At 44.2% G+C, this 57,671-nt stretch carries 51 protein-coding genes and 2 pseudogenes (1 of these 53 cut by a window edge); 27 read left to right on the top strand and 26 right to left on the bottom strand.

All coding sequences use genetic code 11. The features are described 5' to 3' along the window. Both QUA88_RS03425 and QUA88_RS03420 read left to right on the top strand, forming a co-directional pair. Nucleotides 1–1,333, top strand: partial view of a glycosyltransferase family 39 protein gene (locus QUA88_RS03425; protein ID WP_333051682.1) — the 3' portion only. Its footprint begins 305 nt before the window's first position; the window shows 1,333 of its 1,638 coding nt (coding positions 306–1,638); its start codon lies off the left edge, out of view; the stop codon is at nt 1,331–1,333. Between the two features lie 173 nt (nt 1,334–1,506). Further along, nucleotides 1,507–1,986 (top strand): hypothetical protein, encoded by a 480-nt coding sequence (locus tag QUA88_RS03420; protein WP_333243723.1) that lies wholly within the window; start codon nt 1,507–1,509, stop codon nt 1,984–1,986. Nucleotides 1,987–2,257: 271 nt separating this feature from the next. On the opposite strand, the gene QUA88_RS03415 is transcribed toward QUA88_RS03420, so the two are convergent. Next, nucleotides 2,258–4,303, bottom strand: coding sequence for a S8 family serine peptidase (locus QUA88_RS03415; protein ID WP_333051688.1), 2,046 nt, complete (start codon nt 4,301–4,303; stop codon nt 2,258–2,260). Nucleotides 4,304–4,757: 454 nt separating this feature from the next. On the opposite strand from QUA88_RS03415, the gene QUA88_RS03410 reads away from it, so the two are divergent. Next, nucleotides 4,758–5,813, top strand: coding sequence for a UPF0104 family protein (locus QUA88_RS03410; protein ID WP_333209884.1), 1,056 nt, complete (start codon nt 4,758–4,760; stop codon nt 5,811–5,813). A 103-nt stretch (nt 5,814–5,916) separates the two neighbouring features. On the opposite strand, the gene QUA88_RS03405 is transcribed toward QUA88_RS03410, so the two are convergent. The 10 genes from QUA88_RS03405 to QUA88_RS03360 all read right to left on the bottom strand — a co-directional run bounded on the left by QUA88_RS03405 (nt 5,917) and on the right by QUA88_RS03360 (nt 19,213). Continuing rightward, nucleotides 5,917–6,666: an amino acid ABC transporter ATP-binding protein gene (locus tag QUA88_RS03405; protein ID WP_333209882.1), complete on the bottom strand. Its 750-nt coding sequence runs from the start codon at nt 6,664–6,666 to the stop codon at nt 5,917–5,919. After that, nucleotides 6,632–8,095: an ABC transporter substrate-binding protein/permease gene (locus QUA88_RS03400; protein ID WP_333270253.1), complete on the bottom strand. Its 1,464-nt coding sequence runs from the start codon at nt 8,093–8,095 to the stop codon at nt 6,632–6,634. The genes QUA88_RS03405 and QUA88_RS03400 overlap by 35 nt, the downstream gene beginning before the upstream one ends. Nucleotides 8,096–8,675: 580 nt before the next feature. Continuing rightward, on the bottom strand, nt 8,676–11,018 hold the full coding sequence (locus QUA88_RS03395) for a TIGR03986 family type III CRISPR-associated RAMP protein (protein ID WP_333270250.1): 2,343 nt from the start codon (nt 11,016–11,018) through the stop codon (nt 8,676–8,678). 39 nt (nt 11,019–11,057) lie between these two features. Continuing rightward, nucleotides 11,058–11,645 (bottom strand): Uma2 family endonuclease, encoded by a 588-nt coding sequence (locus tag QUA88_RS03390; protein WP_333231249.1) that lies wholly within the window; start codon nt 11,643–11,645, stop codon nt 11,058–11,060. A 72-nt stretch (nt 11,646–11,717) separates the two neighbouring features. After that, nucleotides 11,718–12,335 carry a type III-D CRISPR-associated protein Csx19 gene (gene csx19 / locus QUA88_RS03385; RefSeq protein ID WP_333270247.1) on the bottom strand — a complete coding sequence of 206 codons (618 nt, stop codon included), beginning with the start codon at nt 12,333–12,335 and terminating at the stop codon, nt 11,718–11,720. Next, on the bottom strand, nt 12,322–13,893 hold the full coding sequence (locus QUA88_RS03380) for an RAMP superfamily CRISPR-associated protein (RefSeq protein ID WP_333270244.1): 1,572 nt from the start codon (nt 13,891–13,893) through the stop codon (nt 12,322–12,324). Before QUA88_RS03380 ends, csx19 begins: the two co-directional genes overlap by 14 nt. Beyond that, nucleotides 13,890–15,518, bottom strand: a complete 1,629-nt coding sequence (locus QUA88_RS03375) for an RAMP superfamily CRISPR-associated protein (protein ID WP_333270241.1) — start codon at nt 15,516–15,518, stop codon at nt 13,890–13,892. The genes QUA88_RS03380 and QUA88_RS03375 overlap by 4 nt, the downstream gene beginning before the upstream one ends. Next, a complete protein-coding gene (locus QUA88_RS03370; RefSeq protein WP_333270238.1) occupies nt 15,515–16,222 on the bottom strand; it encodes an RAMP superfamily CRISPR-associated protein in 708 nt (235 codons plus the stop codon). Before QUA88_RS03370 ends, QUA88_RS03375 begins: the two co-directional genes overlap by 4 nt. Beyond that, a complete protein-coding gene (locus QUA88_RS03365) occupies nt 16,209–17,912 on the bottom strand; it encodes a Cas10/Cmr2 second palm domain-containing protein (protein WP_333270235.1) in 1,704 nt (567 codons plus the stop codon). The genes QUA88_RS03370 and QUA88_RS03365 overlap by 14 nt, the downstream gene beginning before the upstream one ends. Continuing rightward, on the bottom strand, nt 17,909–19,213 hold the full coding sequence (locus QUA88_RS03360) for a DUF1887 domain-containing protein (protein ID WP_333270233.1): 1,305 nt from the start codon (nt 19,211–19,213) through the stop codon (nt 17,909–17,911). The genes QUA88_RS03365 and QUA88_RS03360 overlap by 4 nt, the downstream gene beginning before the upstream one ends. 75 nt (nt 19,214–19,288) lie before the next feature. Here QUA88_RS03360 and QUA88_RS03355 point away from each other — a divergent pair. Beyond that, nucleotides 19,289–19,588 (top strand): annotated as a pseudogene (locus QUA88_RS03355) (TIGR03985 family CRISPR-associated protein); the annotation flags it as partial. Between the two features lie 215 nt (nt 19,589–19,803). Here the strand turns inward: QUA88_RS03355 and QUA88_RS03350 are convergent. Continuing rightward, entirely contained in the window at nt 19,804–20,724 is a 921-nt protein-coding gene (locus QUA88_RS03350; RefSeq protein ID WP_333270230.1) for a cation diffusion facilitator family transporter, read from the bottom strand. A 241-nt stretch (nt 20,725–20,965) separates the two neighbouring features. On the opposite strand from QUA88_RS03350, the gene QUA88_RS03345 reads away from it, so the two are divergent. Next, on the top strand, nt 20,966–21,313 hold the full coding sequence (locus QUA88_RS03345; RefSeq protein WP_015174783.1) for a hypothetical protein: 348 nt from the start codon (nt 20,966–20,968) through the stop codon (nt 21,311–21,313). 288 nt (nt 21,314–21,601) lie between these two features. Here the strand turns inward: QUA88_RS03345 and QUA88_RS29450 are convergent, their stop codons facing one another. The 3 genes from QUA88_RS29450 to QUA88_RS29440 form a co-directional block, all read right to left on the bottom strand. After that, nucleotides 21,602–21,919 carry a hypothetical protein gene (locus tag QUA88_RS29450; protein WP_445243039.1) on the bottom strand — a complete coding sequence of 106 codons (318 nt, stop codon included), beginning with the start codon at nt 21,917–21,919 and terminating at the stop codon, nt 21,602–21,604. 263 nt (nt 21,920–22,182) lie between these two features. Continuing rightward, nucleotides 22,183–22,407 (bottom strand): hypothetical protein, encoded by a 225-nt coding sequence (locus QUA88_RS29445; RefSeq protein ID WP_445243038.1) that lies wholly within the window; start codon nt 22,405–22,407, stop codon nt 22,183–22,185. Nucleotides 22,408–22,511: 104 nt separating this feature from the next. After that, nucleotides 22,512–22,763 carry a hypothetical protein gene (locus tag QUA88_RS29440; protein ID WP_445299485.1) on the bottom strand — a complete coding sequence of 84 codons (252 nt, stop codon included), beginning with the start codon at nt 22,761–22,763 and terminating at the stop codon, nt 22,512–22,514. A gap of 296 nt (nt 22,764–23,059) precedes the next feature. Here QUA88_RS29440 and QUA88_RS03335 point away from each other — a divergent pair, with 296 nt between their 5' ends. Continuing rightward, on the top strand, nt 23,060–23,680 hold the full coding sequence (locus QUA88_RS03335; protein ID WP_333051724.1) for a group II intron maturase-specific domain-containing protein: 621 nt from the start codon (nt 23,060–23,062) through the stop codon (nt 23,678–23,680). 426 nt (nt 23,681–24,106) lie between these two features. Here QUA88_RS03335 and QUA88_RS03330 read toward each other — a convergent pair whose 3' ends face one another. The 3 genes from QUA88_RS03330 to QUA88_RS03320 all read right to left on the bottom strand — a co-directional run bounded on the left by QUA88_RS03330 (nt 24,107) and on the right by QUA88_RS03320 (nt 26,133). Then, a complete protein-coding gene (locus QUA88_RS03330) occupies nt 24,107–24,487 on the bottom strand; it encodes a translation initiation factor (protein WP_333261237.1) in 381 nt (126 codons plus the stop codon). A gap of 109 nt (nt 24,488–24,596) precedes the next feature. After that, nucleotides 24,597–25,100, bottom strand: a complete 504-nt coding sequence (locus tag QUA88_RS03325) for a hypothetical protein (protein ID WP_333051730.1) — start codon at nt 25,098–25,100, stop codon at nt 24,597–24,599. A 910-nt stretch (nt 25,101–26,010) separates the two neighbouring features. Next, entirely contained in the window at nt 26,011–26,133 is a 123-nt protein-coding gene (locus QUA88_RS03320) for a hypothetical protein (protein WP_006633228.1), read from the bottom strand. Between the two features lie 20 nt (nt 26,134–26,153). On the opposite strand from QUA88_RS03320, the gene QUA88_RS03315 reads away from it, so the two are divergent. Further along, nucleotides 26,154–26,765, top strand: a complete 612-nt coding sequence (locus tag QUA88_RS03315; RefSeq protein WP_333051732.1) for a DNA-3-methyladenine glycosylase — start codon at nt 26,154–26,156, stop codon at nt 26,763–26,765. A gap of 49 nt (nt 26,766–26,814) precedes the next feature. Then, complete coding sequence (locus tag QUA88_RS03310; protein WP_333051735.1) at nt 26,815–27,114, top strand: hypothetical protein; 300 nt, start codon at nt 26,815–26,817, stop codon at nt 27,112–27,114. Nucleotides 27,115–27,241: 127 nt separating this feature from the next. Here the strand turns inward: QUA88_RS03310 and QUA88_RS03305 are convergent, their stop codons facing one another. Further along, complete coding sequence (locus QUA88_RS03305; RefSeq protein WP_333051738.1) at nt 27,242–28,738, bottom strand: glycosyl hydrolase family 57; 1,497 nt, start codon at nt 28,736–28,738, stop codon at nt 27,242–27,244. A gap of 180 nt (nt 28,739–28,918) precedes the next feature. Here QUA88_RS03305 and QUA88_RS03300 point away from each other — a divergent pair, with 180 nt between their 5' ends. From QUA88_RS03300 to QUA88_RS03275, 6 genes are all read left to right on the top strand, one after another. Beyond that, entirely contained in the window at nt 28,919–29,230 is a 312-nt protein-coding gene (locus QUA88_RS03300; protein ID WP_333261241.1) for a hypothetical protein, read from the top strand. A gap of 59 nt (nt 29,231–29,289) precedes the next feature. Next, nucleotides 29,290–29,532 (top strand): hypothetical protein, encoded by a 243-nt coding sequence (locus QUA88_RS03295; protein ID WP_333051742.1) that lies wholly within the window; start codon nt 29,290–29,292, stop codon nt 29,530–29,532. A gap of 90 nt (nt 29,533–29,622) precedes the next feature. Further along, nucleotides 29,623–29,751 carry a hypothetical protein gene (locus QUA88_RS03290; protein WP_333051744.1) on the top strand — a complete coding sequence of 43 codons (129 nt, stop codon included), beginning with the start codon at nt 29,623–29,625 and terminating at the stop codon, nt 29,749–29,751. 56 nt (nt 29,752–29,807) lie between these two features. After that, a complete protein-coding gene (locus QUA88_RS03285) occupies nt 29,808–30,107 on the top strand; it encodes a hypothetical protein (RefSeq protein WP_333051746.1) in 300 nt (99 codons plus the stop codon). A gap of 197 nt (nt 30,108–30,304) precedes the next feature. After that, nucleotides 30,305–31,780 carry a glycogen synthase GlgA gene (gene glgA / locus QUA88_RS03280; protein WP_333051749.1) on the top strand — a complete coding sequence of 492 codons (1,476 nt, stop codon included), beginning with the start codon at nt 30,305–30,307 and terminating at the stop codon, nt 31,778–31,780. 662 nt (nt 31,781–32,442) lie between these two features. Then, entirely contained in the window at nt 32,443–33,492 is a 1,050-nt protein-coding gene (locus QUA88_RS03275) for a Fe(3+) ABC transporter substrate-binding protein (protein ID WP_333051751.1), read from the top strand. A gap of 65 nt (nt 33,493–33,557) precedes the next feature. Here QUA88_RS03275 and QUA88_RS03270 read toward each other — a convergent pair whose 3' ends face one another. Together QUA88_RS03270 and QUA88_RS03265 are read right to left on the bottom strand one after the other, a co-directional pair. Beyond that, nucleotides 33,558–34,079 carry a pentapeptide repeat-containing protein gene (locus tag QUA88_RS03270; RefSeq protein ID WP_333209856.1) on the bottom strand — a complete coding sequence of 174 codons (522 nt, stop codon included), beginning with the start codon at nt 34,077–34,079 and terminating at the stop codon, nt 33,558–33,560. Between the two features lie 268 nt (nt 34,080–34,347). Continuing rightward, a complete protein-coding gene (locus tag QUA88_RS03265; RefSeq protein WP_333261244.1) occupies nt 34,348–36,054 on the bottom strand; it encodes an iron ABC transporter permease in 1,707 nt (568 codons plus the stop codon). Between the two features lie 126 nt (nt 36,055–36,180). Here QUA88_RS03265 and QUA88_RS03260 point away from each other — a divergent pair, with 126 nt between their 5' ends. Then, entirely contained in the window at nt 36,181–37,269 is a 1,089-nt protein-coding gene (locus tag QUA88_RS03260; RefSeq protein ID WP_333051761.1) for an ABC transporter ATP-binding protein, read from the top strand. A 75-nt stretch (nt 37,270–37,344) separates the two neighbouring features. Here QUA88_RS03260 and QUA88_RS03255 read toward each other — a convergent pair whose 3' ends face one another. Both QUA88_RS03255 and QUA88_RS03250 read right to left on the bottom strand, forming a co-directional pair. Continuing rightward, nucleotides 37,345–37,680 carry an element excision factor XisI family protein gene (locus QUA88_RS03255; RefSeq protein WP_333270221.1) on the bottom strand — a complete coding sequence of 112 codons (336 nt, stop codon included), beginning with the start codon at nt 37,678–37,680 and terminating at the stop codon, nt 37,345–37,347. Further along, nucleotides 37,665–38,084 (bottom strand): XisH family protein, encoded by a 420-nt coding sequence (locus QUA88_RS03250; RefSeq protein ID WP_333051766.1) that lies wholly within the window; start codon nt 38,082–38,084, stop codon nt 37,665–37,667. Before QUA88_RS03250 ends, QUA88_RS03255 begins: the two co-directional genes overlap by 16 nt. 146 nt (nt 38,085–38,230) lie before the next feature. On the opposite strand from QUA88_RS03250, the gene QUA88_RS03245 reads away from it, so the two are divergent. Both QUA88_RS03245 and QUA88_RS03240 read left to right on the top strand, forming a co-directional pair. Next, nucleotides 38,231–38,965: a DCL family protein gene (locus QUA88_RS03245; RefSeq protein WP_333270218.1), complete on the top strand. Its 735-nt coding sequence runs from the start codon at nt 38,231–38,233 to the stop codon at nt 38,963–38,965. A 25-nt stretch (nt 38,966–38,990) separates the two neighbouring features. Beyond that, nucleotides 38,991–39,122 carry a hypothetical protein gene (locus tag QUA88_RS03240; RefSeq protein ID WP_333270215.1) on the top strand — a complete coding sequence of 44 codons (132 nt, stop codon included), beginning with the start codon at nt 38,991–38,993 and terminating at the stop codon, nt 39,120–39,122. A gap of 317 nt (nt 39,123–39,439) precedes the next feature. Here QUA88_RS03240 and QUA88_RS03230 read toward each other — a convergent pair whose 3' ends face one another. Continuing rightward, a complete protein-coding gene (locus QUA88_RS03230; protein WP_333051774.1) occupies nt 39,440–40,210 on the bottom strand; it encodes a DUF475 domain-containing protein in 771 nt (256 codons plus the stop codon). Nucleotides 40,211–40,682: 472 nt separating this feature from the next. Between QUA88_RS03230 and psaM the strand changes: the two genes are divergently transcribed. Then, complete coding sequence (psaM, locus tag QUA88_RS03225; protein ID WP_015174804.1) at nt 40,683–40,778, top strand: photosystem I reaction center subunit XII; 96 nt, start codon at nt 40,683–40,685, stop codon at nt 40,776–40,778. Nucleotides 40,779–41,063: 285 nt separating this feature from the next. Continuing rightward, nucleotides 41,064–41,477 carry a slr1601 family putative cell division protein gene (locus tag QUA88_RS03220; protein WP_333270211.1) on the top strand — a complete coding sequence of 138 codons (414 nt, stop codon included), beginning with the start codon at nt 41,064–41,066 and terminating at the stop codon, nt 41,475–41,477. A gap of 352 nt (nt 41,478–41,829) precedes the next feature. Here QUA88_RS03220 and ctpA read toward each other — a convergent pair whose 3' ends face one another. Beyond that, the gene (ctpA, locus tag QUA88_RS03215; protein ID WP_333209850.1) at nt 41,830–43,068 is read right to left on the bottom strand and encodes a carboxyl-terminal processing protease CtpA; all 1,239 of its coding nucleotides are present in this window, start codon (nt 43,066–43,068) and stop codon (nt 41,830–41,832) included. A 105-nt stretch (nt 43,069–43,173) separates the two neighbouring features. Beyond that, nucleotides 43,174–43,632, bottom strand: a pseudogene (locus tag QUA88_RS03210) (transposase); the annotation flags it as partial. Between the two features lie 150 nt (nt 43,633–43,782). On the opposite strand from QUA88_RS03210, the gene QUA88_RS03205 reads away from it, so the two are divergent. The 8 genes from QUA88_RS03205 (at nt 43,783) to petD (ending at nt 57,238) form a co-directional block, all read left to right on the top strand. Continuing rightward, the gene (locus QUA88_RS03205; RefSeq protein ID WP_333231243.1) at nt 43,783–45,198 is read left to right on the top strand and encodes a transposase; all 1,416 of its coding nucleotides are present in this window, start codon (nt 43,783–43,785) and stop codon (nt 45,196–45,198) included. Between the two features lie 27 nt (nt 45,199–45,225). Beyond that, nucleotides 45,226–45,423 carry a hypothetical protein gene (locus QUA88_RS03200; protein ID WP_333231241.1) on the top strand — a complete coding sequence of 66 codons (198 nt, stop codon included), beginning with the start codon at nt 45,226–45,228 and terminating at the stop codon, nt 45,421–45,423. Further along, nucleotides 45,395–46,291 (top strand): AraC family transcriptional regulator, encoded by an 897-nt coding sequence (locus QUA88_RS03195; protein ID WP_333051788.1) that lies wholly within the window; start codon nt 45,395–45,397, stop codon nt 46,289–46,291. The genes QUA88_RS03200 and QUA88_RS03195 overlap by 29 nt, the downstream gene beginning before the upstream one ends. Before the next feature lie 339 nt (nt 46,292–46,630). Further along, nucleotides 46,631–53,884, top strand: coding sequence for a DUF4347 domain-containing protein (locus tag QUA88_RS03190; RefSeq protein WP_333270206.1), 7,254 nt, complete (start codon nt 46,631–46,633; stop codon nt 53,882–53,884). Nucleotides 53,885–54,242: 358 nt separating this feature from the next. Then, nucleotides 54,243–55,304: a calcium-binding protein gene (locus tag QUA88_RS03185; RefSeq protein ID WP_333270203.1), complete on the top strand. Its 1,062-nt coding sequence runs from the start codon at nt 54,243–54,245 to the stop codon at nt 55,302–55,304. 336 nt (nt 55,305–55,640) lie between these two features. Beyond that, nucleotides 55,641–55,784 carry a hypothetical protein gene (locus QUA88_RS03180; RefSeq protein WP_333270200.1) on the top strand — a complete coding sequence of 48 codons (144 nt, stop codon included), beginning with the start codon at nt 55,641–55,643 and terminating at the stop codon, nt 55,782–55,784. Between the two features lie 119 nt (nt 55,785–55,903). Further along, the gene (gene petB / locus QUA88_RS03175) at nt 55,904–56,572 is read left to right on the top strand and encodes a cytochrome b6 (RefSeq protein WP_015174799.1); all 669 of its coding nucleotides are present in this window, start codon (nt 55,904–55,906) and stop codon (nt 56,570–56,572) included. A 183-nt stretch (nt 56,573–56,755) separates the two neighbouring features. Continuing rightward, nucleotides 56,756–57,238 (top strand): cytochrome b6-f complex subunit IV, encoded by a 483-nt coding sequence (gene petD, locus QUA88_RS03170; RefSeq protein ID WP_333051797.1) that lies wholly within the window; start codon nt 56,756–56,758, stop codon nt 57,236–57,238. The last annotated feature ends 433 nt before the right edge of the window (nt 57,239–57,671 follow it).

The following is a 57,671-nucleotide window of genomic DNA, read 5'->3' as shown; positions in this document are numbered from 1 at the left end:
GCGATATTGGGCGCAATGGTTCGGCACTTCCGTTGCAGCAATGAGAAGTTTGGCAGCCGTGATTAGCCTGCTAGTATTTCCCGCAATTTATTGGCTGGCTTGGGAGTTATTTGAATCTTCAGCAGTAGCATGGATGGCGATCGCAATTTTCGCAATTTCTCCCTACCACATCCTCTTTGCCCAAGAAGCAAGACAGTACAGTTTGTGGACAGTAACTACTATTTTATCCACTGCCGCCTTGCTGCGAGCAACACGCCCTGACGAAAATCAAAATCCTGTCGCCCTTGTTCTTTCCTGGGCGCTTTATGCAGCCACAGCAACACTGGGATTGTACACCCACTTGTTATTTGTCTGCGTCGCTGCCGCCCACGCAATCTACGTCGCAGTTATTGCCAACTGGCGCGATGTGAAAACATTTATTTCCTATTATGTAGCATCTTTAATCGCTTTGATATGCTTCATGCCTTCCCTGGTAAATACTGTAGAAAATTTCAATCAAGTTAGAAGCACAACAATATGGGCAGAACAAACAAATTTCTTAAGATTAGTCAGCAGATGGGTTGGTTCCATCACCATAGCATTTTTTGATATTGGCATTGATGGAACTGCCAACGCCACACAACTTGCCTTGCTAATTCCAGTTGGTATCATGATTCTAGCTTTAGTCGGCTATGCCCTTTATTATCTATGCCGACAAACACCAAAGCGAGTGTGGTTGATTGTATTGTTATTAATTGCAACAACTGCTTTGTTTTTAGCAGTGCCTGATATAATCAAGGGTGGAAGGCGATCGGCAAATCCGCGATATTTAGTTCCTTGTTATGTGGGAATTCAGATAGCAGTGGCTTACCTGCTGTCTGCGAAAATCAGTAGCAATTTGGAGAAATTAAAACAGCAAAAACTGTGGAAAATAGTTATAGTGGGAGTTTTTTCCGCAGGTATTATATCCGGTGGAGTTAGTTCTCAAGCAGATATTTGGTGGAATAAAGGCAGCGGTTGGTTGCGTGCCTTGGAAGTAGCCGCAACTGTCAATCAAGCCAGCAATCCCCTATTTATCAGCGATGCCAATATTGCATATATCATGCCTTTAAGTTATTACCTAGAACCCAAAGTAAAACTGCTAATAGAACCCCGCTGTTACACTTCTTGCTACAAAAATCGAGAATTGGCAAAGAAAAAACCCCAACCCCCGCAAATTCCCGGCGGTTTCAGTGAGTTGTTTTTATACAGACCGTCCTCTACTTTGCGATCGGCAATTCAGCAACAAAACTATCAAATAGATCCGGCTGACACTAATGTCGAGCTTAATCTGTGGAAAATTACCAAGAAATAATCTCAAATATTAAGGCAAAAAACACGGGTTTGTGGCCCAAAAATGTCTTATTCACTGCGACATACTGGCCATAAACGGCATTTTTGAAAGTATGTCGCAAGGAGAGTTCGATAGGTTTGCTTTTAGTGGTAAGCTAAAAGTTAAGAATAAAAAAATAACATCAAAAATCTCCAATGACAGTCACTGAAACCTCCAACATTCGTAAACTGCTGTGCGATCCAGACTTAGGGCTGATTCCTCACCTAGAAAAGTGCCTGAAAGATTTGCACTCATCTGCGATCGCCAGTGGAGAGAAATTCAAGGTAGAACCTTACGATATAGAATTCAAAAGCTGCCACACCCAGAAGCATCCCAACGACCAAAAACCCCTCGTCACCCAGTCAGTGTTAATAAAAGTTCCCCTGACTGGGAAAGTTCAAGACAAGATGCACCTATATCTGATCGCAAGTGAGTTACAGAACCAAATCGACTTCAAAATTATCGACTGGAGTGCCTTAGAACGCCGTCAATACGACATTCAGGGCATCCCCTTAAAGCAGCCGATCACCAAAATAGACGGCCAGATGAATTACGAGTTAGTATTCGATCGACCAAGCTACTGCTGCATCACCCTGTGCCGCCAATTTGACTTAACTTACGCCGCCAATTTTTAATTGGGCTTGTAGGGGGGGGTTTCACCAACAATATTTAGGTTAATTAACAATCTATAAAACCCGCCCCTATCCCACGGTAAACCCCTGGTACATTTTTCGCATTCAATACAAATCCATGTTGATGTAGATTGTTAGTTGTGTGGGGGCGGGTTTAGGTATATTGTTAGTAGAAATTCGATATTGTTGGTGAAACCCGCCCCTACGAAATCTGCTAACAGTATGTCAATCCCATTACCGATTCCCAATTACCAATTACCAATTATCAATTAATTCAAACAGCTCGATTCGCAGTTTCCGCAAGAATCCTCTTAATATCAGCAGGAGTCAGATTCGGATTAGCTTGCAACATCAAAGCTACCACGCCGGATACTTGTGGCACTCCCATTGAAGTACCGGAAAAATATCGATAGGGAATCCCCGGTTGAGAAAGCGCCACAGTTGAATAAACATCACCAGAATCCGCCCTACCACCGTCGCCACCCGGAGCAACAAAATAATTAATTGCTTGCGAACCCGCCCGGTTAGAATACTCCCCAAACAAGCCATTTCGGGTAACACCACCGACAGCAATTCCTACCTCATTGGCAAACCGAGCCGGATAATCTACTTGTGGACGAGCATCATTTCCCGCAGCCGAAATCACGATCGCGCCTTGAGCTTCAGCCGCTCGAATCGCATCCAATTCTTGAGCATTCAACTGTAGGCCGCCCAAACTCACATTTATGATCTTCGCTCCATTTGCCACCGCATAATTAATCGCATTAATTTCATCCCGAATTTTACCCACCCCTGCTCCATTAAGTATTTTCAAAGGCATAATCTTCGCAGTCGGAGCCGTTCCAGTAATCCCAACCCCATCTTTTTTCGCAGCAACTAAACCCGATATATGAGTGCCGTGATTGTTATCATCCATAGGGTCATTATCGTTATTGACAAAATCCCATCCTCGGAAATCGTCAACAAAGCCATTGCCATCATCATCAACCCCGTTGCTAGCTTTATTGCGACCGATCGCATCAACGCCAGTTTCCCCGACATTACTCCAAATATTCCCCGTCAAATCCGGGTGATTGTAGTCAACTCCGCTGTCAATAACTGCCACCACAATTCCGTCTCCAGTCAAGCCCTGGGCCCAAACCTCTGGAGCTTTAATTAAATCTCTGCCCCACTCGTCGCCACCCAAGTCGGGAACGTCAGGAAAAGTTGCAGTACCTTGAGCTTTAGCAACTGCCGCCGCTGCATTCACCAAACCGAACCCAAAACGAGAGTCAAAACCTTGCAAGTTGCTCGGATTGTTAGGAGAAACAGTTGCAGGAGTTGCAGACAGATTGAGGGAGAAATTTGTACTGCCTTGGTATTGATAAACTCGGACAAAGTAAGTTCCTGCGGCTAAACCGTTGATGTCGATCGCTTCCGGCGATAAATTCGGTTGTTGAGAAGAAGCAATAATATCGGTGAAGTCAATAGAATTGTCGCCGTTAATATCTTTAATTAGAGCAACATCAACATCCGCAGTCAAACCGCTGACAGTTAATTTAAAGTCGCTATTTGCAGGCAAAGTAAAGCGGTAAAGGCCGTCTGGCCGGGCATTGCTAAGCGAGTCTGCGATCGTTTGAGTGCCGCCCAAAACGCCTAAATCGCGAGCTTGATCCAGTTGGTTGCCCAATACGGTAGTTGCAGAGATGAATGTATTGGCGAGGTCTTGTGGAGATGCGTTGGCTACCAAGCCTAAAATAGCATTGGATTGGCGAATTTTAATTAATGTATTGGAAATACCGGGGGCGATCGATATTTCTTCGAGAATCAAGTCAGCTTCGGTAAGATTGTCAGTCAGTCCGATCGAATCCACAAAACTGTTAAAGTCAGTAATCACGTCTGCTGCAGCCGGATCGGAGACTGCGGAGTCGCTGCGGAGGACAAAGGTATCTGGGCCCAAACCCCCTGTCAGCGTATCTTTGCCCCCATCGCCCACTAAAACGTCGCTGCCGTCGCCGCCGTTGAGCACGTCATCTCCCTTACCTCCCTGCAAGGTATCGCTGCCAGCATCGCCAAACAGGAAGTCTGCGCCGGCACCACCGTTAAGCAAATCGTTGCCCGCACCACCGAAGAGGGTATCGGAATTGCCACCGCCGAGAATGCGATCGTTACCATTATCACCGCTAATTATTTCGGCATCCGACGAACCGACAATAAAATCGTTGCCGCCGAGGGCAAAAAGTCCGTTAGGATAAGGAGTCAAAAAGCCCGGAGTCAAGGCGAAACTATTGGGGCTATCATCTAAAAGATAGGAAAAACCGTCAGGGCTCGGGCCGGGCATAGAAATGTACTCCTAGCGAGGTATATCGATCTAAATTTTAGATTTTAAATTTAAGTTTGTGGTTAAAAGTGCCCTAAATACTCTGTAAGGCGGGCATTACGCACAGTCTGTAGAGGTGTGCATAGGTTAGGTTAAACTAAGATGTTCCACCCTTCTCAATTACTTGTTTAGGAACAGGCTTTTCGGCCTGTTCCACAAAAATGTTGAGTTATTGTGGAACGGGCCGGAGAGCCCGTTTAGGAACAGGCTTTTCGGCCTGTGCCACAAAAATGTTGAGTTATTGTGGAACGGGCCGGAGAGCCCATTCTTGACAAGGGTGCAACATCTCAGGTTAAACAGATTTATTCCGTCATATCATGCCGTGTAAATTAACCACAATTCCGCCTTTGCCCCTATAAAATATAAAATCTCAAACAGTATAACTTAATCCCAAATTCAAAATCGGGATCAGAAAATGGGAAAACAACACTTGCATCGAATTCAGAATTTTTTCAACATCGCGAAGTCGCATTTAAAGCCTTATTTGCGCTATTTGATTTTAGGCGGGACGTTTTTATTTATTGCCAAAGCTTTTTTAACTCACTGGCGAGAAGTCGCGAATATCCAAATTCGAGCCGAAAGTTTTCCGTTGCTGGCGATCGCCCTTGGCGTCACTTTACTTTCTCTAATTTTTGTCGGCTGGGTGTGGATGTTGATTTTGCGGGAATTCCGCCAACCTGTAACTGCTGCCTGGGCGATTCAAGTTTTTCTCAAAACTAATATTGCCAAGTATTTGCCGGGGAATATTTGGCATTTTTGGGGTAGAATATTGGACGCCAAAAAGGCAGGCATTTTCCCTAAAGCTGCTACTCTCAGCGTGTTGCTGGAACCGCTGCTGATGGCTTCTGCTGGCGTTTTGATTGGGTTGATTTGTTTTGACAAATTCAATTGGTTTTTGCGAATTGTCGGTTGTGCTGCTATTTTAACGGCGATTCATCCCCGAATTTTAAATCCGATCGTCCTATTTGTAGAGCGGTTGAAGTTATCCAAGAACAATGGGGAAAATTCAGAAGTTGGGGAGGATCGGGGCGAGCGACAAACTTTGCGTTTAGAGTCTACCTCCACTTTAACTAAAAAAACATCGAGTGTCAAGTCAAACCGCAAAATTAATTTGCCAATTAAACGCTATCCTTTAGTGCCGTTAATCGGACAAATATGTTTTATCGGATTGCGGGGCTGCGGTTTTTTGCTAACGGTAATGGCTTTAACTCCGGTGGAATTTAGCAATATTCCCAACTTGTTTGGTGCTTTTTGTTTTGCGTTTGTTGTCGGTTTAGTCGTACCGGGAGCACCGGGGGGAATGGGAGTATTTGAAGCAACGGCGATCGCCCTGTTGTCCGATCGCTTTTCTACGGGTATAATTCTGGGTGCCGTGGCTTTGTATCGGATAATTAGCATTCTGGCGGATGTTTCGGGTGCATTTTTAGCTAAACTCGATCGCCAGCGCGATCGGCACAGTAAAAAAAGGTGAATTTAAAACTAAATATTCTCGTGATTGTAGGGTGCGGGGCTGAGAAGGTGAGATTATGTGCGATCGAACAACAAACCTATTTAATTGCGGATGCGATATCAGATTAAAGCATTTTTTCCAGAAATTGCTTGGCGCGATCGCACTTCGGGTTACTAAAAAACTCCTGGGGCGGCACATCTTCCGCCACCTTTCCGCCATCCAGAAACAATATCCGGTGCGCGACTTCCCGCGCAAAACCCATTTCGTGAGTTACAATCGCCATTGTAATTCCAGTTTTTGTCAAAGCTTTCATCACATCTAAGACTTCTTTAACCATTTCAGGATCGAGTGCAGAAGTCGGTTCGTCCATCAACAAAATTTCCGGTTCCATAGCCAAACAGCGGGCGATCGCCACCCGCTGTTTTTGTCCCCCCGAAAGCTTAGAAGGATAAACCTCCGCCTTATCTGACAAACCCACTTTTTCCAGCAATTCTAACCCCTTCAGACGCGCCTCATCCTTAGCCACCTGCTTCACCTTTACAGGCGCATACATCACATTTTGCAGCACAGTCATGTGCGGGAACAAGTGGAAATGCTGAAAAACCATCCCCACTTTCTGGCGGATTTTCAGAATATCTACCTTCGGCAGAGTAATATCCACCCCGTCAATGTATATGTGCCCCGAAGTCGGAATTTCCAGTAAATTCAAACACCGCAAAAAAGTAGACTTGCCGCACCCCGAAGGGCCGATAATGGCAATCACTTCTCCTTGATGAATTTCAGTAGTTATCTCGCGCAAAACCTTCAGATTGCCAAAAGATTTATACAGGCGATCGACCTTAACTGCTAGTTTGGAGTCTGCGTTCGAGTACATTGGCCCCCCAAGTTAAACTAAGCACCATCAAATAATAAATTGCGCCGACAAATATCAAAGGTTCAAAGTAAATATACTTTTCGGCTCCCACAATTGTAGCGCGGCGCAGCAAGTCTTCTACGCCAATTACTGAAACTAAAGCTGAATCCTTCAGCAAAGCAATACTTTCATTCACCAATGCAGGCAAAATATTTTTCAACGCTTGGGGCAAGATAATATCGCCCATCATCAGTTTGTAGGGAACACCAAGGGATTCTGCGGCTTCTTTTTGACCTTTATCTACGGCTTGAATTCCGGCGCGGATTGTTTCGGAAATATAAGCCCCAGAATTCAGGAAAAAAGTAATCACACCAGCTTGCAGCGCCGATATATTATAGCCCGTAAGCTGCGGCGTTGCAAAATAAACTAAAGTCAACTGCAAAATTAGCGGTGTTCCTCGAAAAATAGAAGTATAAGCAGTACCGAACCAAGCCAGCGGTTTAATGCTAGAAATCTTAAACAGAGACAGCACGATTCCCCAGATAAATCCGAGAAATGCCGACAGCAAGGTAAAAGTTAGCGTTACCCAAAGCCCGGACAAAATATAAGGCAAACTCGGCAATATTTTGCCAAAATCTAACCCGAACTTGGAGGCTACCGCAGGCTGATTTGCTTGAGCAGATTCTTGCGGAATCGGCCGAGAAAACCACTTAGTAGCTAGTTCCTTAATTTGACCGCTGGCTTTCATTTGCTGGAGGACTCGGTTGAATTCTGGAACTAATCTCGAACCTTTCCCAAAGGCGATCGCCGAACCGCTTTCTTCAGTATTCGGAATTGTGTTAAATTCCAAGTCCGGGTTCGCTGCGGCATAACCCGTAGCGACAGTATCCTCGATCACTCCTGCGGCGATGCGGTTCGATTTAATTTCTTGAATGATATCAGGAATTCTATTGAGAGCAGCCAGTTGCACACCGGGCATTTTTTTCACAGCTTCCTGCTGAATGCTTCCGAGTTGAACGCCTACTTTTTTCCCGGCTAAATCTTCAGCTTTGGTCAAATTGCTGCCTTTATTGGCGACAATTGTATTTTGAGCTTCGTAGTAAAGGTCAGAAAAATCCACATTTTTTTTCCTTTCTGCGGTGGGAGTCATTCCAGCCATCACAAAATCGGCTCTTCCCGCCTGCAAAGCGGGAATTAAGCCGTTAAAATCCATGCCAATTACTTTCAGTTCGTAGCCTAATTTTTTAGTAATATATTTGGCAATATCGATGTCAAAACCGATGATTTCGTTGCCGCTAACAGCCGTATCTTTAAATTCATAGGGCGGGTAGTCTGGGGAAGTCGCCAGTGTTAATGTCTTGTTGGCTTGGGCGTAGCTGGCGATCGCAATTAAACAAAAGGCGATCGCGATCGCCGCCGCCAGCATTGATTTTAATTTTAAACGTTTCATATCGAACATTGTCCTACAAAATCCCCTCGCCAACAAATTATGCGAAACTTCACAATTATGTCACCACTCTAAAGATAGATAAGATGGGTAGGGTGCGTCAGGTTGGAGATTCTTAGTCAGCATAGAAAGTGTGATTCTGAGGCATCATTTGTTGCAAAATGCGTTAGTTGTGAGATTGTTGGTTTGTAGGAAAAATCATGCTAACTGACGCACGCTACTTAAAAGTAAATCACGCTCAATACTTAATCCATGTATCCGTGTCAATCCATGTCGTGCCTGCCTTCTTCTCTAACATTTGAGAAAGTAAAGCTTGTCCGCACAACTCCCACCCATGTTGTACCGTTGTCCAAGTTGCGATCGGTATTTCTAATCATCTAGCATATTCCATTTATATGTGCTACAAGGTATTCAGTATATCAGGGTCAAAAATGAAACGTTATTAGATAGAGTTTCGTGAAAAAATAGTTAAAGCGTATCAACAAGGTGATACATAAATTAGAAAACTAGCCCAACATTTTGGTGTAAGTAAAGCCTGTGTCCAAAAACTTGGAAGTGGGATCGCTATTATGGGAACCACGAATCAATCCACACATTTGACACTTTTAATACTCCCATCTTCCTTGAGAGCAGTAATCTTTACATGAACTGCTTGTCCTTCTCTCAATAAAGCTGCTTTTTTAGGCTCCTTCTCCGTAAGCTTTAAGACTTCCAACATATGATAAGTTACGTGATTGCTGTTGATGCGAGCTACAGTAGCCTCCAAAATTTGTCCAATCTCAAACTTTTTTGACTTAACAGCTTTAGCAATTTCCACTTGCCGTTCTGACTTAACTACAACACTTGGTAGCGTACTTGGTGAAAAAGTTGGAGCGACTCTGCGATTATCATCGATTCGTGCTATTTGTAACGGAGTTGGTAGCACTCTGCGCTCTTTGTACTCGTTAGGTTCAATCGTCATATACTCAGCATGGAGTGAGTTTTGTAAACCTTCACATTGCAACATTGCCAATAACATTTCGATTCGCGGAAGCTCATCTAGGCTGGTAGCTTTATGTCCCTCTGGATGGTCATTTTCGTGAATATTCTCCAGTACATAATTCTCAAATGCTTTTCTGCACTCTTCGGATTCAGAATCAGTGTTAGTCTCTCCATGCTCCCAGCTATTGCGATCGGTGAATAATGTGTTGTAGCGTTGAGTGCGATCGCCAAACCTAAGCTTATCAATTTTGACCTTGATAGCACCCATCCCCAAAGGTTTACCCATACCTAGAGAAAAGCAGTATTTCTCATTTTCTGCAATTTTTAATACCCACAGTATTGCACCAATCTCTACTTGACTTAAGTTCTCAAAGTAGATGGTAAATGAAAATTGAATACCTTCATCAATCGGTTTAATTAAACTCGTTTGGCTATCTGATGCGCCGCTAGGAACTTCAATCTGAGCAGGTTTATGCCAGTACAACTTATGTCCTCGAATAACAGTTTCTCCTGCTTCTGTATCAGTTGATGGCTTACTAGCATAGTGCTTGAGTTGACTCTTCTTTGCCCCTGTTTCTGGTGGTTGAACCAGGTAATGCTGAAAAGTTGTAGGTTTTGGGCTAGATAACAGAATAGGTTTGGGTTCTTGATTCAGGCTTTGCTGCACCTTCTCCTCCTGATGTAGCTTCAGGATACCATCACTTATAAACACTCTACCAGCACGACTTTGTTCCATTCCTTCAGGTTGCTTGTCACGTCGGACAAAGCCAAAAATAGCTTCAGCTATATCAGTGATTGCGGGTTTATCTTTAGAATCTTTCAGGAAATCGGGAATAAAATCTCGTGCCGTTGAAGCTTTTCCATTACCTTGAGGAGAGTAAGGAATCCGAAAGTTAGGACTTTGACCAAATAGCGTCACTGGTTGTCCAGCTTGGGGTTGACAGTAGAAGATACAACGACCATTTTTTAAAACACCCTTATATTGATCGAATCGCGGTTCTTGCTTCTGAAAAGGAGTTAAAGCACTACAATAGTCCCGAATAGCATCATCACTAATTTGAATGGGTTCAGCTTTTGGGTTTGGTTCTCGGATAATGCAGTGATTCTGACGTTTGAGATCGCCGGGATTATTTCCTGCTTCCAGCATATTGCCGCTAGTCACTACAACTCCTTGATATTTATAGGTTGTACAATTGTTACTGACTTTCCCCGCAAACCGACGAGTTTTTTTTGTATAGATATCTTCAAAACTAATATTCATAAAATACTGAGGTCTATAATCTGATAGGTGGCTCATTGGAATAAAATCCGAGATTGACCGTAAGTTATCCTCTTTAACCCAGACGAAGGGAGCCTCATCAACAGGCATAGCGGGACGAATAAACCAACCATCTGCTTTTTCTACCAAGTACCCAGCTTTAATATTTTTGGGTTTGACATATTTCTTGTATTCTTCCTTCAGCGGATCGTCTTGATCGGCAGCAACGGCTCGAAAGAAAAAGCGCTGTTGCTCTGAAACACGATCTATTTTTCCAAAACTAACAATTTCAACTAGAGTTCGCAGCATCCCGCGTATACTACTACCAGATATGGCAGCAAGATTACCGCCCGGGTAACTAAAGAAGGCAGCAAGAATTTCTCGTCTTTCCTTTTCCCACTTTGCTTTTTCGTCATTCTCCCATCGCTCTCTTTCTTCTTTTGTTTTATGTGTGGGAGGTTCTGAGTATTTAGCAAAATCCTCGGGACTCCAACCGCAACGGCTGTATAGTTGAGATTTAGTTGTTAAAGTGCATTCAATTCTACCAGTATGTCGGTCTAAATGATAGCGATCGCCACTTGGTAAATCCTCTGCTTCAACAACTTTTTCAGGTAATTCAACAAAGTTGTAGGGTGCTTTAGCTATACGATCGACTTGTTCAATCTTCTTGATATGCTTGGGATTCATAGTTCAATCTCCTTAATATTCTGTGAATTAACTTAATCTCTATTTATCTTCTGACTCTTGCTCAAAACTAACCCCTTCATACAAAAGTTCGATCGCACATTCAAACTCAATACTTTCTAGAGCGATCGCCTCCCCAGCTTCATACTCATAATAAAGCCACATTTTACCTTCTCCTCGACGATAAACCTCAACTACTATTTCTTCTGAATCAACTAAGACATATTCTTGCAAACTCGGAATCTGGCGATAATATTTGAGTTTTTTGGTGCGATCGTAATTGGCTGTACCCGGAGAAAGAACCTCAACAATAACTTTCGGTTTTTGAATAAATTCTCGTGATTTCAAGTCATCAGGATCGCAACTGACAACTAAATCGGGATAGAAATAGCGACTATTTTTACGAGCCTGAACTTTCGCATCTGACACATTAACTCGACAGCCCCTCTCACGCAAATGAGGGTACAAAGCCCTGTATAAGTTAAGAGCAATGTCATTATGAGGTAGAGAGCCTCCTGTCATCGCTACAATTTCGCCGTCAATGTATTCATGGCGAAGTTCCTGCTTGGCTTCCCATACTAGGTATTCTGCCGCCGTCATTTTTTGATCTTGTTCACGATTGGCGATCATAATTCCCTCCTTGATGCAATGTATTCCTATTTTAACAAGTGTTTTTGAAATTACATAACTGGTTACTACAATCTACTTTTTTGGATGAGAATATAAATCTACCAGGCGACTCAGATAAATTCTGGCTACACCGCTCTCATCATAATCAATATAATGACGTACTTTCAAACGTAAGGGGCGAGAATCTTTACCTTTCAAAGTAATCGCAGTTAAAGGTACAGCGTGTTTTAATCCTTGAGAACCATCGGAAACTAAACTAAATCCATTTGATTCTTTCTCAACTTGAGTTCCCCAAAGGATTTGATCTTCATCTGGTAGACATTCTGGTTTATTGTCATCTTGAACTAGACGTGCTTTCCAGTTTTGACCGACTTTCCAAAGCATAACTTCAGCATTTTCACCAAAGATTCGACATTGTTGGAGAGTAGGCGATCGCAATTTAGCCAATTGGGGAAATACATCCTCATCTCCTGATGTCACCAACTTGTAGTCATCGCCTCTAAATTTACCCCAAATTACTCCATCATCAGCATGAGCTAATAACCAAATTACTCTATCGTCACCATGAGCTAATAAGTTTTGAAATTGATACTGCTTTGCCTTAGCTTGTAACCAGTTGTACAAAGAAGGCGTATCCATAATATCCTGAGTATCTTCAAGGGTTTTGCAATCGGGTTTATTCATTAGCATTCAATACCTCAGTTGGATAATTGACTAATTTTTGAACAAATTTTTCTAATCTACCAGAATCGCTCACTACAAGGGGTTCTTTTTCACCTGTTTGATCGATCGTCCATACCTCTTTATGCTGTAACTTTTTTTCCCGATCCCAGATATACTGGGTCAAGGTTGCGTTTTTTCCCTGTAACCTTCCCCGCCCGATACTACTTTCACCTCCAACAGGTAAATCGCTTGTCCACAAATCTTTTAGCAAGAGTAACAATAATCCAATTTCATGGTTGTATGGATTGCGTAACTCTAGTTCAATAGTGACAATGGTTTTATCACCACCAAAGATAGGTTGTTCCTCAAATAATGCACCGTGATACGCACCACCTGTAAAGCGATCGATCGCAATCCGATTTTGTACTAATTCAGTTGCATCTTTGATAACTTTTTCATGGACAACTAAACGGCTTGCTTTTGCCTGTTTGCTTTTATCCTTGCTAAAGTCAGGGCCAAATACTTCATCAATGATGCTTGTTGGCTTCTCAAGGGTATTAATAATCCTCTCAGCACGATGTCGTAATACTCCTGCTAAACTCGTACCAGATAATACTGATACTGGATTAGTTTCGTTATGTCGATGAGATTTTAAGTGTACAACATCAGGGGCGCGTCCAGTAGAATCTTGACCGGAACGGATCAGGAGAGAACCGACTAATTTGAATTCGGCGTGGATGAGGAAGCGATCGCGCTTATCTTTCCAATCTTCTGCTACACCAAGACCTGCCTTTTTCATTGCTTCGACAATTGAAGCATCAACAGCAGGTGGTTTACTACAGGGTGGGTCAGTTAACCAAGAATGGTCAAGGGTTAACCAGGCCATGCGATCGCCTGCATCTTCCAGATTAAAATTCCAAACCTGCCATTCTTTGACTTGACAGCGACCAAAACCGCGCCGCTTTTTCATGCCGAGACAAATTTCGCCACTTTTTGAAACATTTTCACATTCAGAGACATTTGGATCTTTTTTAGGTTCTAATCCTGCGAGTGCGATCGCTAATGCTTTAACTAACCTGGCTTCATCTTCGGTTTTTTCTATTAGCAGCTCAAAACTAAGTGGAAATTCTGTTTCAGCTTGCAGCAACTCTAAATCATACTTAGCTTTGTCGGCTGCTGTTCCTGTAGCACTATTTATTTTCACACCATCTCTAAGTTCTGTTTTGATTGGTTTATTGCTGATAGCATCATCTACAATTAAAGGACTTTGATTCCCATCATAATCACTCCGCATTCCTCCAAATAAGAGGGTTGCTAAATCATCAGCGTATTCGCTAGCCATGTATCCATGTTCGCGTTCTCGCAAGTAGTTCCGCAATGCACCTGCAATTGAGGAACCTGTTAAAAGAGCGCGATCGCTAATACTATCCCTGAGTAAGGGTAAATCAGTTGGACTTTCAGCATCACCGCTTCCCAGACAAGTAGGAGTATCTAAAGCTAAAGTGCCGCGTACAATAATGCGTTTAATAATATAACGCTGTTTTCGTGTCAATTCATTTTCCCTTAAAGAACTTTCCTCAGTCATCGCTCGCTCTCCTTTTTGGCTTTTTTAGCAACTGCCATAATTAAACGCAGTGTATACTCTTTAACCAGATATGAATCAGGTTCAACTTTGCGAGTAACTCCAGCAATATTAACTTCTAATTCATGGGAATTATTCAGCCATGAGCTGGATTTCATTGGGTCGATCAACCAATCTTTAATCTGCTGTTCGAGAGATTTATTGCCCGAAACTTTTGTATTTCTATACTGTTCGCTGGCATTTGAAGTCAAGCTACTCAATAACTCTATAATTGGCAGAAAGCTGGGAGGATTGGTCAATCCTTTTCGAGCAACAATTTCTAGGCGAGAAAGTTGGCTGTTGGTAATTTTGCCTTGTATCTTAATATCGCTGACTTTATCTACAAGAAACTGCTCTAGCTTTTGGCGTAAAATATTTTCAGCCATTTGTCCAGCTAAGTCATGATATTTTTCGTCTAATTGAATATTGTTTTTAATTGGCTCAGGAGGTCTAGCACAAAAATCTCGATATTCTCCCAACCAATTAACACAAACTCTACCAAAACCGTCTATGCAGCGATCGCCAATCCCTTCTGTTTCTAAAGTCTTAATTTGTTCGGTGGTTAGTTGTGCATCAAACACAAAAACACTTCCTGCTGATAAAACTGGTACTTGAGGTAAAGGCAAACCCCATTTTTGATTAAATCCACCAACAACAGTGCTACTGATAAAGACATGGGTTGCTTCAGGTAACTGCACTGGTAACTTATCTTCAATCGCTTGCTTGACCAAACAGGGCTCGACTGAGAATTGTCCGCAGCCATCGCGGAGAATTGTGTCGCTAAGAAGGGTGATTTTTAGTTTTCGACGATTAACTCGTTGTTCGGGGCTAATATCTACTTCATGCCAATCCTCAATATTTTGACACTTAACTGCATGAATTTTTGCGTGTCCGTAGCCAGCACTTCGAGAGCCACCCAACCATATATCTGTTGGTTTTAGTAGATACTGAATAGTTTTTGCCTCATCATTTTCACACAATATAACGGCTTGAAAAGTTTGTTTAACTTCTAAAGCTTCATAACGGAAAATTGCACCTTCTCCCTCTTGAATAACTCGATCTGTCACTGGATCGCGTTTTGTTGGTGACGAACGTCCTTTAGTGCGATCGCGCAAGTTGTGAATATTAATCCGTCGCTTCTCTCTATATAAAACAACTTGTCTTTCGTTAACAGTGCAAAATCTTTCACTTAAGCTTTTCAGAGACACCTGTTCTGGTACATATTGACTCAAATCCCGAACATTTAAACTTCTTGTTTCTTGTGGTGTAGGCAATTCCTCATCCTTGTCTCGATACCAAGCAAGAGGAATGGGTAAAGTTCGTTTTTGTTGTCTGTTACAGAATAGGTAGGCGTTTAAGTAACGGGTATTGCCATCAAAAAATAAACGTTTCACCTGTCTATCGAGATTCGCATCCGATAAAATATCTTGACCTAATTCTGCGGGATGCTTGAGGTAACGACCTATCAAAGCACCTCGGATCGCGCTCCCAGGAATATAAGGATAAGACACATGACTGTTCGGATCTTTCTGAAATGAAGTGACTAAAACTGGCTGCTGCGTTTCTAAAATAAAAGTAATCGCTTTCATCGATCTACCTCCTCAATTGTTGCAAAGCGATGGATAAAATCTTGAGTAATATCTTGACCACTGGCATCACATAAACTACATTGAACGTGACCTCGCCCTCGGTTACGCCCACTACCAACGTGCCGAAGTGCTAAAACGCAAACTGCTAAAAGAGCTTTCATATCTGGTGTTGGTTCTTCATCAAAAAACAGGAAAGCCATAAAACGGGATGGGGTTTTAGGGCGATCGCGCATCACGACACGAGCAGAGCGCAAGCTACCCCTATCTGCTGTGCCATTATCAGGATTAATGGCGGTTTGGCGGCGAATTGTTGTCAGGGAATGCAATATATCTGTTGGTGTTAAACGCGGTTTATCTTCTTCTCGCTCCTTCTCTATTTGATTTCCCACGGCTTCCCGTAACTGTTGTGGCAAACAAGCATCGCCAACGCGGATCATTGATGCTGTTTCTAGAGTGCTTCCCGAAACACCAAATAATTGATTTCTAATCTTTTTCCAATGTCCAAATTTCTCGCCTTTGAGCAAGACAATTAAATTATCGCACTCCTCACTCAATAAGCCTTTTAAAGTACGCCCTCGAAGATAAGGAAATCCGAAAGAATCATGTTCTACTTCTTGGTCAACTAAACCCGCAACACCGTCACCTCGACCAAAGGTTGTATCGCTCAAAAGTTTAATCTGTACTTGCAATTCATACCTGCTCATTGTTGTCACCCTTTAAGCCCATGTAAAAATCCATTGCTTCGATCGCATCAAAATAACCGCAATAATACTTTTCATTTTGTTCGCCCCAACCTTCCTGCTGTAAGTTATCAATTTGTGGAAAAGGTGGCAGTTGTTTGATACCGTAAGTAGTCATAAACTGTTTCGTTTTGTCCGCACCTTGGCGGAGAACTTCGCGCAAGGCAATTATTTTATTGCGACGGTCTTTCCATTTTTCATTATCTTCTACATCATCGAAGTAGCCATTAAAATGTTGAACTGCGCTAATAAAATTTGCCCAAGTGCGCCATTGGTTGTCGTCGCTGTCATGCTCTTTTAGCCGTATGGGTCGCATCATTATGTTTCCTGATGGAACCTCATATTCCCGCTGCCGAATTTCGCCTATACTACCAATTAAACCGCTCGCAGCAAAATGCCAATCTAGAGTCGAACAATAATATTCCTTATCTTTATACAATCGTTTTCTTTCTTCATAAATCAGTTTTTTAGCCGCTCCGTATAATTCCTCAACGATTTGGTAAGCTCTAGCAAAGGGATAGTGAGTTTTGACAACACAGATACCAGCACGAGCCGTCAAGTTAAGTGGTTGACCTTCTATATCTTTTTGTTCTTCAAATTCCTTCAGATAAATTGCAGCTAACTCAAGTCCTATCCTTCCCTCACAAACAAAGATGACATCATCGCCACCATAAACTAAAGGACGGAACGGCAAATAGTATTTACCATTTTTGGCTATTTTGAGCGAAAATCGACCCAAACAGCCTAATAATTCTCCGTTTTCAATTGAGTTATGAACTATCTCTAGCACTTTTCTCAAAGCGTTTATTCCAGCATCCTCAACGCTGTAAGAAAGTTTACGCATTTCAATAATTGCTTCTTCGTCCGATTTTCCTTCACCGCACTTTTGAAAACGATTTCCCATGCCATTACCATCTGCATGAACGATGGCTACATAACTTGATTCACCTTCAGAACGACCTAAATAGTCTGTGCGATAGGGAAAATCATAAATGTCTGAGTTAAAAGTGCCTGCAAATTTTTCTATTAGTCTTTTATTTGCTTTAGGAACTGCTTTGAGTTTAGCTTCAGTTTCTTTAGAAATTAGATAAATATCCTCATCATCTGCATCAATATATTTCTCGCTGGTATTGACTGCGGGAAGTTGAGTTGACCGACAAGCTGCTGTTACTCCTAAACCTAATAAAGGTACAGAAGCAACTCGCTCTCGTTTCTTTTTAGGTAAGTCTTTTTCTAAAAGCTGGTTTAACGTCTTTTTAAACTCTCCCTTCCTAAATTCAAATTCTTTATTATGAGCAACGACAATATTTAAACCGGGTGCACCTTGCAAAACTCGTTCGGTCAAAATTTGAGTAAAGCGTTTAGCATATTCAAAACTCGTAAAAAGTAAAACTGTATTGCCACCTCCTGCATAAACTATCTCAGCCGCTACATCCTCATTACCGATATGGATTTCCTGTAATGAATTACGTTGAGGAATATGAACTTTTTGATTAAGTTCTTTTGCTAAATCCAGCAAAGCTTTTTCAGCCCATTCTTTAGTAGCTTGAGATACTAAGTAGGATGCTCCAATATTTTCGCGCAGACGGTTACTGCTGAAAACATAGTCCTGAATTCCAGTTGTATCGACTACAGTGAGAGTTAGTTTACTCATGATTTTCCCTTATTTAGGTCTACCCACGCTGCAATCTTTTCTTTGAGTATTGGTAAATCTTGTCGAATAAATACAGCAATTTTAGGATTAGTTACAGCGCCTTCAAGCTGACTTTTGAGATATCTGTCTAAACGTGGTGATTTACTTGGATCGTCATCACAACAGCAAACTAAAGCAACTCTGGCTTCATCACCACCGAGTTGCTTTGCTCTTGTGTATGCCTCAAATAGTTTCAGCTTGCATTCTTTTGGGTCTTTACTGGTTGTACAGGAAATAGCAAACAATTGGTAGCTTCGCATGAAGGCAACATCAAATTCAAATACTCCTCCTTCCCAAGTTTGACTTCTTTTGATAACAAATGACATTTTGCTGTCCCCAAGCTGTAAGTCTTGCGCCAGTTCTTTAACTTGTTTGAGTACATAATGTTCTAACCAAATCCCCCCTAGCCATGCACAAACTTGTTCATAACTATTAAATCCTTTAGCCTTTGTCACGTTCAAAGAAAGTTGACTCGGCGAAGCATCTAACTTCTGGCGCAGAAATTCAATAATTTCTGAGTGTACGCCTGTTAAACTCAAAGATAAATTAGAAAGCTCATCTTCAGATTTCCACTGACCTGTGGCTGAATCTTTTGCTCTTTTTAACTCTCCATAGTTGTTGTACCGATGAGTATTAGACCATCTTCTCCAAGTTTCTGCTATTTTTTCATCTTGATAAAGTCTGACAAATTCGGCGGCTGCATCTGGTAAAATTGGGGTAGGTAGTGGCTTTTTATTTTCTTGCCACTCATACTTGTGCAGTTTAAATAGGACTTCTAGAGGCACTGTAAGCTGAACTGCTCTGTGAGTAGAATCAGAATTGGGCTCATCTATAAATATCTCTAACGTCTTGGCATCTAGATAACTATAGACTGTATCATTTCTTGGTAAATCCGCGATCGCTCGATAGGCGTGAACTGCCATTGTGTTTGTGCCACCTGTGTAATGCAGACCAATACGTTCATTAGTCGGTATTTTTTCTGCATTTTCTTTAACTTTTGTGTAAATTCGATGAGCATTAGATTTATTATTGTCCGTTTTATCCTTGTCTAAAGCAACTGGCTTGCTGCTAAAGCCTTTATCTTTTAAGGCATTTTGCAGCAGGCTTTTTTGCGATAGTGTTTGATTAGTATAAACAAGATAAACTGTGCCACCACTTCCTAGTAACTTCACGGCAGCTACATAATTAGGCAGTGGGTTTTCACCCACCAGTAAGAAAAGGTGCTTAACTTTGTAGTCTTGGAAAGTATCGTTACTACTCATCAAATTTAACCTCCTAGATATTTGAGTATATCATACTGTTAATCACAGCTAGGATGAAGGCAACATCGCACTTTCGCTCAATCCTACCTGCAAGGAATCACCATCCACAATACTTTTACCGCCATAGACTGCGATCGCGCCGCCACATTAATCACACAATATACTCCCAACCCAGAACACCGATCGGCACTTTTACAAATCCTCCAGTCTCGCCCAACCGACGATGCTTACTACCAAGTCACTTACCGAGAAACAGACTACTACCCGCTGAGGTGGTTGCGCGCTTTAGGTTCAGAAGTCGAAATTCTGCTACCTTGGGACTTGCGACAGAAAATGGCCGTAGAAATCCAAAAAACTCGGAACTTGTACCAATAGTCTTTTGCTCGATAATTATCAAAGTTATTGTGGAAAACTTGCCGATTTCTGTGGAAAACCCCCCTTTTCCTGTGGAAAACTGCTACTAAATTAAGTGCGATCGCTCTCACCCGATTGATAGGATTTAAAAAATTGGAGGAATTGCGGTAAGTAAAAATACTTTCCCGATTCTTCAATTAATCCGTGTATCCGTGTCAAAATCACTGGTTGTGCCTTCATTTTTCAGCATCGTAGCTAATTTGGTCGGACTCGTAAGCCGGCGGCTCAACGTGAATTAAGATGCGTACAGGGCTGAAACGTTCTTCCAAACGGGCTTCTACTTCTTCTGTAATCCCGTGAGCAGTTTCTACATCGACAGCATCGACAATCATGTGCATATCAATAAATACTTGACGCCCTACAACCCCACGGGAGGCGATCGAGTGACAGTTGACAACCCCCGGTACATCGATCGCGATCGCGTGAATAACTTCCGGTGCGATCGCCATTTCATCCACCAACCAAGGCAGATTTTCCCTTAAAACCTTCCAACCGCTGCTAAACACCAAAATAGCCACAGGAAAAGACAAAAACACATCCAGGAATTGTAATTGAGGTATATTCCAAACCTGCCCTTGCCAAACACCAATCAACCCGCCGATGACCATAATTGTCACCCAAACATCGCTCATCGTGTGCTGAGCGTCAGCCACTAAAATCGCGCTACCGAGACGTTGGCCAACCCTGCGCTCGTAAAAAGTGACAAAAATATTAATTCCCAGTACAATCAACAAAATCCACAGTTCATTTGGGGATATTTTGACAACTTTACCCCCGTTAATCAGCCTTTCAACAGCACCGCTGAGAATTTCAAAACAGGCAATTCCCAGAAACGCAGCTATTCCCAGAGCTCCGAGAGCATCAAATTTTTGGTGTCCGTAGGGATGATCGCGATCGGGCTGCGGATTGGCATAATGATTAGTTACCAATCCTAAAATATTATTAGCGCTGTCCGTGACGCTGTGCAAAGCATCTGCCAGCAAACTGAGGGAACCAGTCAGCCATCCCACCGCTGCTTTAATTGCCATCACCAGCAAATTTAGCAATAAGGTAATTATTAAAACCTTGCGGACTTCGGAACGGTTATCGGCAACCATAAAATCTCCTCGCTCGGCCGTCAAGTTTTCTGGTTTCTAGTTTAAAGCTTATCAAGTCATAACAGGTTAAAACTCTTGCTGAATCTAGCTTGCGACTAGATTTATATTCATTAATTTAGCCTAGCTTCTTGAGACAAATTTTAATTAATAGCAGTTTCGCCGCCCAATTTAGTTGGCTGGTACTTCTTTTAGGTTATTGTATATTTTATCATTAACAATAGTATGTTAAATTTCATTGCCCATGTCTCTTTCTCCGCTGACACTGAATTTAGTCGAAGGTTCTGTCTCCTTTAGCTTTTCCCCGCAAGCCGCGCGGGATTTGCAAAGCGAAATTGCAGCTTTGATGGAAAGCTTGAAAGCTGTAGCAGCCAAAACCGCTGGCGCTAAAGCTTCTCCCCAAAAACCGATGGAATATCGGTATGCAGGAGATGTCTTTTTGGAGGTTTTCTGCAACCCGAATATCTGGCCAACTCCTTTTGCTGCGAAAGTGCTGATTACGGTTCGGGACGATCGCGTGCGCGTCACCACCGAAGCCGAACTCAGCCGCCTGCGTGACGATCTCGCTCAGTATATCGAACAAGTCGGTTGAGAATCTCAACCTGAAACCCGCCCGTTTGTCAAGGTTAAATTCCCATTAGAATCATTGGGGTTTTGGCTTCAGTAGGGTGCGTCAGCTAGGGTTCTTTTATCGATAATTAAGAGACTCTCTTCTGACGCACCCTAGGACTAATTGGCTTCAGTAGGGTGCGTCAGCTAGGTTTCTTTTATCGATAATTGAGCATTACTCACAAGTTAAGCTAAAAGCACTATTGTCAATGAGTAATCTTACTCATATTTTACCTGTTGACCCAATTAAAATATGACTCCATTTGTTCCTTTATTGTTGAAAAAAAATTGTTAGGGACTTCTTTGAGTTCCATGGAAAGGAGAAATAATTAGCCTGACATGAGGTTTTCATGCCTAGCTTAACAATCCCTACATCTTGATTTTTAGCGTAGGCAAAATACTTAACTAGGTCAGAAGCTAATCCTTTTTGATATGCCACAGAAAAATGAGACCTTCCCCGATAAATCATTTCTAATGAAACACGTTCCATTGACACTCCTAATTCATCCGCAACGGCATCTCCTAAGTCTACCAAAACCGCATAAAATAGCCAAGTATCCCAAATCTCGATCGGGATTCCGTTGGACAAACCTGTCCATAAATAACTTAAATTTAGGAGTCTATTTACTGTACAAAATGCGTTTTCTATTCGCCAGCGTTTTTGATATAAATCTGCTACTACATAGGGGGCAATACTTCGGGTTTTCGGACAGTTTTTAGATAAAATCGCCAGGAAGTCTTGGAGCTAATTTGTACTAAAATTATAGTCAGATATGGTGTCTGTTTTGTGCCTGCACCTATTTTAATTATCTGGTATTTGACATCATAAGTATTGGTTAATACCCGCTCGATTTAATAAAATGCACCTTTCTTAATTCGAGTGAGCAATCCAATTTCTTGCTCGATTATTTGTGACCAAAAAGCGAAGTGATAGAAGCCTCGATCCAATAATAGTAAGGTTTTAGGCTTAACTGTTTTTAGTAAATCTTCCTCCCAATTAGTATCTGCTTGTTTGGGATTTTTCCCAAACCAAATTTCTTCGGGAATATGAGTTACTAGGTCTATGATTACTCCCATTTTCCGGCTAATTGACCAATTGGCACATCTGATAAAATTTCGAGTTTACGAAACAATGCTTCTAATGTTGAGCCGTCAGCTATCCAGATATTTTAAAAGTTTTTTCAGGCAAATTGTACGCTATCTGGTAATGGTCTTGATTTTCTTGTTAACCATTTTTGTCGAAAATGAGGTAGTAATTGTTTAAATATTTTTTCAAATAAAAATGCGGTCAAAGTTAAAAATCTGAGCGATAATGCTTGTTGACTAATCTTTTGTGGCTCACACCATAAAAATCCCTCTCTATTTAATAATCTGGTTAATTCTGTTACTCCTGCTACGGGTCGCCATAATAAACTTAATATTGCTGCCATCATTAATGGTAGTGTCAGAATTCTATCTCTTAGATTTAGTTGCCGATAAAAACTTTTTTGGGCCGCCATTGCCGGAATTAATAAATCTTCCAGGTGATTCGCGATTACTTCATTTTCTACTTGGGGACGTTTTTTTTCTTTTCATGATCTCGGTTGATTCGTTTTTTGCGACTCATAACTGGTTCAATTATCGCTCAACTGCTTGCCCGGTAAAGGTTTCATCCCATTTTACCTTTGTTGGTCTACCCCCTTGACAATTTGCACTTTTTCTTAACTTGTCACAAATGTACATAGTACAGATGGTTGCGACTTCCTTGGGTGGAACTTCTCAGTTAAACCTGTCGGGTAAATTCATTTCAACACCAAGTCAAAAAGCTACAATTAGCATTAAGGCAAAAGTTAAAAAAGTGATAAAAGATAGTCGTTTCACTCTCGAACATCGAATCAACAACTGTGGTTCGGTGCTAAGAGGGTGGAGAAATTACCATAGATTCTGCGATATGAGTCAACACAACCTGTGGTCACTGCGCTATTGGTTATGGAAATTCATTCGGAAACAAGGAAGATACAACCGTTATCAAACCAATAAGGTTATAAAAAGAGCACTTCCTGCGGTTAGTTGGTCAGCCTGCAAGTTTGTCATTGTCAAGGGAGATAAATCACCCTATGATGGCGATTTTGTTTATTGGTCAAAACGAGAGAATGCTCACTACGATGGGATAACGGCACGACTTCTCAAGAAACAGAATCACAAATGTACAGAATGTAATATATCGTTCATGTCAGGTGATATTGCAGAACTACACCATATCGACGGCAACCATAACAATTGGAAACCTATAAATTTGGAAGTTCTACATCGTGAATGTCACCAGCATCAGACCGTTCATGGTCAGGTGAGAGTCCGAACAGCGGGTTAAACCCGACTTACTAGGTGTCAGACTAGGAGCCGGATGCAGTGAAAGCTGCACGTCCGCGTTCTGAACCAGAGGTGTCGTGTGGTAACACAGGCATCGACCCTAATTGAAGGAGATGTGTCCTCAAGCAATTGAGGCATCGACTCTAATCAAGTGAACAAACCTGACGGTCAACTGAGTACAGTTAGACCGCAGGCTTCTTTTTCCTTTTTTTCAAAGGCTTTTTATAGTGAGGTAGTTCCACCCCCACTCGCTAATATAGTATCAGAGTATTTCCCGAGCATCTTGGGGTATAAAAGAATAATTGTCGGTTTCGGTACCGAAACCCGACGAGCCTTTCATCCCAAGGAGTAATTCCCAACGGGGTACGGGGTTCCGCGCTCTGATTAATCCCCTCTAAATATACGCCCAAGACTTCCCGGCTGGTAGTTAACTAAACCCTTCCTCATCCGCCGGGTCGCCGTAGGGGTCTTCGCTGGCCGGAGTCAGGTTGCCGAACATTCCAGCATCCGCTACGTAGTCTGCGGGGTCGCCGTAGGGGTCTTCGCTGGCCGGAGTCAGGTTGCCGAACTGTCCGTAGTCGGTACCGGCGTAGTCTGCGGGGTCGCCGTAGGGGTCTTGGCTGGCTGGAGTCAGGTTGCCGTACTGTCCGTAGTCTGCGGGGTCGCCGTAGGGGTCTTGGCTAGCTGGAGTCACGTTGCCGTACTGTCCGGGATTTGAGGCATCTTGGTAATTGCCGTCAGGATCGAATTGCTCGCTGTCTGGCCCAACGATCGCATCTTTTAACTTCCGCAAAAATCCGTCTACCATGATAAAGTTCCTCTTTTTTTAGGTGTTGAAAAACGACTGTTTTAGATTGGGAATCCCACATTTAATTGAAAGTCAGGGAACCTGCAATCTAAAATCTCAAATGCTTAGACTACTGTGCCGGAACAGGACTTGTAGCTTCAGGCAAGCTAGTAAGGTCTCGACCAGTATTTTGGTTGTTGTACCCCTGGAATTCGCGGTAACGCACTGCCTCGGACTCCGGAACTGTAATTCCTCCCGGCGGGGGCGTTACCCAGACCGCGCGATTCTGGGCATCGCGGTAGTAAACGCGACCGTTTTTGGAAAGGTAATGTTTTCCCTGCGGCCCCTTTTCTTGTTTATTTTTGTACTGATTGTAGATGTAGTAAAGGGCGGCGGCTCCTGCTAAAGTAATCCCTACTTTTTGAGCATTGCTCAGTCCTTTTTTCGCTTGTGGGGAAGGAGTGGGGGCGCGATTAGTTTGCACTCCTCCAGCGCGAGTGTTGTCAACAGGAGGCGGGGGAGCGTAAGTTCGCTCGTCAGAACCGCAAGCACTCACAAAGGGAAAGGTCAGCAGCGTTGTCAGCAGCAGAGCCATGAAGCGCGATCTTTTGGGTTCGGGTTTGATTGTGTTCATTGCCGCTCCGAATTGTCGGGATTATAGGTAGGGTGTGTTCTGGCGAGGTTAAGGAACCTGAGCTGCTGCCAACTGTTTTTAGAGTAAATTAATTTCTCAAAGCAATTTTGACCCAAAAAGTAGTTGCTGAGAATTTATCAACAGCGCAGGTACGGTATTGCGTTTCTAGATTAATCATCCTCAAATCTCTTGATGATTTACTCATTCCAGGGATATAAATAAAGTTTCTTTTATTTCAGTCTGGAGGTATATGCAAATGCGCGCCTTCGGGTAAAAATAAATTCCGTTTATGGACTGCTCAAAGCAAAGTGAAGCAGACGGAGGGGGGCGAGTGCCAAGCTCAAAGCAGCACTAGCGAGGGAAAGGAGGCGGGATTTATAAGTTAGGCGGTGTTTAATTTCGCCAGACTGCTTGTGGGAGATGCCTGTATTTTTTTGTGGGAATTGTGGAGAGGTCGATCGCACTATTGTAGAAATCTCTTAACAGCGAGACAAAGCCCGCGAAGCTTTTCGGATATTTAGGAAAATAAATAATTTATTTACTGCTGGATTGTCGATCGCAGTTGTATTTATTGTGGCAAAAAATCTAATTTTTTATAACCAACAAAAGCAACTCAAGGAATTGCTGCAAACCAAACAGTGCGGCGAGCGACAGTTCGCTTAAATTTGCCGGGATGGGCCGAATTCGAGAATCCTAGCTTGCAAGAAAATCAAATGCCAGATGGCAAAATTCACCCTTAATGGCAGCCCATAAAACAATCTGGTGTGTCATTACTTGTCAACTTCTTTTCATTCTTTCCGCTCTCTGTTTCTCTTTCTCTGTGTCCTCTGTGGCCTCTGTGGTTCATAAAAAAAACCGCCGACTGACTGACAGGCGGCGGTTTTTTTAAGCAACTAACAATCGCCTAAAATTAGTGAGCAGAACCGTTACCGTGATACTTGTCAGTATCGTAGAATCCGTTTTTTGTGCCAAAGAACAGACAACAAACGGTGAAAACTGCTGTCAAGACTGCTAAAACTAACTTAACGTCCATAATTTACCTGCTGTTGTTGAGTGAGTGCAAATACTCAGATTGTAGAATCTTTTTGGCTGGCGCGGCCATCTACCAGCGTAGCGCCAGATTTACTGGGATGCTCGCTGGTGCGGCAGTTTCCTGACGGCGAGACGATTCGGGGAATGATTGTCGAAACTGAAGCTTACGGGCCCGGAGATCCCGCTTGTCACGCTTACCGACAACGCACTCCTCGCAATGAGGTGATGTTCGGGCCTCCGGGTATGAGCTACATTTACCTAATTTACGGGATGTATCACTGTTTTAACGTGGTGACGGATGCAGAGGGAGTTGCTAGTGGTGTGCTGATTCGAGCTTTGCAGGTAGATGTGGTTCCCCAAGAATTCGCTGCAATTCCTGAGAAGAAGCGATCGCGCCTCGCCGCCGGGCCTGGGAAACTGTGTAAGGTACTGCTGATCGATCGAACTTTAAGCGGTTTTCCCTTGGGTGCAGGCCAACCGCTGCGATTGGAACACCGGAGCGAGCAATTTCAGCAAGCTGTGGAGGAGGGTACAATAAATTTTGTCCAAACTACGCGGATCGGGATTTCTCAAGGCATGGATTTGCCTTGGCGCTGGTATTTAGGGAACTGTACGGCTGTGTCACAACTCTAGTAATGTCAAAGGTATCAGCGTAAATTTTGTAGCTTATCTTCGTGAAATTATGGCTTACTCTTCTGAAAACCCGATCGTCCAACTCAAAAAATGCCTGACGCTGGCTCAGGATGTTGGTAGTCACAGTGAAGCCAACCGGGCATTCCAGCAATTGTGTGGGATTATCGATGCTGAAAACCCAATGGCGGCGCAACTTTTGGAGATGCTATGGGAAGAAGCAATTATGGCGAGGCGATCGGCCTTATTTTGGCAGCAAATGAGCGATGTTGAGAAAGATATGGCTAATAGAATGATGGAAAATATGACGCAGATGCGGCAGAATTACTTGCGGCTGATGCAGGAAATGTAGGAGTTGGTAATTGGTAATTACTAATTGGTAATTTTTCGGACTTTGCCAACAGGCGTAGGGTGCGTCAGCGCCGATATTTGATACCGATCGAACAATTTGTTTCTGACGCACCTTACAATAAATTCTCCTACTTCATTAAAGCAGCGCCGCGGTTGTAAAGTTCGCGGGCGTAATCAGTCCAAGTTCCCTGTCCCCAATAGCGGAAACAGCTTGTTTGCACCAACAAATTGTAAAGCAAAGCTTGCTGGTATTCAAACTGCTTAGTAACGGTGGCATCTTGCTGCACCAGCGGATCGTATTTTTTGTGAAATGCAGCGCTGAGTAGATTCATCGGTTCCAAGACATTTTCGTAGCCTTTCACCCAACTCAAATCGTTTGTCCAAGAAGCACCATCCATGTGAAAATTATGGTCGGTTTGCTTGAGTTGGGCGATCGCACTTTCCACTTTTTCCGGCGTTGCACTATCAGCATCGACTAGGTGCCAGATTTTGTGCTGGTTAACCCCTTGACAAATCGGATAATCATCAGGATTAACACCCGCCGCTTCAATTATCTCCAAATATTCAGTGCCGTTTAAACCAACAACACCGGATTTTCCCCCCCCTTGTTCGCGGTTTTCGTGCCAAGCTTTGACAAAAGCGCTGGGAAATTCATTCATCATCACGCCGCCATTTTCTCCGTCAGCAATCTGAGTGACTAAAGAAGGAACTGTGACATTGCCAATTTGCTGTTTATTGCGTCCTTTTGCTTCGTAATAAGGCTGCATTTGACCGACCAATTTCGTATCCGAACCTTGAGTTTTAATCAAAGCCGTGATGCTGATTTTTTCGCCGTGAGAATTGCGTGCAACCAAACGGTTGGGAATATATTTTTGGTCTTGCGACAATCCCGAACCGTCTGGATTTTCTACAGAATGTTCTTGCACCATCAGCCAGCGATAGCCGCATTCTTTCAAAGCTTTGATGTATTCGTAAAGTGTATCAGGGTGATTTGGAAAGTGCATTTCTGGGGGCGAAAAACCTTTGACGCGCTTCAGAGCATCAATGCCAAAAATTGCCGCAAAATGATGTTGCCATGCTTGAATTTGGAGCTTGATATCGGGGATTGGAGTTGAGGGAATGACGGCGTGACTCCACATTGTCCCCAGCCATTCTACGTGAGGTTGATATTGAGGATCGCAGGTAATCCGCTTGAGATTATCAAAGATATCGTCGCGTCCCATTTGGCGCAATCCCCACAATAAGTTGCCCGAATAGTCGAGCATAATTCGCGGGTTGCAACCTTCAGCAATTAGTTGGGGAATGAATTCTCCCATGCGAGAATAGCACCAAGCAAAGACTCCGGCGTTGTGATTGTCTCCTTGGTTGGGATGTTCAAACATATGCTGGAGATTGCAGATTAGTTCGCCGTTTGCACCGGCAGGAATTGTCGGTTGGTGCATATGCAGGGCGCAGGCGAATCCGGCTTGAATATTTTCCAGGCGCAGATTTGTGGTAGGTAGAAAGATTGGTTCGTTGCTATTGGCTGCGGCACTGATTTCTGCTTCGGAGCCGCAAATGTTGGGTAATCCTGAGTTGATTTCTTGTAAAATGGGTACATTGGGAGATTGTGCGATCGCAGGCATAAATTTTTCTCAACAATTGTGGAGGGGCGCTGTCTGCTATTGCTAAGATAGCTAGATACTTTAACAGTAGCAGAGGATGTCTGCCAAAGATAAATTTCACAAGATAAGTCCGGGAGCGTGGCAGCTCCTTATCTTGGGTAAAATGTTTAACACATTTCAGGTAAATAGGCGAGGTAAATTATGAAATACGAAATCAAGGTTTTGGAACCGACGGATTTGTGGTACATCCAAAATAATATCAATCCAGAAACGAAGAAGTTTTATCATCCCACTAAGAATATTCCGTTGGTTCAGCAAGCGGAAATTAATTTGAATAATTCGGGAGTAATAATTCAAAAAGGTGCGCTGCATTGGTGTATTGGAAAATTGACCGAAAGCATCCAGGATACCCGCCACGTGATTCATCCGTCCAGAAATAAAAAACCTGTATCCGATGAAACTTGCCCGCCGAATTTATCTCGCGCAAGTCAATGCTTCAATTCTTTAATCTAAAATCTAAAATCTAAAATCTAAAATCGATTGACGGTAGGTGGAGAATTGCTGTTACAGCTTTGCGCGAGCAAAAAGCTATAGTTGTAGCTGCTACAAATTCACCGGCTAAGGTTGTCGAACTCAAACAAGGTGAAACTTTGATAGCTGATTGCGATTTGGTGAAAGGATTTACTCAGGGGATTGAAGAAGATTATCGAAAATTAGGTCATTTTGGCAAAGGCGGTGGAGAGGGTTATGTTTGGTATTATCAGGGGAAAGGTAAATTATTAATATGTGAAAATGATGCTATGGGTTTGGGTTGAGTTGTTGCATTTTTTTCGATCGGTATGAGAATGATGAGTGGGATTTATGTAAGATAAGGAGGAAGAAAGATCGCACACAAATTTGCAGGCATGAAAGTGTCTGAGATTCTCAAAGGTAAAAAAGGTAGTATAAAACAAGCACAGCTTCCGGCAAATTCGCCAAGTTGGGAAGAATTTAGCGAAATGATATGGGAGCAAATAGAAAGAGGTGCTGAATAAAATATACCCGGCTTTAAGATGGTTCGCAAATTGTTGAGCGATGGGAGATTTGATAGATGAAAAATAATGGATTTGACCAAGTAATATTATTTTTGCAAAAATTGCAAAAACAGGCTATCGATTACAGTTTAGCGCATCATCGCGATGAAGCTCTGATGGTAATTGTAGCTGTACCTGGGGAACGGTGGGAAATAGAATTTTTGAGTGATGGTTCGGTGGAGGTAGAGAAGTTTGTCAGTAATGGAGAAATTGTTGGAGAAGAAGCTTTGAGTGAGTTATTCGATCGCTATTCGGAACTAGACGAGACAAATGGCGATTTGACTCAAAAGATTGAGTTGACAAATGCGAGAAGATGAGTTATGTTTTGCGGAATTTGCGATCGAGTTGCAGCCATGCCGAAACGATATCGCCGATCGCAACCGCCGCAAATTCGGCTTCTGGGAGCCCGATCGCCCTGTATTCCCAATGGCCTACTTGCTTATTTGGCGAGAAACCATATACTTTGTCATGTTAAGAAAATATTTTTTTGATTCATCCAGGAGCGAGAAAAAAAATGTACATTGTACAAATTGCCTCGGAGTGCGCCCCCGTCATCAAAGCAGGGGGTTTGGGCGACGTAGTTTACGGCTTGAGTCGGGAGTTGCAGAATTCCGGCCACTGCGTCGAGATTATTCTACCGAAGTACGACTGCATGAGGTACGACCACATTTGGGGACTTCACGAGGCCTACCGGGATTTGGCTGTGCCCTGGTACGGCGGCGAAATCCTCTGTGATGTCTTGTGCGGCTGGGTGCACGGGCAGTTGTGTTTTTTCATCGAACCTCGCTCTCAAGATAACTTTTTTAATCGCGGCTGTTATTACGGGTGCAATGACGACAATATGCGGTTTGCATTTTTCAGCAAAGCCGCGTTGGAATTTTTGCTCAGAAGCAACAAGCGTCCCGATGTGATTCACTGTCACGATTGGCAAACTGGTTTGGTTCCAGTCTTGCTGTTTGAAATTTACAAATACAATTGGATGGAATATCAGCGAGTCTGCTATACCATTCACAATTTCAAACATCAAGGCATGGGAGGTGGCGATATTTTGGAAGCAACGGGTTTGCACAGACCGGATTATTATTTTGATTACGATCGCCTCCGAGATAACTTTAACCCTTTTGCTATCAACTTTATGAAAGGCGGCATTGTTTACTCGAACTTTGTCACCACGGTTTCGCCCCACCATGCTTGGGAAGCTCATATGGGCGAGTGTGGCTACGGTTTGGGGCACACATTGCATTTATATCAAGAGAAGTTTCGCGGGGTGCTCAACGGCATTGATTACGATGTGTGGAATCCTGAGACCGATCGCTATATTCCGCACCACTACAATCAGGAGGATTTGGCAGGAAAAGCCAAAACTAAAAAAGCTTTGCGCGATCGGCTGTTATTGCGCGATGCTGACAAGCCTATTATTACCTTTATCGGTCGTTTGGACGACCAAAAAGGTGTCCATCTCGTCCACCATGCAATTTATTACTCTCTGAGTAAGGGGGCGCAATTCGTGCTTTTGGGTTCCGCGACGGAAGCGGGAATTAACGATCATTTCCAGCACGAAAGACAGTTTTTAAATGATAATCCAGACTGCCATTTAGAACTAGGTTTTAATGAGGAACTGTCGCACTTAATTTACGCGGGTGGGGATATGATTGTGGTTCCCAGTAATTACGAACCCTGCGGGCTGACTCAGATGATTGGGTTGAGGTACGGCACTGTTCCTGTGGTGCGGGGAGTTGGCGGTTTGGTGAATACTGTGTTCGATCGAGATTACGACACCCGCCACCTACCGGAAGAACGCAACGGTTACGTATTTTACCAAACTGACTACTACGCTTTGGAGTCGGCGCTCGATCGGGCGATCGGATTGTGGTATGACTATCATGATGAATTTGAAAAACTCATGCTTCAAGGCATGAATTGTGACAATTCGTGGAAATATCCAGCTAAAGACTATGTGGAAATTTACGAGCTAATTAGACACAAATAATCCGTAAGCTGTTCAGCATTTAAATAGAATGTCAACAAACAATCTAAGTCTTGTGGGGTGGGCCGTCTAGCCCGCCCTGAATATGCAATTTAAATGCCTGACAGCTTAGGATCTCAGATGCTGCACCATTGTCAAGAACGGGCTCTGGGGCCCGTTCCACAAAGAATGAGTTTTCTCGCTTCACAGGCCGTCCAGCCTGTTCATAAAAGGCTTATTGAGAATGGTGCAACATCTCAGATGAAATTGTTGTGGGGAGTAGGGGCCCTAGCGTCCCGCCCGCCCGAAAAATACAACGCAAGATGCCCGACAGCTTATAACCAAGTCTTTTCGGAAAAAAACTGCCGGTTGAGCGAAGTCGAGACCGGATTTCTGACCACGAATTTCTTCATGTGGTACCCGCCACGTGATTTATCCGTGGAATCAATCCCCAATCTCAAATCGAAAATCCTCAAGAAAGAGCATTTATCCGTGGGGTCGCCTCTAAAATCTAAAATCTAAAATCTAAAATCGATTGACCAGCAGTGCGTCAGCCATAAAATAGTTACGCTCTCGATCATCAAATAAGAATTACTTGCATTAATATAGTAAAGCAATGACTATAGATGGCTGTAGATAGACCATCGTGTCAATTACCAGATGAAAAAATCTATCATTATAGAACAATGAGCATTTCTCGGCGTATTTTTCTTGCCAGCGGTACAGCAATGGCTGTCGTGGCCGTGGGGGAACTAACCAAAAAAGCCCCTGTCGCAGCCCAAACCGGCACTCTCAACCTTTATTCAGCACGTCACTACGATACTGATAATGAGTTGTACCAAAGCTTCACCAAAAAAACTGGGATCAAGGTTAACCTCGTTGAGGCGGATGCTGACCAACTAATTGAACGGATCAGAAGTGAAGGCGCAAATAGCCCCGCTGATGTTTTCATCACGGTGGATGGTGGGCGTTTGTGGCGGGCAAAACAAGCAGGTATTCTGCAACCTGTTTCTTCAACAGTCCTGACATCGGCAATTCCAGCAAGTTTGCGAGATCCTCAAGGTTTCTGGTTTGGTCTATCGCGCCGGGCACGGGTGATTGTTTACAACAAAAGCAAGGTGAACCCTGCCCAATTGTCAACCTATGAGGCGCTGACAGAACCTCGGTGGAAAGGCAAAGTTTTAGTGCGATCGTCCACTAATATCTATAATCAGTCTCTGGTTGGCGCTATGTTAGCAGCTCATGGAGCTCAAAAAACAGAAGCTTGGGCGCGAGGATTGGTGGCTAATTTTGCGCGTCCTCCAGAGGGAAATGATACGGCACAAATCAAGGCTGTTGCTGATGGGGTAGGCGATCTTGCCATTGTTAATACCTATTATGTAGCTCGCTTAATGAAATCGAAAGATCCAGCAGAAAAAGCGATCGCGGCGAAAGTAGGTGTATTTTTCCCCAACCAACGCGATCGCGGTACCCACGTCAACATTAGTGGTGGCGGTGTAGTCAAAACCTCCCGTAACAAAGCAGGCGCGATCAAATTCTTGGAACACCTAGCCAGCCGCGAAGCGCAACAGCTTTTTGCTAGGAGTAATAACGAATACCCTGTGATTTCAGGTGTGGCGATCGATCCTGTAGTGGCAAGTTTTGGTACATTCAAATCTGACCCTCTCAACCCTGATGTGTTTGGGAAAAATAACCCCGAAGCTTTAAAGGTTGCCGATCGCGCCGGATGGAAATAGAGGCTTTTTGAACAAGAAGCTACTCTTTGTGATTCGGCGGTTGAAACCGCCGAATCCCATCAACTTTAATTTTTAATTTTACCATCCGGCATGATAGCGCCTTTCAGGTTTGCCCCTTTCAGGTTTGCCCCAGTCAAATCAGCACTATTTAAGTCAGTTTCACTTAAATCGGCATTACTAAGATTGGCATTATTTAGTTTTGCACCTCGCAAAAAAGCCCCCTTGAGATTTGCATTACTCAAATCAGCATTTGTGAGATCGGCAGAAAATAAACCTGCTTTTTCCAGAGAAGCACCTTTTAAATTTGCACCTTTGAGATTGACGCTATCGAGTAAGGCTTCATTAAGTTTGACATTTTCTAGCATAGCACCTTCCAACTTAGCACCATTGAGATTAGCGCTTGTTAAATCAATGTCACTTAATTTGGTATCAGTCAGGTCACATCCTGGACATTGCTTAGTTTTTTGTAATGTTTCGAGGGGACCCGCCGCCTGTTTTTGACATCCAAAGGTGACAAAAACAGTAAGTAGTAAGAAGGAGATTGTGCCAGTAGTGCGGTGAAACATTGCTAAGTTTTTATTAATCATCTTGATTTGTAAAGGTAAAAAGAAGATGGAAGAAGGGTTGATACATTCTCCTGAAACCGGCCAGGGAATAAATTCCCCCTCTTATAGCTAAAGTCGGTTGAAACCGACTGAAATCCTAGCTGTCTAGTCGTCTTCAGACGACTTTAGCTATGAGACAGGGGTTTCAACCCCTGTCGGACTTTAGCTATGAGACAGGGGTTTCAACCCCTGTCGGACTATAGCTTTAAAAGAATCAATCACCTGTGCAAGCAGGGAAGAGATTTGGCGGTTATTGTGTTGAAGACTTGCGCGATCGCGCAATTTTCCAACTTAATAAAATAACCGGTAACATCCCCACTAAAACAATTGCCAATGCTGGGCCAGAAGCTTCAGCCAATCGCTCATCTGAGGCAAGTTGATAAGTTCGCACAGCCAAGGTATCAAAGTTAAAAGGTCTAATAATTATAGTAGCAGGTAACTCTTTCATTACATCAACGAATACTAACATCATGGCAGTTAGTAAACCTCCCGTCATCATTGGTGTATGAACTGTAACTAAAGTTTGCATCGGGCTATAACCCAAACTTCTCGCCGCATCATCTAAATTAGGCTTGATTTTGCCCAAACTTGACTCCACCGCATTTAAAGAAACAGCAAGGAAGCGAACTATATAAGCAAATACCAAAGCTGCGATCGTACCACTTAACAACAAGCCTGTAGAAATTCCAAAGTTTTCACGCATCCAACTATCAAATAGATTGTCCATTTTTCCAATGGGAACCATAATCCCAACTGCAATCACAGATCCAGGTACAGCATAGCCCATTGCCGCAACTCTAGTGCCTAACTGCACTCCTAAATTAGGATATAACCGTAACCCATAAGCCATAATCAAGGCAATAACTACGGCTAAAATTGCTGTCAGTGTTGCCAAAATTAAACTATGACGGGCAAATATCCAAAAGCGTTCATCTAAGGTGAGTTGCCAATTAGCTAAGGTCAACTTTACTAAAAGACATCCTGGCAATAAAAAACCCAAAAACAGCGGCATCAAACAAGCAGTTACCGCTAAGATTTCCCTAATTCCTTTAAGTTGATAAGTTTGTAGTTGGCGATAGCGGCTGCTAGCTTGATAATATTTAGTCCGACTCCGCGACCAGCGTTCTAGTAATATTAAACCCAGAACAAATAATAATAGCATCGCCGCTAATTGATTGGCTGCAATTCGTTCTCCCATGCCAAACCAAGTCCGATAAATACCTGTGGTGAATGTATCCACTCCAAAATACTGAACAGTACCATAATCGTTGAGAGTTTCCATCAAAGCCAGTGCTAAACCTGCTACAATTGCGGGTCTTGCCATTGGTAAGGCAACTGTCATAAAACTCCGCCAAGGGCTACAGCCCAGTATTCTACTAGCTTCTAGGGTACAAGTTGATTGCTCCAAAAATGCAACTCGTGTTAATAGGTAGACGTAGGGATATAAAACTAAGATTAGCATTAAGATGGCTCCAGGGAGCGATCGCACGTTAGGAAACCAATAGTCTCCATAACTCCAGCCAAAAATAGAACGCAAAGCAGTTTGAACTGGGCCGGAAAATTCTAAAAAGTCTGTATAAATATAAGCTAGGACATAAGCTGGGGCAGCTAAGGGTAACAGTAATGCCCATTCAAATACGCGACTGGCCCGAAAGCGACACATTGTTACTAGCCACGCACATCCTACGCCAATCACGACAACACCCAAGCCTACACCGATCATTAACCAAAAAGAGTTGATGATATAACGGGTTAAAACTGTATCGGTTAAATGTTGCCATGTATCTTTAGCTTCAAAAAAGATACTGGATAAGACACTGATCACTGGTATGGCGATCGGCAATGCTAAAGCGATAATTGCAACTGTCCACCCACTCGCCGATAAACCGCGTAAGGTCGATCGCCATTGGATTGTCCTGATTCCTGTTTGCTGTAGTGATTTTTGGGAATTTTTCATCGCTAGTAAAAAGTCTAGCCTGCTAGTTTATCAGTAGTTGTAAACATTTGTCAAGCCTTTATGATAATTAATCTCACTAAACTGGTATATTGTAGAATAGTAAGTTGTTGATTATTTATAGCAATAATGGCTCGACCGATAATTCTGCATTTGGATGGTGTAACAAAACAGTATGCCCAAGCTGCATCACCTGCGGTGGCATCTGTCACCCTGACCTTACATCAGGGAGATATACTGGGGTTGTTGGGGCCATCGGGTTGTGGGAAAACAACGTTGCTGCGGTTAATTGCGGGTTTTGAACAGCTACAAGCAGGGACGATCGCCCTAGCAGGGAAAACTGTAGCCAGTGTTAATATGTCAGTCGCGCCGGAACAGCGAGACATTGGTATGGTGTTTCAAGACTATGCACTCTTCCCCCATTTGACAGTCGCGAAAAATGTAGCTTTTGGCTTGACACATCAAGGAAAAGAGTCAAAGCATAATATTCAGAAAGGTGTCACCGAAGCATTAGCGCTGGTGGGATTAGAAGGATTGGAAAATCGTTATCCCCATGAATTATCGGGGGGTCAGCAACAGCGAGTGGCCCTGGCCCGTGCTTTAGCCCCTAGACCTGCGATTATTTTACTAGATGAACCGTTGAGTAATTTAGATGTACAAGTACGGTTAAGATTGCGTCAGGAAGTCCGCGAGATTCTCAAAGCAACGGGAACCTCTGGTGTATTTGTCACCCACGATCGCGAAGAAGCACTTTCGATTTCAGATTGGGTAGCGGTGATGCGTCAAGGCCAATTAGAACAGTTTGGCACTCCAGAGGAAGTTTATCAAGAACCAGCATCTAGATTTGTGGCTGAGTTTGTGACGCAAGCTAATTTTGTGTCTGCATCGCTGAAGCAGGATTTTTGGGAAACAGAAGTAGGTTGTTTTGCTGTTAAACGAGATTCATGTTCACAAGTTCCCTGTGATGTTTCTACTCAAGGAGAATTGATGATCCGGCAGGAAGACTGGAGTTTATACTTAGATGAAGATTCGCCTGTTGTGGTTTGCGATCGTCAGTTTTTAGGCAGAGAAAATCGTTATTGTTTAAAAACACCTTCTGGCGAAAAGTTATATGCACTCACAACCACAGGGAATGTTTTTCCCATTGGTTCTAAAGTTCGGTTATCTTGTGGTGATAATTCTCCCTTAGCTTTCTTTGTCGGTAAGCCTAAGCCATAGCTAATGACTAATTGCTAGTAGGGGAAAAATCCTCTCCCTCTTCCCATCTCGGAGTTTCCCCCTCTTCCTTCTTCCTTATACTTTCTGATAGGTTTTCTCTCTATCGCTGTTGTCAGGGAAGGGGCTAGTCACGATATCCTCTGCTTTTATACCCGCTGCAATCAGCGCTTGGCTTAGACCTTCCTCGAAGTTATCCTCTTCAATTACAACTTGATTATCGACTAAACGAGCATGAAACAGAATCGTGTCAATCCAGCGCTGTTTATCCCAGCCTGTAGCCAGAATCAGAAACTGACCCGAATCGACATCACAGACGGGGTAAAGCTGGATCGCTTGTAAACGGGGTTGGGTGCGAGTTGCTTCTTGCAGGGTTTTTTTGAGGATGTCTGCATAGCTTAGTGAGTTATCCATTGGAGAATCACCTCTTGACTTGGTTCGTAAACTAATAAGTTGATTTTATTTCGCTGGACGGCTAACTGAAAAATCGGTTTTTGAAAGTGTTTAATGTAGATGGCTTGGCTCACAGCTAAAAACAACTGACGCTCCGGTTCTTGGCCTTCCAATGCCCATTGGTAAAGCTGAAGCTGTCCCATCGTTTTTTCCAGTTCGCTGATGACTGAGGCTGAATCGAAGTCTTTGATTTCAACAGCGATTTTCTGCCCTTCTTTTTCCGCAGTAAAAAACTTTTCTGCTCCTAAGTCGGCTTTCAAAAGTGTCTGTTCTAACACTAAGACTAAAGGATCGTCCGTAATTGTCCACCCGTCTTTTTCGAGGGTGCGACGTAGAGAGAAGTGTAAATTATCGCGTCTAGACATTCGACATTCGAGAATTGAGGTTAGGAAAGATAAGCAGGGACTTTTTGAACTCCTATGTCTTGCAGATATCGCTTATTATGATATAGGGTAACACATCTGCGATACAATTTAAGTTATACGTCATATAAAACTGGTAGGGAGTTTAAATGGCAAGGCAACCAATTGTTCTCAATGGAATAGAGTTCAAATTCCAGAAAGATGCTATTGAACACTTCAGAAATATGTTGGAGCGCTATCGAAATGGTCAAAGCATAGCAGGTGATGATCGCGATATGTTACTAGCTCTTCTGGAGCGCCATCCTGAAGCAGATAAAAAGATTGGATGTGGTGTAAAACGTTTGTACAAAGATAGAACAGATATGCCGACAAGTTGCTTTTGGATAGAAAGAACAGATGGCTCTCGAACGGATTTTTCTTATAGCACAGCGATTTCTGCTAAAGTAAAGTCTATTGATCAAGATTTTTTAGAAGCCTGCCGTGCTGCTGTTCAAGATGATCTTCGGCTAACTAAAAAAATATTCTTTGAAAAGTTTGCCGATCAGGATGGAAGAGTTGAATGCGATATTACTGGTGATAAAGTAGCTATTTATGAGAGCCATCTTGACCATAAAAAGCCCTTGACATTTCAGGTTCTTGTGAACACTTTTATTGGCGCTAATGATATTGAAATAAAACCTGAAATGTTGTTAATGTCCCAGGATGCCCAGTTTCAAACAACTATGATTGATCAAGAGTTAAAGGATAAGTTTCGACGATATCATCATAAAATGGCGCAGCTTAGGGTTATTAAAGCGGAACAAAATCTTAGTCTTGGCGGCTCGGAGAGAATTCGGAAGAGCCGTAATCCTGTATTGATTCCTAATGAACTTGTAGGTGACTGACGTATCACATCCCTGTGGGAGTGGATTGACTCAGATTTCTGGTGCATCGCGAATTTTTCTGGCAGCCACTCAACAGGAAGGTTACATTTTTTCCCGACAGGTGAAATGCGATCGCCCGCAACTCCTTCCCACCGATCGCCCTCTTTTCCTATCCTAAAAAAATACAGCCACCACCAAGGATCAAATCAGATCCGGATCGATCGCCAATATGCCACCAACCCCGTCAGCAACGAATTCCCCTAGCTATCCCACCACTCTAACCATTGCTGAGTCTGATTTTGATAACTGCCTTCCCATAGGCCCCATTTTACTCCCATAAGTTCGATCGGCTACTGAAGGAAACAATATTACAAAATAAAAGCCTTTCATCCCCGGACTAAAGTCACCGGGATGAAAAGCTTTTGCACGTTTTGACCAGCCTTCAATCTGGTTGGTTTGACAGATTTAAGCTAATTTTATTCAAATGAAAGTATCTTAAATTTCGGACTTTTTTCCTTGCGATTCTGGCACAGCAACTTCTGAATCCGGCTGATTCAGAGCCATTTCTAGAGATTTTGCAATCTCGACTGGCTCAGGAGTACGCTTAGAAAATCCCCAGACAAACATCAAGACGATACTGGAAACTAGCAGCCATTGCGGCGGAACTAAATCGGGATTAATTACTTTCACCAACAATCGCATTCCCACGAACCCAACTGTGATGTAACCAGCACTTTCTAGGTGAACGAACTCATCCAGCCAGCGGATGAACAACCCTGCCATGAATCGCAGGGCAATAATTCCAATAGTAGCGCCTGTTACGACGATAAAAGTGTCGTCAGAAACAGCGATCGCAGTAGTCACGCTATCCAAAGAAAACGCTAAATCCGTAAAAGCAATCATGGGAATTGCTTGCCACACAGTCGCAAATCTGGGCCCGTGATGTTCTCCTTCGGAGTCTGTCTCTGAAGTAAAATGTTGGAAAACAAGCCACAGCAGGTAGAGAGCACCAAGCAGTTCAAACTGCCAGTATTGGATCACCCAAGTAGCAGTTAAAATTAGGGCGATCCGCAGTACAAAAGCAATTATCAAACCCAAGTTGAGAGCTTTTTGCTGATCCTTGGCATCTTCTAAACCTTTAGAAATAGAGGCCAGGGCGATCGCGTTGTCAGCCGAAAGTACAGCCTCCAAAGCCACCAAAACCAACAATAAGAAAAAGCCGTCAACTCCAAAATTGGGTGTAGCGTCGAGAAATTGATCTATCATTAACTATTTTGTGCACCTAAGATTGGCAAGGGTCGAGCGCAGCGCAAATTACCCGCTCTGTCTAACATTAGTTTCACCTTCACTTAAATCTTAACCTAACGCGGTAATTCTGTGGGAGGCGATCGTCCCAACAACCTCCGAAGGAAGCAGTCCCAGGAAACAAGGAAAAATTCTGGCGTTGCACAACTTGAGGAGGCTTCTTGTGGGTTAGGCGTTCCGCCTGCTGCGAAAATACACGCCTTCGGGCTCATGGGCCCATCCCACAAAACAATCAAAATCATCCCGCAATTATCCAACACCAAAATTCTCCCCCTCCGACACTCAAAAACTCCGCCACTGCGCCACTGCGCTACTGCCCCACTCCTCCCCGGACGCACCATTTGTGTTGCAAGTTGTAACAAATGATTCCCAAAAGCGCCAATTTGTCTCAAATTGGTGAAAGCTCGTCCCCGCGAAAAGGAGTTTTGCGAATATGTCTTTAACAGATACCCAAGTCTACGTAGCGCTCGTAATTGCTTTGATTCCCGGAATCTTGGCTTTCCGGCTGTCAACTGAACTGTACAAATAGTTTCCAGACAACAGTTGCGAACCGCAAAACGCCTGCCTGAGCAGTTAAATCTCTCGCATTACAGATACAGACAATTGCTGCCCCAGTGCAGTAGATTGTTTGTGTTCAGCAAGACGAGACTGCAAGGGCAGGCATTTTTATGGGGAAATTCCGTCTTCAGGCGTCACCTTTGTCTCAACAATTTTGGCTGTCAGCACCCTGACAAACAGCGGCGAGTGTGCGTTAAGCTCAGAATTTGCTCTGTTGAACTCTAAAACGTCAGTCTCAGGTATTTGAAAAAAAATTATGCAAGCGATTCAACCCCCCGTTACCCCACTGCGTCCTGTAAAAAACTCCCCTCGGGTTACTCCTCGTCGCAGCAGCCGCCAGCGTTCCTACCCTCACCAAACCCTCGCGGCCGAAACAGGGGTCAAGTTGGCAGTCAACATGGTACTTTCAGTCTGTGCCACTTCTGCTTTGCTTCAGCTTTGGCCTCACTACCGGGCGGTGCAAGAAAAATTGCACGAAATCCAAGCAGAAGTCAATCTTACCCAAGGGCGAGTCGATCGCTCGCGATCGGATTTTAACCGCTACTTTGACCCTAGTCTTGCTAAAACTGTGATGCAAGAGCAAAGCAACCAAGCTGACCCGCAGCAGCGTCCGGTGATTTTGCAAGAACCCAATGTACCCGAAGCCGAGGAATCAACCCCCCAACCTTAAGGGAACGGCTGTTTTGGGTTTTGATATCACGTCCGATGTGCATCATTCTTGTATGTCATTGGTTCGCACAGCGAACAATTACAGATGAATATGTCGGACGTGATATCACTTTTAAGGATCGCGAATTAAATAACTTACAATTTTAATTGTTATTGTGGGATGGGCGTCCCGCCCGTCCACTCATGACGGGCTATAAGAGCCCATCCCACTTTCAAGAGTGGAAGTTATTTAATTCTCATTCCTAAGTAAAAAATTTTTTAGATCATTCTTGTCTGTCGTGGCGAAGCAAACGCAGAGACAGACAGACCTGCGTATTGTCACCTGCTGCAAGCTCAAAACTGCAAACTCCGGCTTATACTGACTTGGCCAGCACGGTTTTTTCTTTCAGTAGTTGCAGTGCAGCTTGATATTGCAAGTCTGCTGCGGTGCCAATCTGATCGCGCGCGATGGGTTCCAAAGGTACTACGCGATCGGGCGAAATCCCCAGCTTGTTAATATCTTTATGGTTAGGCGTCTCGTACTTAGCAACAGTCACAGCCAACCCGGAACCGTCAGACAAATCAAACAGCGACTGAATCAGCCCTTTGCCAAAAGTCTTTTCTCCTACCAGTTGAGCTCTGCCGTTATCTTGCAGCGCACCCGCCAAAATTTCGCTAGCACTGGCAGTTCCCTTGTTCACCAAAACAATCAGCGGATCGTTAGTTAGGGCTTCTCCAGACGCTTCAAAACTGCCGAGAATGCCTTGTCGGTTCACCGTGTAGACGATCGTCCCGGAATCGAGCCACAGGCGGGCAATTTCAATCCCTGCTTGCAACAGTCCGCCCGGGTTGTTCCGCAGATCGAGAATGTAGGCGGCGGCTCCTTGTTTTTCCAAGCGGTCGATGGCGTGAGCGACTTCCTCAGTGGCGTTAGCGCTGAATTGACTCAAGCGAATGTAGCCCACCGGCAAATTCTCTGACCCCGACTGCAACTCCGCGTAAACCGGATTCAGAGCAATGCGATCGCGCACTAGCTCAATGTCCTCAGCAGCGTCCCTTCCCTCGCGCCCCAAGGTCAAGGTAACGGGAGTGCCGATGCGGCCGCGCATTCGAGTTGCAGCCTCGTCTAGGCTCAATTCTGAGGTGGGAGTGCCATCAATTTTCAGAATGCGATCGAGGGGTTGGATACCAGCTTTATCCGCCGGTGAGCCGGCCAAAGGAGCCACCACTGTCAGGGTATTTGTCTGGGGGTCGATCGCAATTTGCAGCCCCACACCGGTCAATTCTCCCGAAGTGTTGACCTGCAAGCTGCGGTACTGTTCGGGTTTCAGCAGTCGAGTGAACGGGTCATCGAGATTCGCCAGCATCCCCTGAATCGCCGTGTAAGTCTGCTGTCTGTCGTTAAGCGGTTGCTTGACAGCTTTTTGGCGAATCGACCACCAGTTTTGAGAGTTAAAGCTGTCGTCCACATAAGAGCGATTGACAATTCGCCAAGCTTCGCTCAATAGCTGCTGTTCTGGAGTCAGCGCCGCCGCAGGCTGCGCCCACCCACCTAGAACTAGGACGACTTGGAGGCAAAGTACAATAGCAATCTGGGAAACTCGTCTGTGCATGATTTTTCTGTAAAATACCAGTAAGTATTACATTTTATAAAACATACCCTGAAAACCCTGTGACTTTAGTCCAGGGATGAAAGGGTTTTGCAGGATTTATCCTGCCTAATCTCTTTGTGCCTCAATGTAGGGTTTAACGGTTTCCGTGCCAATATTCCCAGCAGTCGAAACAAAATAGGTAGGTGTCCACAAAGTAGGCAATTTAAGGAGTTCAGGAAACTCCTTTCTCAAATGATGTGACAATTCCCGCATCCAGGATACCCGCCACGTGATTCATCCGTCCAGAAATAAAAAACCTGTATCAGATGAAACTTGCCGAACGTATTTATCCGTGGGGTCGCCTCTAAAATCTAAAATCTAAAATCTAAAATCGATTGACGCTCTTCCCTTAATCTTCCTGATAATTGTAGCCCGGTCATCTATTGGCTTAGCATTGATAAACAGATGAACGTGATCCGGCCTAATCTTCATCGTGATGATGCACCATCGGTTTTCATTGCAGACATCGCAAATAATCTGTTGCAGTCGCTCAGCAATTGAACCAGTCAACACTTTTTTCGTTTTTTGGGAATGAAAACCAAGTGATAGTTTAGTAGAGAGACGGCGTTGCTCTCATGTCTGTACTCATCAGGAGAAAATTTAGCCATATTCATTGACTTTTGTTTACGCCTACTGTAGATTAAACGCAAGACAAAGACAAGAGGTGAACTGCAATTGTTGACCAACTTTGCTTACAAGCTGCGTCCCAATCAAAGCCAAGCCTCAAAAATGTCAGCTTGGGTAGATATGCTTAGAAGCCACTACAACTGGTGTCTGAATGACAGAATTGTCCAATATAATCAACAATTCATCCAAGGTAGTTACTGCAACATTACAACTCGTGGCGAAGCTTCACCGCTAACTTGTTTTGTCAGCAAGAACGGTGCAACTGGGAATCCTTGGAAAGATTCTAGATTTGATAAGGATGGCCACACTAAAAATCCCCGTCGAAGTGCGACGGACATTCAGATTACAGCGCTACCACAACTGAAAAATGCTAGACCTTGGTACAGTGGAGTAGACTCAACAGTTCTACAGCAGAATGTTAAACGCCTAGACACTGCTTACAAGAATTTCTTTGAAGGTAGGGGCTTTCCTAAATTCAAAAACCGAAGTAATTTTACATCTTTTACCTGCGTAATGGGTGTAAAAATACAAGAAAATAAAATCTATCTTCCTAAATTAGGTTGGATGCGATTTTATAACTCGCGTCCAATTCCCAAGGGGTTTAGCATTAAGGCTTGCACCGTTAGAAAGCGTCAAGATGGTTGGCATATTTCTCTCAGGATAGAAGATAAATCCGTTCCTGAATACAGGGCTAGACCTCTCGAACAAGTGACCAAGATAATAGGATGCGATTTAGGAATTACTAAATTGGTTCATTTGTCTGACGGGTATCAGATTGAAAACCCTAAATTTTCCACAGCTAAAAAAACTAAGCGGACTCTGAAAATCAGACAGAGACGGGTTAGCCGCAAAGCTAAGGGAAGTAAAAACCGCCACAAGGCAATTAAAAAAGTAGGGCGTTTTCATAAAATAATTAGTAACAAACGTCAAGCACACCAATGGAAAGTTGCGAATAAAATTGTGTCTCGCAATATTGACGCAATCGCTTTAGAAGATTTGAATATTACTGGAATGATGCGTCGATGTAAAGTAAAAACTGATGAAAAAACAGGGAGGTTTCTTAAAAATGGACAATCAAGAAAGAAAGGATTGAACCGTGCTATATCTGATGCGGGTTGGGGTAATTTGATTCTGAAGATCGAGTATTTAGCTGCAAAGCAAGGCAAGGTCGTAATTAAAGTTAGCCCCAAATACTCCAGCACTGAATGCAGAAGTTGTGGACACATTGACAAATCCAATAGAGAGGGTGAAAAATTCATCTGTGTTGAATGTGGGTATCACGAACACGCTGATATTGGTGCAGCAAAAACCATCAGAGATCGAGCCTTGGAAATAGTACGTGGGGACTCCGCGAAACTTGGTGTTTGTCACCTAAACGCCCAAAAAATATCATCACGCTCAAAGAGCAAACGTGGTGAGTTTGGGAACCTTGGCAACAAGGATATTAGGGCCGAAATGCCTTAAGAATCACCGTGGATGCAAGCGCGGGGAGTGTCAAGTATTTTAGGTTTGTACGCTGGGAACGCTGTTGCAGATTTAACTCAGATTTGTTTCCCGACGGTCAGTCCCGAAGGCACTCGGATGTTTAGAAGAATCCTCGCCGTAGAACGGCGAGGAGTTGTCAACTACAAAATAGCAACTCGTCCAGTCGGTGCCAGCTATGTCCCCACAGAAACCATTAATTCTTGATTTTGCCAAGACAGACGCGATGAAAGTGATTCTCCCGCGCCCCGCAATCCTGTCGAGTCACGGCGCAAAGTGGCAAGGAATTCATGTCGAATATCACTGTCAGCCACCAAACGAATGTCCCGAACACTGTCTCGAACAGCACACGGTTGGCTTGATGCTCAATTCAGCAACACTAAAAGGAACAGTGAACGGGAAAAACTGCGGTAGCGAATCGTGGCAAAGCGGGCAGATGTTCATCGCTGCTGCTGGTACTTATTTCCAGTCAGTTGCAACCGGAGACTATGAATTTATGGCGATCGCTCTTGAACCTACCGACTTCGACAATACAGTTGGCGAATCGATCAATTCAAATTCCATTGAAATTATACCGCAATGGCAAACCCGCGATCCGTTGGTTCACGGAATTGCCTGGGCTCTCAAAACCGAACTAGAATCAGGCGGATTAAACGGTACTCTTTATGTCGATGCACTGAAAAACGCGCTTTCACTGCACATACTGCACCGATATGGCGCGAAAAAACCTAACCGGCGAGAGGTTGGAGGCGGTCTTGATCCCGGCCAATTGCAGCTAGTTATTCACTACATTAATGAATTCATAAACCGAGATTTGCACTTAAGTGAACTTGCTAATTTAGTGAACATTAGTTCTTATCATTTCAGCCGTATGTTTAAACAATCGACTGGATTCACCCCCCATCAGTACGTGACCCACTGCCGAATTGAAAAAGCAAAACAGTTGTTGAAAAAGCCGAAGTTATCAATAAAATATATCTCCCAGCAAGTGGGATTTCACGACCAAAGTCACTTTAGCAAGACATTCTGCAAAATTGTCGGTGTGACTCCTAAGAAATATCGCGATCGGCTTTAACAAAACTCAAGCCTCAGTCACATTAAAAGCAGTTTGTAGTTGCCAAGTATTTTTGCCTAGGGCTTGCGGGGATTCAGAAACCGGGTTGTTTTCCCGATCGGGAAACCTGTGTATTTTGGTACAAAACCCGGTTTCTTTGGTATTTAGGCGTAAGTTTTGTCGTATAAAAATCCTAGCCCGTCGGCGCTGTTACAATTCTTCATCAAATAGGGATAAATTCCGCAAGAAAATTATATTTTTCGCAAGTTTTCCGCAAGTATTTACAATACAGCAGAGGTGGTGCTTTTGTAGACTTGCTGGCATCAGATAAACCAGAAGTATCAGCTAGGTAAATTAATCATGTCTACTTTCAGTACCGGTACCAACTTTCCGGCCGGCACAAGTCCCCAATCCTTCACTGCCGAAAACTGTAATAACGATAACATTCCAGACTTAAACATCCCAGACTTAGGGATCGCCCCAACGGCTGTTTCCCTAAAGTCAATGACTCAACCTTCCTCAAAAGCGATCGCATTTATCGATTCTGCCGTCCCCGACTGTCAAACATTAATCGACGGCATTATCCCTGAAACCGAAGTAATTAAATTAGAAACTAACCGCAACGGCCTAGAACAAATTGCCGAAGCTTTGCAGGGAAGAAAATTTTCAGTAATTCACATTATTGCCCACGGAAATCCCGGTTGTTTGCAACTGGGGAACGTGGAATTGAGTTGGCAAAATTTGAGAGATAGCGCCGACATTTTTTTTAAAATAGTTAAGAAATGGGCGGGCGGGCTGACACAAAATGCCGAAATTTTGCTCTACGGGTGCAATGTTGCCAAAGGAAATATAGGTAAAGAATTTGTCAAAAATCTGAGTCAACTAACAGGAGCAAATGTTGCCGCTTCTAATAATTTAACAGGTTGTGCGGCAAAAGGTGGCGATTGGAAATTAACAGTAACAGCGGGGACAATTAAAGCTGCCATTGCATTTGTGCCAGAAGCGATCGCAGCTTACGGCCACGTTCTCAATACGTTTAGTTCTGGTGGTAACTTTAATGCGGGAACCAGTCCATCCTTTGTTGCGACTGGCAATTTCAATAACGATGGCATCTTAGATTTAGCTGTTGCTAACCCCACCACGAATAGGGTTTCTATTTTACTGGGAAACGGTCAAGGAGGATTTAACGCTGGAACTGATTTGACTTCGGTATTGCGGCCTACCGCGATCGCAGTTGGCAATTTTAACGGCGATAACTTTTCCGACTTAGCGATAACTTCCGCCCAAGGTGCGGAATTTAACAGCATTTATATCTTTTTAGGATCGGGTAATGGCAACTTTAACAGTCCGGGCTTTTTGGATGCCCTCGAAAATCCTAGCGCGATCGCTGTCGGCAATTTTAATGCTGATGATTTACTCGATATTGCCATTACTCAATCCAGCGGCAATGCTTTTGTACCTGAAGGCAATGTTGGCATTTATTTGGGAACGGGACAAGGCGGTTTTTCCACTCCTGTTACTGTGAATGTTGGGCAAAGTCCCAGCGCGATCGCTGCGGGAGATTTGAACGGCGACAATTTTCTCGATCTCGCCGTCGCCAACCAAAATTCTAATAATATTACCATATTATCGGCAAATGGTCAAGGTAGTTTTGGCAATCCGACTAATATTAATGTCGGTCAAAGTCCGAGTGCGATCGCAGTTGGAGATTTGAACGGCGACAATTTTCTCGATATCGCAGTCGCCAACAGCGGTTCTAACAGCATCTCAATTTTATTTGGAACAGGAAATGGCAGTTTTGCAATTCCGACTAACATTAATGTTGGTTTAAACCCAAGTGCGATTAAGATTGGCGATTTTAATGGCGACAACAGACGAGATTTAGCGGTTAGCAACAGCGGTTCTAATAACGTTTCAATTTTGGCGGGAAATGGAACTGGCGGTTTTAGCAGTGCGACCAACTTTAGCGTTGGAACAAATCCGAGTTCTATTGCGATCGCAAATTTAAATGCCGACGACAGACTCGATCTCGCAGTTGCTAACAGAGGTTCTAATAATGTTTCAGTTCTCTTAAATTCACAGAACACAATCAATTTTGGTGCAGCTACTTTCAGCGGGACTGAAGGGGATGCAGATACAGTCGTTAATATCCCCGTTACTATCAGCGGCGGCACTCCTTTTGCTGATGTCATTGTACCAATTGTCATCGACCCCAGCAGCAGCGCTACCCAAAATTCAGACTACACCATTTCCCCTACCTCAATTACATTCCCCGCAGGCGGAACAAGTACAGAACAAAATATTGCAGTCACTATTAAACCGGACAATATCGCTGAGAATGCAGAAACAGTCATTCTCAACTTGGGTACGATCGCAGGTGGCATTGCAGGTACGACAAATCAAGCGACCCTAACTATTCCCAGTAACGGCACTATTTCTTATGCTGTTTCCGCCGCTGTAGCTGCGGTAGCTGAAGGCAATACGGGAACTGTATCCGTTACTTTTACCGTTACTCGCAGCGGCGGTATCGGTGCAGCCAGTAGCGTCAATTATGCGATCGCCGGAACTGCTACAAACGTCAGCGATTACAACAATATCGGCGGCACTTCCGGGGCAACTAACGTTAATGGTACGGTTAATTTTGCTGCGGGCGAGACATCGAAAACGATTACTTTGGACGTTTTGGGCGACAGTGCGATCGAACCGGATGAAACTATTACTGTCACCTTATCAAATCCGATCGCACCAGGCCCGACTCCAACAATTACAACTGCTACTGCTACAACTACTATTACTAATGACGACACTGCTGGAATTTTAGTTAATCCCAATAGCGGATTAACGACAACAGAAGCAGGAGGAACAGCAACATTTACTGTCCAACTCAACTCTCAACCAACTGCTAACGTGACTGTTGGCTTAAGCAGTTCCAATGTTACCGAGGGAATAGTTTCTACACCCTCGCTGACATTCACTCCCGCCAATTGGAGTGCGCCGCAAACTGTAACTATTACTGGCGTTGACGACAATATTGCTGACGGCAATCAAACTTACAATATTGTCACTGCTTTGGCTGTTAGTACAGACAGCAGTTACAGCAATTTCAATCCTGTAGATGTCAGCGTTACGAATAGCGACAACGAAACTCCCGGCATTACCGTTAATCCCACAGCCGGATTAACTACAACAGAAGCGGGAGGTACGGCTAATTTCAGTGTTGTCCTCAACAGTCAACCTACGGCACCTGTTACCATAGCTTTAAGTAGTTCCAATCCTGCAGAAGGAACAGTTTCTACTAATAGCTTAAGTTTCACTCCTAATAACTGGAATCAGGCGCAGACGGTAACGGTGACAGGTGTGGGCGACAATATCGCTGACGGCGATATTGCTTACAATATTGTCACTGCTTTGGCTGTTAGTACAGACAGCAATTACAACAATTTCAATCTCTCCGATGTCAGCGTTACTAACATCGACAGCGATACAGTCGGTGTTACCGTTAATCCCGCCAGTACCACAGCAGCAGAAGGCGGTGCAACGGGAAGTTATACACTTCAGCTAAATTCGCAGCCAACAGCGCCCGTAACAGTCAGCTTTGACGGGGGGAATCAAATAAGTGCGATCGCCCCTATTAGCTTCGACGCTACTAATTGGAATATTGCCCAAACTATAACTGTGATTGCGACGGATGACACAGTTGTAGAAGGTACTCACACTGGCACAATCAATCACGCCGCAACAAGTACCGACGTTAAATATAGCGGAATTGCGATCGGGCCTGTCACTGTCGCCATTACCGATAATGACACGCCAACACCAACGCCCACACCAACATCGCCAACACCAACACCAACACCAACGCCCACACCAACATCGCCAACACCAACGCCCACACCAACACCAACACCTTCAATTACACCGACACCAACACCGTCGTCAATTACACCGACGCCAACCTCGCCAACACCAACACCGACGCCAACCTCGCCAACACCAACACCGACGCCAACACCAACGCCAACAATTACACCGACGCCAACACCGACGCCAACACCACCAATTACACCGACACCAACATCGCCAATTACACCGACACCAACACCAACACCAACATCGCCAATTACACCGACACCAACACCAACGCCTACAGTTTTGCCGCCGACACCAACACCAACGCCTACAGTTTTGCCGCCGACACCAACACCAGTGCAAATCATCATGCCGCCGGCGATACCTGCTGATAATTTAGTCAGAAAAATCACTGTAGGTTCCAGTACCGGAAGCTATAAGGATGCTATCAGCAGCAGCAAGATTGATGATTACTACAAATTCAGTTTAGGTGCTAGGAATGACTTCAACTTGTCGCTGGGCGGACTGAATGCAGATGCTAAAGTTGAGTTGCTCGACAGTGGCGGAAATACGATCGCCACTTCCAACAATTTGGGCACCGCATCCGAGTCAATTAACCGCACTTTAGAACACGGTACTTATTACGTCCGAGTCTCCTTAGCCAACGGTGGAGAAACTCCTTACAATCTCGATCTCTCTGCTAAACCCCGTCTTCCAGGCATCACCACTACAGGTTCAGATGACCGAGTTTACAAAGCTGGAGAGTTGATATCAGTTATAGACGGAACATTCGCCCCCGCCACTGACATATCTGCCCCGCTGATTAACATCGATGATTTCCGCGCAGCACCGCGTTTTGCCGGAATAGACGGCAATGGTTTTGCAACAGTAATTTTGGATACTGGTATCGATTTAGACGACCCATTCTTTGGTCCTGATGGTGACTCTAACGGGGTTGCCGATCGCATTGTCTACAATTACGATTACGCCTATGGCGATGACGAAGCTGACGACGTTGACGGACACGGTTCAAACGTCTCTAGTATTGCTACTTCCCAAAATGGAGTCCACACAGGGATGGCACCCCGTGCTAACATCATTCATCTCAAAGTTTTGGATGATACGGGCAGCGGCACTTTCGCGAATATAGAACAAGCTTTGCAGTGGGTGGTAGAAAATGCAGCGGCGTACAATATCGCCAGTGTGAATATGTCACTCGGTGATAACGGCAATTACAACACCCCCCAAACGAGGGGCATTAGCGATGAACTAGCAGAGTTAGCAGCACGGAATGTAATTGTTGTTTCCGCATCAGGTAATGCTTTCGGGCCATTGGGTTATAACAGCGTTCAGGGCGTTGCCTACCCCGCAGCCGATGCTAACTCACTCTCAATTGGTGCGGTGTACGATGCGAACCGGGGTTATCGGACACACGGCGGTGGCGCGATCGCCTATACCACCGATGCCGATCGCATTACACCATATTCTCAGCGCCACTCCACTTTAACAACCGTTTTTGCTCCCGGTACTTTGATTACGGGTGCTGGCCCTAACACCCCTTTGACTAGCTATTCCGGTACCAGTCAAGCTGCACCTCATGTTGCTGGAATAGCAGTGCTAGCGCAACAGTTAGCGCAGCGAGATTTGGGCCGCCGACTAACCCCAACTGAGTTTGTGAATTTCTTGCTGTCAAGCGGCGTCACGATTAATGACGGCGACGACGAAGACGATAACGTGATCAATACTGGCTTAAACTTCAAGCGCGTTGATATGCTGGCTTTGGCTCAAGGTATTGTCGGCAACAACCCGCCAGTTGTCAATCGTTCTCTGTTTTCGCAAAGTGCAGCGCTAGGTTTTTCTCAAAGCGGTAATGCTTTTAATTTAGCGGCCAATACCTATACTGACCCCGATCCGGGCGACAGCATTAATTATTCGATCGCCCTGGCAAATTCTAGCGCTTTAAGTTCATCTGCATTTACCTGGAGAACCGATCGCAATGGCGGTTCCTACCGCCAACCAATTGCCGGTTCAACTTTCCCGGAAATTCCTTTGCCTTCCTGGCTAACTTTTAATTCGGCAACTCGCACGATTAATTTAGGCCCGACTCGCCCAAGAACGTTCAATTATTGGCTGAAATTAACTGGAACTGATGAATCTGGCGCGAGTGTTAGCGAGGTAATTCGGTTCAAGAGTGGTGGCCTCGGCGGTTTTGTGATTGACGGTTATATTGCTGGTGCTACGGTCTTTTTCGATGCCAACAAAAACGGTGTCCTCGATGCTAGCGAACCTTCTGCCACTACTGGCGATAACGGCGAATTCGATCTCGATCTCGACTCCACCATTTTCGACAAAAATCAAAATGGCGAACTCGATCCAGAGGAAGGCAATATTGTTGCTTTCGGTGGCATTGATACGGCAACTGGTTTGCCTTTGGAAACCCCTGTCACGGCCCCGCCTTACGCTACTGTTGTCACCTTGTTAACCAGTTTAGTAGCGGATTTAATTGACAAAGGAATTGACAGCGATCGCGCCGAATCTCTCGTCAAATCTTCTCTTTCGATTCCCGCTAATGTTGACATAACGGGTTTAGATCCGATCGCAGCTACCGAAAACGCGATCGCGGGTGGGGTAGAAACTTTGACTGCAATGGTCAAGGTACAAAACGTCATTACCCAAACTGCTGCTTTAATAGACGGTGGGTCGATTCTGGACAATACCGACAGCGTAAAAGCAGTTGTAAGTGCGATCGTTCAACAAATTCAATCGGGGACAACTCTCAATCTCAGCGATCCCAACCAGTTAGCAACAATTGTCGATCGCGCCGCCACAGCAGCCCAACAATTTGACTCGGATTTAAACACTCAGCAATTGTTGCAAATTGCCCCGGATGCAGCTAAGGTAATGGCCGCAGCAAATCAGCGCGTTGACCAAGTTGTATCCAACACTGCAACAGCTTCAGTTAACCGAGAAGTTGCCCGCGTGCAAAAAGTAGCCCTAGGTGAAACCTCTAAAGACTTAAAAGCAGTCGGTACAGGTACGAAATCGATCGCCCAAGTTATTGCCGAAAATACTGGTACTGCCTTAGATACCAAAATTCAACAAACCACATTGCCCGATACACCTGCCGTTGCGGTGATTGAAGGAGAAATAGATGCGATCGCAGCTAACTCCAATCTCACCGGAACTGACGGCGACGATAACCTCTCCGGCGACAGCGGCAGCGATACAATCGCCGGCAAACGCGGCAATGATACTCTCAGCGGTGTTGGCGGCAACGACTGGATACACGGCAATCAAGGCAACGATTCCCTCGACGGTGGCGACGGCAATGACACTGTTTACGGCGGCAAAGAAAGCGATAATTTGTTCGGCAATAATGGGGAAGATATCCTATTTGGAAATCGCGGTCAAGATAGCTTGAGTGGAGGGGAAGGCAATGACAGTCTTTACGGCGGTCAAGCTAGCGATATTCTGCTGGGCGGTAACGGATCTGATTTTCTCAGCGGTGAAAACGGCGATGACAGTTTGATAGGAGGAAATGGGAGCGATCGCTTCTTAATTTCAGCCAATTCTGGCAGCGATATCATTTTTGATTTTGAACCAGGCATCGACTTCTTCGTACTTGCCGAAAATTTAACCGTCTCGCAACTTTCTATTATTCCCAGCAACAGTGCAACCTTAATCAGCTTGACAGCAACCGGGGAAATTTTAGCTGCGCTCAATGGCGTGACAGCTAACCAAATTAGCATCAATGATTTCAGTTAAAATATTAGGAACAGGCAAATTGTGTGTCCCTAATATTTGTTCAACAATCACGGATGATGCAACCTGAATCGCTCTAATTCATCTGCGTTAATCTGTGTTTATCTGCCCTAATCTGCGGTTAAAAAAAGAGAATGTATTAACCGCCCCGGACAAGGGATTGACGCTGATTAACGCAGATGAATAAAAGAGAGATAGGAATAAATCCGATGCTAACAGATTTGATATCAGGACTAAAGTCATTACCAAATTCAAAATTTAAAATTTAAAATTGCAGGGAGGGGAACAATCCAAAATCTAAAATCCAAAATCTAAAATTGAGTGACTGTAATTGTGAAATAGTTTTCAGGAGGACAATTTTATGGTAGTTATATGCGGTGACAATTTCGATAATTTGCTATCCGGTGGAATTGGCGATGATTCCCTGTGCGGGCTGGGAGGCAATGATACTCTATTTGGTTTGAATGGTAATGACACTTTAGATGGCGGAGAAGGAAATGATTGTCTCGCAGGTGGAGTCGGTAACGATCGCCTTTTGGCCTACTCTGGTAACGACAGTCTCAGCGGTGGCGAAGGCAATGACAAACTTGAAGGAGGTGCCGGGAACGATCTTCTTGAGGGTGGCGAAGGCGCGGATTTAATCAGAGGGGAAGACAATAACGACAGTATCTTGGGAGGGGCTGGCAATGACTGTCTTAACGGCGGTCAAGGCAATGATACGGCGATCGGAGGAGATGGAGACGATCGCTTGTTTGGTGGCAGCAACAACGACTTTTTAACGGGCGGCAAAGGTAACGATCGCCTGTTTGGAGAAAGTGGGAACGACACTGTAATAGGTGACTTAGATAATGACTACATTAACGCCAATACAGGAGACGATTTGCTTGAGGGAAATCAAGGCAGCGATACCCTGATTGGCGGGCCGGGTAATGACATCATATCGGGTTACGGCTTTTCCTCAACAGTAGCACAAATCGATTATTTGATCGGGCAAAGTGATGCTGACATCTTTGTTCTCGGTTCGTCAAATGCCCGTCCTTACCTTTTCTATAGCGGTGATAATGCCTATGCCGTTATTGAGGATTTTAACCGGGTCGAAGGTGACAAAATTCAAGTTGTTGGCTTCGTACAAGATCGTGACGGCCCTCGCTTCTTCTCTTACCGATTTGAATCTTATGATGACGGTATCACACGGGGAACTCGGATATTGGTCGGATCGGATTTAATCGCCGACGTTAAAAATGTTACAGATGTGAGTCTATCCGATTGCGCGATCGTTTCGACAGGTTTTACACCGCCATCGCGAGACTTTCCATCCTTCCCGTCTCTGCCGGAAATTCCCTTTCCGATACCGCCACTTCCCACTCCTTTCTCGCCAATACTGCCAGTTTTTCTGGAAAGTTTGCTTTCTTTTCAATTGTGATCAAACTTTGCGGATGGGGCCAATCACCGACTTTTTTTACGGAAATACGCAGGTTGCAGCCAGCAGATTTTGTTAGAAAGGACTGCAGTCCTGACTGCAAAACAAGATTCGATTGTACGATCGAACCGGATCGGGCTACTCGATCGACCGTGAGGGCGTTTGGGGCCAAAAGGTAAAGTTTTGCGATCGAGATGAAATTTGGGCTCTCCCGGCAAACCGATTTCCGGCTCGGACTGCTTTCTGTAGCTCAGCCTTCCCCCCATAGCAGCTTGGGCGGATGTTGAGATTCCGAAAAAAGCCTTTTAAGTGTCCAAAAAGCGATCGGGCGCGTGAAAATTGCACGGCAATTATGTTACATTTTTTATCACAGTCTGGAATTCGATCGGGCAACGCCAGCGAGTAGGGACAAGCCACCGCTTAGTTTCCCAGGGCTTGCAGGCGATCGCACAAGAGATTTCCTTTCGTCAGCTCCAAATTTAAAAAATAGCCTCAGGCATTTGCTAGTAAAAGCAAGCTGCTCGGCGCGGGGCGACAAAAAACCTTGTGGCTGCTGCCCTGAACCTCAACCACAGCAATATTCTTTTAGGAATTCTGGCTCCATGTTTTCTAAACAAATCACCGACTCTAAAACCTACCAGTGGTTTGAGGAACGCCTGGAAATTCAGGCGCTCGCCGATGACATCACTACAAAGTATGTACCCCCGCACGTCAATATTTTCTACTGCTTGGGCGGAATTACTTTAGTTTGCTTTCTGATCCAGTTTGCCACCGGCTTCGCCATGACTTTCTATTACCGTCCCACGGTAGCAGAAGCTTTTTCTTCAGTGCAATACCTGATGACTGAAGTCAACTTCGGCTGGCTGATCCGCTCCATCCACCGCTGGTCTGCCAGCATGATGGTGCTGATGATGATTTTGCACATCTTCCGGGTTTATCTGACCGGCGGCTTCAAAAAGCCCCGCGAGTTAACCTGGGTGACAGGAGTAATCTTGGCAGTCATCACTGTTTCTTTCGGCGTGACCGGCTATTCGCTGCCTTGGGATCAAATTGGTTACTGGGCAGTTAAAATCGTTTCCGGCGTCCCCGAAGCTATCCCGTTTGTCGGTTCTTTGATGGTTGAACTGCTGCGCGGCGGTGTCAGCGTCGGTCAAGGCACTTTGACTCGCTACTACAGCTTGCACACTTTTGTGTTGCCTTGGCTGATTGTAGTGTTCATGCTGGCTCACTTCTTGATGATTCGCAAGCAAGGTATCTCTGGCCCGTTGTAAGTTTTGAGTTTTGGGGGCGGTATTTTTTTGCCCCCCCGCCCAATTGTGAGTTGAAAATTCAGAATTCATCACTCATGATATTTATTTACGGCTAATACTTCCTGCGATCGCGCCGCTGATTCAGACTAACGAATACAGCGGAATCCCAGGCCCGGGTAAAACTAAAAGGAGAACACTCTCACTATGTCTATTATCAAAAAACCAGATTTGAGCGATCCCGCCCTCCGCGCTAAGCTCGCTAAGGGCATGGGTCACAACTATTACGGCGAACCAGCTTGGCCTAATGACTTGCTCTACGTTTTCCCTATAGTCATCATGGGAACGATTTCTCTGTGCGTGGGTTTGGCTGTACTAGACCCGGCTTTGGTTGGGGAAGCTGCTAATCCTTTTGCTACTCCGCTGGAAATTCTGCCGGAATGGTATTTGTGGCCTGTGTTCCAACTCCTGCGCGTTTTGCCTAACAAATTGTTGGGTATTGCTTGCATGGCCGGTGTTCCCGTGGGCTTGATTTTGATTCCGTTCATCGAGAATGTTAACAAGTTCCAAAATCCGTTCCGCCGCCCTGTTGCTACTACTGTTTTCCTGTTGGGAACTGCGGTAACTCTGTGGTTGGGTATTGGTGCTATTTTCCCGATCGACAAATCTTTCACACTGGGTCTTTTCTAAGATTTAAGTTTGCTTGATTTTGACGCCTGCGGGTTTCCTGTACAGTGCTTTTGTACTGCTGGGAAACTTTAGCGGGCGTCAATTGATTTTAGATTTTAGATTTTAGATTTTAGATTTTAGATTTTAGATTTGGGATTTTAGATTAAAGAATTGAAGAATTGGGGATTGGGGATTGGGAACTTCAATTGATTGAAAAATTGAATAATTCAAGGATTGGGGATTGGGGATTGGGGATTTTTAGCTCTAGTATTTAATAATACTCAGTAATTAATTCTCTGATTTTATTCAATTAAATTCAGAAGCATACAGCAGTCTAAAATATTAGATAGCAATCCTCGCATCAGTTGTACAAATATGTAGGGGTAGTGCTACCCCTACTCCCCGTGCCTACCCCCCACGGATCGGGGCAACCACGGGGGGTTTGCCCCTACAA

It is taken from the genome of Microcoleus sp. D3_18_C2, assembly GCF_036702395.1.
Taxonomy (GTDB): domain Bacteria; phylum Cyanobacteriota; class Cyanobacteriia; order Cyanobacteriales; family Microcoleaceae; genus Microcoleus.
The sequence above is the reverse complement of the archived record's forward strand: the minus strand, read 5'-3'. Positions and strand labels throughout refer to the sequence as shown.

Coding starts and splice junctions, on each gene's coding strand:
- QUA88_RS03420 (WP_333243723.1), top strand. CDS start 1,507: ATGACAGTCACTGAAACCTCCAACATTCGTAAACTGCTGTGCGATCCA.
- QUA88_RS03415 (WP_333051688.1), bottom strand. CDS start 4,303: ATGCCCGGCCCGAGCCCTGACGGTTTTTCCTATCTTTTAGATGATAGC.
- QUA88_RS03410 (WP_333209884.1), top strand. CDS start 4,758: ATGGGAAAACAACACTTGCATCGAATTCAGAATTTTTTCAACATCGCG.
- QUA88_RS03405 (WP_333209882.1), bottom strand. CDS start 6,666: ATGTACTCGAACGCAGACTCCAAACTAGCAGTTAAGGTCGATCGCCTG.
- QUA88_RS03400 (WP_333270253.1), bottom strand. CDS start 8,095: ATGAAACGTTTAAAATTAAAATCAATGCTGGCGGCGGCGATCGCGATC.
- QUA88_RS03395 (WP_333270250.1), bottom strand. CDS start 11,018: ATGAATCCCAAGCATATCAAGAAGATTGAACAAGTCGATCGTATAGCT.
- QUA88_RS03390 (WP_333231249.1), bottom strand. CDS start 11,645: ATGATCGCCAATCGTGAACAAGATCAAAAAATGACGGCGGCAGAATAC.
- csx19 (WP_333270247.1), bottom strand. CDS start 12,335: ATGCTAATGAATAAACCCGATTGCAAAACCCTTGAAGATACTCAGGAT.
- QUA88_RS03380 (WP_333270244.1), bottom strand. CDS start 13,893: ATGACTGAGGAAAGTTCTTTAAGGGAAAATGAATTGACACGAAAACAG.
- QUA88_RS03375 (WP_333270241.1), bottom strand. CDS start 15,518: ATGAAAGCGATTACTTTTATTTTAGAAACGCAGCAGCCAGTTTTAGTC.
- QUA88_RS03370 (WP_333270238.1), bottom strand. CDS start 16,222: ATGAGCAGGTATGAATTGCAAGTACAGATTAAACTTTTGAGCGATACA.
- QUA88_RS03365 (WP_333270235.1), bottom strand. CDS start 17,912: ATGAGTAAACTAACTCTCACTGTAGTCGATACAACTGGAATTCAGGAC.
- QUA88_RS03360 (WP_333270233.1), bottom strand. CDS start 19,213: ATGAGTAGTAACGATACTTTCCAAGACTACAAAGTTAAGCACCTTTTC.
- QUA88_RS03350 (WP_333270230.1), bottom strand. CDS start 20,724: ATGGTTGCCGATAACCGTTCCGAAGTCCGCAAGGTTTTAATAATTACC.
- QUA88_RS03345 (WP_015174783.1), top strand. CDS start 20,966: ATGTCTCTTTCTCCGCTGACACTGAATTTAGTCGAAGGTTCTGTCTCC.
- QUA88_RS29445 (WP_445243038.1), bottom strand. CDS start 22,407: ATGGGAGTAATCATAGACCTAGTAACTCATATTCCCGAAGAAATTTGG.
- QUA88_RS29440 (WP_445299485.1), bottom strand. CDS start 22,763: ATGATGGCAGCAATATTAAGTTTATTATGGCGACCCGTAGCAGGAGTA.
- QUA88_RS03335 (WP_333051724.1), top strand. CDS start 23,060: ATGGTTGCGACTTCCTTGGGTGGAACTTCTCAGTTAAACCTGTCGGGT.
- QUA88_RS03330 (WP_333261237.1), bottom strand. CDS start 24,487: ATGGTAGACGGATTTTTGCGGAAGTTAAAAGATGCGATCGTTGGGCCA.
- QUA88_RS03325 (WP_333051730.1), bottom strand. CDS start 25,100: ATGAACACAATCAAACCCGAACCCAAAAGATCGCGCTTCATGGCTCTG.
- QUA88_RS03320 (WP_006633228.1), bottom strand. CDS start 26,133: ATGGACGTTAAGTTAGTTTTAGCAGTCTTGACAGCAGTTTTCACCGTT.
- QUA88_RS03310 (WP_333051735.1), top strand. CDS start 26,815: ATGGCTTACTCTTCTGAAAACCCGATCGTCCAACTCAAAAAATGCCTG.
- QUA88_RS03305 (WP_333051738.1), bottom strand. CDS start 28,738: ATGCCTGCGATCGCACAATCTCCCAATGTACCCATTTTACAAGAAATC.
- QUA88_RS03300 (WP_333261241.1), top strand. CDS start 28,919: ATGAAATACGAAATCAAGGTTTTGGAACCGACGGATTTGTGGTACATC.
- QUA88_RS03290 (WP_333051744.1), top strand. CDS start 29,623: ATGAAAGTGTCTGAGATTCTCAAAGGTAAAAAAGGTAGTATAAAACAA.
- QUA88_RS03285 (WP_333051746.1), top strand. CDS start 29,808: ATGAAAAATAATGGATTTGACCAAGTAATATTATTTTTGCAAAAATTG.
- glgA (WP_333051749.1), top strand. CDS start 30,305: ATGTACATTGTACAAATTGCCTCGGAGTGCGCCCCCGTCATCAAAGCA.
- QUA88_RS03275 (WP_333051751.1), top strand. CDS start 32,443: ATGAGCATTTCTCGGCGTATTTTTCTTGCCAGCGGTACAGCAATGGCT.
- QUA88_RS03270 (WP_333209856.1), bottom strand. CDS start 34,079: ATGATTAATAAAAACTTAGCAATGTTTCACCGCACTACTGGCACAATC.
- QUA88_RS03265 (WP_333261244.1), bottom strand. CDS start 36,054: ATGAAAAATTCCCAAAAATCACTACAGCAAACAGGAATCAGGACAATC.
- QUA88_RS03260 (WP_333051761.1), top strand. CDS start 36,181: ATGGCTCGACCGATAATTCTGCATTTGGATGGTGTAACAAAACAGTAT.
- QUA88_RS03255 (WP_333270221.1), bottom strand. CDS start 37,680: ATGGATAACTCACTAAGCTATGCAGACATCCTCAAAAAAACCCTGCAA.
- QUA88_RS03250 (WP_333051766.1), bottom strand. CDS start 38,084: ATGTCTAGACGCGATAATTTACACTTCTCTCTACGTCGCACCCTCGAA.
- QUA88_RS03245 (WP_333270218.1), top strand. CDS start 38,231: ATGGCAAGGCAACCAATTGTTCTCAATGGAATAGAGTTCAAATTCCAG.
- QUA88_RS03230 (WP_333051774.1), bottom strand. CDS start 40,210: ATGATAGATCAATTTCTCGACGCTACACCCAATTTTGGAGTTGACGGC.
- psaM (WP_015174804.1), top strand. CDS start 40,683: ATGTCTTTAACAGATACCCAAGTCTACGTAGCGCTCGTAATTGCTTTG.
- QUA88_RS03220 (WP_333270211.1), top strand. CDS start 41,064: ATGCAAGCGATTCAACCCCCCGTTACCCCACTGCGTCCTGTAAAAAAC.
- ctpA (WP_333209850.1), bottom strand. CDS start 43,068: ATGCACAGACGAGTTTCCCAGATTGCTATTGTACTTTGCCTCCAAGTC.
- QUA88_RS03195 (WP_333051788.1), top strand. CDS start 45,395: ATGTCCCCACAGAAACCATTAATTCTTGATTTTGCCAAGACAGACGCG.
- QUA88_RS03190 (WP_333270206.1), top strand. CDS start 46,631: ATGTCTACTTTCAGTACCGGTACCAACTTTCCGGCCGGCACAAGTCCC.
- QUA88_RS03185 (WP_333270203.1), top strand. CDS start 54,243: ATGGTAGTTATATGCGGTGACAATTTCGATAATTTGCTATCCGGTGGA.
- petB (WP_015174799.1), top strand. CDS start 55,904: ATGTTTTCTAAACAAATCACCGACTCTAAAACCTACCAGTGGTTTGAG.
- petD (WP_333051797.1), top strand. CDS start 56,756: ATGTCTATTATCAAAAAACCAGATTTGAGCGATCCCGCCCTCCGCGCT.